At 38.2% G+C, this 47833-nt stretch carries 50 protein-coding genes and 2 pseudogenes (1 of these 52 only partly in view); 46 read left to right on the top strand and 6 right to left on the bottom strand.

Features of this window, described 5'->3' with window-relative positions; translation table 11 throughout:
• Positions 1-229: 229 nt before the first annotated feature.
• The 13 genes and pseudogenes from BT1A1_RS11235 (at position 230) to sigK (ending at position 12077) form a co-directional block, all read left to right on the top strand.
• Positions 230-874, top strand: a complete 645-nt coding sequence (locus BT1A1_RS11235; RefSeq protein WP_034771245.1) for an O-methyltransferase — start codon at positions 230-232, stop codon at positions 872-874.
• 62 nt (positions 875-936) lie between these two features.
• The gene (locus BT1A1_RS11230; RefSeq protein ID WP_034771244.1) at positions 937-1863 is read left to right on the top strand and encodes a peptidase U32 family protein; all 927 of its coding nucleotides are present in this window, start codon (positions 937-939) and stop codon (positions 1861-1863) included.
• A 12-nt stretch (positions 1864-1875) separates the two neighbouring features.
• Positions 1876-3156, top strand: coding sequence for a peptidase U32 family protein (locus BT1A1_RS11225; protein WP_034771243.1), 1281 nt, complete (start codon positions 1876-1878; stop codon positions 3154-3156).
• Positions 3146-3781 carry a uridine kinase gene (gene udk, locus BT1A1_RS11220; RefSeq protein ID WP_034771242.1) on the top strand — a complete coding sequence of 212 codons (636 nt, stop codon included), beginning with the start codon at positions 3146-3148 and terminating at the stop codon, positions 3779-3781. The genes BT1A1_RS11225 and udk overlap by 11 nt, the downstream gene beginning before the upstream one ends.
• A 100-nt stretch (positions 3782-3881) precedes the next feature.
• Positions 3882-4358: a transcription elongation factor GreA gene (gene greA, locus BT1A1_RS11215; RefSeq protein WP_034771240.1), complete on the top strand. Its 477-nt coding sequence runs from the start codon at positions 3882-3884 to the stop codon at positions 4356-4358.
• Positions 4359-4693: 335 nt separating this feature from the next.
• Complete coding sequence (locus BT1A1_RS11210) at positions 4694-6451, top strand: peptidoglycan D,D-transpeptidase FtsI family protein (protein ID WP_051989107.1); 1758 nt, start codon at positions 4694-4696, stop codon at positions 6449-6451.
• 313 nt (positions 6452-6764) lie between these two features.
• A complete protein-coding gene (locus BT1A1_RS11205) occupies positions 6765-7454 on the top strand; it encodes a YrrS family protein (protein ID WP_034771238.1) in 690 nt (229 codons plus the stop codon).
• Positions 7455-7468: 14 nt separating this feature from the next.
• Complete coding sequence (gene mtnN / locus BT1A1_RS11200) at positions 7469-8161, top strand: 5'-methylthioadenosine/S-adenosylhomocysteine nucleosidase (protein ID WP_034771237.1); 693 nt, start codon at positions 7469-7471, stop codon at positions 8159-8161.
• 157 nt (positions 8162-8318) lie between these two features.
• Positions 8319-9028, top strand: a pseudogene (locus BT1A1_RS11195) (response regulator transcription factor).
• On the top strand, positions 9025-10026 hold the full coding sequence (locus BT1A1_RS11190; protein WP_034771236.1) for a sensor histidine kinase: 1002 nt from the start codon (positions 9025-9027) through the stop codon (positions 10024-10026). Before BT1A1_RS11195 ends, BT1A1_RS11190 begins: the two are co-directional and overlap by 4 nt.
• A 178-nt stretch (positions 10027-10204) precedes the next feature.
• Positions 10205-10549: pseudogene (locus BT1A1_RS11185) on the top strand (ABC transporter permease); the annotation flags it as partial.
• Positions 10550-10868: 319 nt separating this feature from the next.
• Positions 10869-11105, top strand: coding sequence for a YrhC family protein (locus BT1A1_RS11180; protein WP_034771233.1), 237 nt, complete (start codon positions 10869-10871; stop codon positions 11103-11105).
• Positions 11106-11363: 258 nt separating this feature from the next.
• Positions 11364-12077, top strand: coding sequence for an RNA polymerase sporulation sigma factor SigK (gene sigK, locus BT1A1_RS11175; protein WP_034771231.1), 714 nt, complete (start codon positions 11364-11366; stop codon positions 12075-12077).
• Positions 12078-12342: 265 nt separating this feature from the next.
• Here the strand turns inward: sigK and pssA are convergent, their stop codons facing one another.
• Entirely contained in the window at positions 12343-12837 is a 495-nt protein-coding gene (gene pssA / locus BT1A1_RS11170; protein ID WP_051989110.1) for a CDP-diacylglycerol--serine O-phosphatidyltransferase, read from the bottom strand.
• A 166-nt stretch (positions 12838-13003) separates the two neighbouring features.
• On the opposite strand from pssA, the gene BT1A1_RS11165 reads away from it, so the two are divergent.
• Positions 13004-13789, top strand: a complete 786-nt coding sequence (locus BT1A1_RS11165) for a phosphatidylserine decarboxylase (protein WP_034771229.1) — start codon at positions 13004-13006, stop codon at positions 13787-13789.
• Between the two features lie 77 nt (positions 13790-13866).
• On the opposite strand, the gene BT1A1_RS11160 is transcribed toward BT1A1_RS11165, so the two are convergent.
• A complete protein-coding gene (locus BT1A1_RS11160) occupies positions 13867-14031 on the bottom strand; it encodes a sporulation histidine kinase inhibitor Sda (RefSeq protein ID WP_034771264.1) in 165 nt (54 codons plus the stop codon).
• Between the two features lie 444 nt (positions 14032-14475).
• Here BT1A1_RS11160 and BT1A1_RS11155 point away from each other — a divergent pair, with 444 nt between their 5' ends.
• Genes BT1A1_RS11155 through BT1A1_RS11125 form a run of 7 tightly spaced genes read left to right on the top strand, consistent with a single transcriptional unit; the run spans position 14476 to position 18673 of the window.
• Positions 14476-15006 carry a YqeG family HAD IIIA-type phosphatase gene (locus BT1A1_RS11155; protein WP_034771228.1) on the top strand — a complete coding sequence of 177 codons (531 nt, stop codon included), beginning with the start codon at positions 14476-14478 and terminating at the stop codon, positions 15004-15006.
• Positions 14996-16099 (top strand): ribosome biogenesis GTPase YqeH, encoded by a 1104-nt coding sequence (gene yqeH / locus BT1A1_RS11150; protein WP_034771225.1) that lies wholly within the window; start codon positions 14996-14998, stop codon positions 16097-16099. Before BT1A1_RS11155 ends, yqeH begins: the two co-directional genes overlap by 11 nt.
• Positions 16100-16131: 32 nt before the next feature.
• Positions 16132-16425, top strand: a complete 294-nt coding sequence (yhbY, locus tag BT1A1_RS11145) for a ribosome assembly RNA-binding protein YhbY (RefSeq protein WP_034771222.1) — start codon at positions 16132-16134, stop codon at positions 16423-16425.
• Between the two features lie 12 nt (positions 16426-16437).
• Positions 16438-17013: a nicotinate-nucleotide adenylyltransferase gene (locus tag BT1A1_RS11140; protein ID WP_034771209.1), complete on the top strand. Its 576-nt coding sequence runs from the start codon at positions 16438-16440 to the stop codon at positions 17011-17013.
• Complete coding sequence (gene yqeK, locus BT1A1_RS11135) at positions 17000-17587, top strand: bis(5'-nucleosyl)-tetraphosphatase (symmetrical) YqeK (RefSeq protein ID WP_034771207.1); 588 nt, start codon at positions 17000-17002, stop codon at positions 17585-17587. The genes BT1A1_RS11140 and yqeK overlap by 14 nt, the downstream gene beginning before the upstream one ends.
• Entirely contained in the window at positions 17574-17930 is a 357-nt protein-coding gene (gene rsfS, locus BT1A1_RS11130; protein WP_034771205.1) for a ribosome silencing factor, read from the top strand. Before yqeK ends, rsfS begins: the two co-directional genes overlap by 14 nt.
• The gene (locus tag BT1A1_RS11125; RefSeq protein WP_034771202.1) at positions 17927-18673 is read left to right on the top strand and encodes a class I SAM-dependent DNA methyltransferase; all 747 of its coding nucleotides are present in this window, start codon (positions 17927-17929) and stop codon (positions 18671-18673) included. The genes rsfS and BT1A1_RS11125 overlap by 4 nt, the downstream gene beginning before the upstream one ends.
• Positions 18674-18882: 209 nt before the next feature.
• Here the strand turns inward: BT1A1_RS11125 and comER are convergent, their stop codons facing one another.
• Positions 18883-19716, bottom strand: a complete 834-nt coding sequence (gene comER / locus BT1A1_RS11120) for a late competence protein ComER (protein WP_034771200.1) — start codon at positions 19714-19716, stop codon at positions 18883-18885.
• A 59-nt stretch (positions 19717-19775) separates the two neighbouring features.
• Here comER and BT1A1_RS11115 point away from each other — a divergent pair, with 59 nt between their 5' ends.
• From BT1A1_RS11115 to BT1A1_RS11105, 3 genes are all read left to right on the top strand, one after another.
• Positions 19776-20447 (top strand): helix-hairpin-helix domain-containing protein, encoded by a 672-nt coding sequence (locus BT1A1_RS11115; protein ID WP_051989106.1) that lies wholly within the window; start codon positions 19776-19778, stop codon positions 20445-20447.
• A gap of 202 nt (positions 20448-20649) precedes the next feature.
• On the top strand, positions 20650-21102 hold the full coding sequence (locus tag BT1A1_RS11110; RefSeq protein ID WP_034771187.1) for a ComE operon protein 2: 453 nt from the start codon (positions 20650-20652) through the stop codon (positions 21100-21102).
• A 160-nt stretch (positions 21103-21262) separates the two neighbouring features.
• A complete protein-coding gene (locus BT1A1_RS11105; RefSeq protein ID WP_072012692.1) occupies positions 21263-23581 on the top strand; it encodes a DNA internalization-related competence protein ComEC/Rec2 in 2319 nt (772 codons plus the stop codon).
• 162 nt (positions 23582-23743) lie between these two features.
• On the opposite strand, the gene BT1A1_RS17960 is transcribed toward BT1A1_RS11105, so the two are convergent.
• Positions 23744-23878, bottom strand: a complete 135-nt coding sequence (locus tag BT1A1_RS17960) for a YqzM family protein (protein WP_034771185.1) — start codon at positions 23876-23878, stop codon at positions 23744-23746.
• Positions 23879-24071: 193 nt separating this feature from the next.
• On the opposite strand from BT1A1_RS17960, the gene holA reads away from it, so the two are divergent.
• The gene (gene holA, locus BT1A1_RS11095; protein WP_034771183.1) at positions 24072-25085 is read left to right on the top strand and encodes a DNA polymerase III subunit delta; all 1014 of its coding nucleotides are present in this window, start codon (positions 24072-24074) and stop codon (positions 25083-25085) included.
• Between the two features lie 91 nt (positions 25086-25176).
• Here the strand turns inward: holA and rpsT are convergent, their stop codons facing one another.
• Complete coding sequence (gene rpsT, locus BT1A1_RS11090) at positions 25177-25443, bottom strand: 30S ribosomal protein S20 (RefSeq protein ID WP_034771180.1); 267 nt, start codon at positions 25441-25443, stop codon at positions 25177-25179.
• Between the two features lie 331 nt (positions 25444-25774).
• Here rpsT and gpr point away from each other — a divergent pair, with 331 nt between their 5' ends.
• From gpr to deoC, 12 genes are all read left to right on the top strand, one after another.
• Entirely contained in the window at positions 25775-26878 is a 1104-nt protein-coding gene (gpr, locus tag BT1A1_RS11080) for a GPR endopeptidase (protein WP_034771176.1), read from the top strand.
• A 157-nt stretch (positions 26879-27035) separates the two neighbouring features.
• Positions 27036-27356: a DUF3679 domain-containing protein gene (locus BT1A1_RS11075; RefSeq protein ID WP_034771174.1), complete on the top strand. Its 321-nt coding sequence runs from the start codon at positions 27036-27038 to the stop codon at positions 27354-27356.
• Positions 27357-27585: 229 nt separating this feature from the next.
• The gene (gene lepA / locus BT1A1_RS11070; RefSeq protein WP_034771171.1) at positions 27586-29409 is read left to right on the top strand and encodes a translation elongation factor 4; all 1824 of its coding nucleotides are present in this window, start codon (positions 27586-27588) and stop codon (positions 29407-29409) included.
• Between the two features lie 73 nt (positions 29410-29482).
• The gene (gene hemW, locus BT1A1_RS11065) at positions 29483-30619 is read left to right on the top strand and encodes a radical SAM family heme chaperone HemW (protein WP_034771258.1); all 1137 of its coding nucleotides are present in this window, start codon (positions 29483-29485) and stop codon (positions 30617-30619) included.
• Positions 30620-30745: 126 nt separating this feature from the next.
• Positions 30746-31771, top strand: a complete 1026-nt coding sequence (gene hrcA, locus BT1A1_RS11060) for a heat-inducible transcriptional repressor HrcA (RefSeq protein ID WP_034771169.1) — start codon at positions 30746-30748, stop codon at positions 31769-31771.
• A 149-nt stretch (positions 31772-31920) separates the two neighbouring features.
• A complete protein-coding gene (grpE, locus tag BT1A1_RS11055; RefSeq protein WP_034771256.1) occupies positions 31921-32559 on the top strand; it encodes a nucleotide exchange factor GrpE in 639 nt (212 codons plus the stop codon).
• A gap of 30 nt (positions 32560-32589) precedes the next feature.
• Positions 32590-34422 carry a molecular chaperone DnaK gene (gene dnaK, locus BT1A1_RS11050; RefSeq protein ID WP_034771167.1) on the top strand — a complete coding sequence of 611 codons (1833 nt, stop codon included), beginning with the start codon at positions 32590-32592 and terminating at the stop codon, positions 34420-34422.
• A gap of 228 nt (positions 34423-34650) precedes the next feature.
• The gene (gene dnaJ, locus BT1A1_RS11045; RefSeq protein ID WP_034771164.1) at positions 34651-35787 is read left to right on the top strand and encodes a molecular chaperone DnaJ; all 1137 of its coding nucleotides are present in this window, start codon (positions 34651-34653) and stop codon (positions 35785-35787) included.
• 114 nt (positions 35788-35901) lie between these two features.
• On the top strand, positions 35902-36837 hold the full coding sequence (gene prmA, locus BT1A1_RS11040; RefSeq protein ID WP_034771160.1) for a 50S ribosomal protein L11 methyltransferase: 936 nt from the start codon (positions 35902-35904) through the stop codon (positions 36835-36837).
• 26 nt (positions 36838-36863) lie between these two features.
• Positions 36864-37616: a 16S rRNA (uracil(1498)-N(3))-methyltransferase gene (locus BT1A1_RS11035; protein ID WP_034771158.1), complete on the top strand. Its 753-nt coding sequence runs from the start codon at positions 36864-36866 to the stop codon at positions 37614-37616.
• A gap of 5 nt (positions 37617-37621) precedes the next feature.
• Positions 37622-38980 (top strand): tRNA (N(6)-L-threonylcarbamoyladenosine(37)-C(2))-methylthiotransferase MtaB, encoded by a 1359-nt coding sequence (gene mtaB, locus BT1A1_RS11030; RefSeq protein ID WP_034771155.1) that lies wholly within the window; start codon positions 37622-37624, stop codon positions 38978-38980.
• Positions 38981-39016: 36 nt separating this feature from the next.
• Positions 39017-39667, top strand: a complete 651-nt coding sequence (deoC, locus tag BT1A1_RS11025) for a deoxyribose-phosphate aldolase (RefSeq protein ID WP_034771153.1) — start codon at positions 39017-39019, stop codon at positions 39665-39667.
• A 122-nt stretch (positions 39668-39789) separates the two neighbouring features.
• Here deoC and BT1A1_RS11020 read toward each other — a convergent pair whose 3' ends face one another.
• Positions 39790-40716 carry a Na/Pi symporter gene (locus tag BT1A1_RS11020; RefSeq protein WP_034771151.1) on the bottom strand — a complete coding sequence of 309 codons (927 nt, stop codon included), beginning with the start codon at positions 40714-40716 and terminating at the stop codon, positions 39790-39792.
• Between the two features lie 163 nt (positions 40717-40879).
• Between BT1A1_RS11020 and rpsU the strand changes: the two genes are divergently transcribed.
• From rpsU to BT1A1_RS10975, 9 genes are all read left to right on the top strand, one after another.
• A complete protein-coding gene (gene rpsU / locus BT1A1_RS11015) occupies positions 40880-41053 on the top strand; it encodes a 30S ribosomal protein S21 (protein ID WP_033828375.1) in 174 nt (57 codons plus the stop codon).
• Positions 41054-41065: 12 nt separating this feature from the next.
• Positions 41066-41512: a GatB/YqeY domain-containing protein gene (locus BT1A1_RS11010; protein WP_034771149.1), complete on the top strand. Its 447-nt coding sequence runs from the start codon at positions 41066-41068 to the stop codon at positions 41510-41512.
• Positions 41513-41671: 159 nt separating this feature from the next.
• On the top strand, positions 41672-42988 hold the full coding sequence (locus BT1A1_RS11005; protein ID WP_034771145.1) for an NfeD family protein: 1317 nt from the start codon (positions 41672-41674) through the stop codon (positions 42986-42988).
• 31 nt (positions 42989-43019) lie between these two features.
• Complete coding sequence (floA, locus tag BT1A1_RS11000; RefSeq protein ID WP_051989104.1) at positions 43020-44009, top strand: flotillin-like protein FloA; 990 nt, start codon at positions 43020-43022, stop codon at positions 44007-44009.
• A 23-nt stretch (positions 44010-44032) separates the two neighbouring features.
• On the top strand, positions 44033-44533 hold the full coding sequence (locus BT1A1_RS10995; protein ID WP_034771142.1) for a hypothetical protein: 501 nt from the start codon (positions 44033-44035) through the stop codon (positions 44531-44533).
• A gap of 93 nt (positions 44534-44626) precedes the next feature.
• Complete coding sequence (gene yqfC, locus BT1A1_RS10990; protein ID WP_034771140.1) at positions 44627-44911, top strand: sporulation protein YqfC; 285 nt, start codon at positions 44627-44629, stop codon at positions 44909-44911.
• Between the two features lie 223 nt (positions 44912-45134).
• A complete protein-coding gene (gene yqfD, locus BT1A1_RS10985; protein WP_034771137.1) occupies positions 45135-46340 on the top strand; it encodes a sporulation protein YqfD in 1206 nt (401 codons plus the stop codon).
• Between the two features lie 14 nt (positions 46341-46354).
• Positions 46355-47308, top strand: coding sequence for a PhoH family protein (locus BT1A1_RS10980; protein ID WP_081912346.1), 954 nt, complete (start codon positions 46355-46357; stop codon positions 47306-47308).
• Between the two features lie 375 nt (positions 47309-47683).
• On the top strand, positions 47684-47833 hold the start of the coding sequence (locus tag BT1A1_RS10975) for an HD family phosphohydrolase (RefSeq protein WP_034771253.1). The gene runs 1974 nt beyond the window's last position; only the first 150 of its 2124 coding nucleotides appear in the window; it begins with the start codon at positions 47684-47686; its stop codon lies off the right edge, out of view.

Raw genomic sequence — 47833 nt, 5'->3', positions numbered from 1 at the left:
AGTACATCGCAAAAAGCTCGTTTTAAGATTTTCTCGCTTTTTCTATATGTTTATGGTACAATGTAAGCCGTATATTTATAAAGTCTGTTTTTGTTTATCTTTGTTGCTAAAAAACTTTAATTAAGCCAAAGTGTCATTCATAAAGGGTCTATCCGGCAAGCGTTTTCCCTTTATAATGACTTTTTTTCATGTATGAATCGATAACGGCAATTCTTAAGGAGAAACATCGATGATTGATGGAAAACTGTTGAGTTATTTATATAAACAAATACCGGAACGAAAGCCTTTCTTTAAAGAGATGGAACAATACGCGCGGAGGCATGCGGTCCCAATCATGGATCTGTATAGTATGGAAACAGTTCTCGTACTTCTTAACATGTTTCGGCCGAAGAAAATTTTGGAGATTGGTACCGCAATCGGCTATTCTGCATTACGGATGGCTGATGCCACCGGAGCGAAAATCGTTACGATTGAACGCGACGATGACCGTTATGAAATGGCAAAAGCCAATATCGCTCTTGAAAATAAAGAGGAACAAATTACCCTTATCAAAGGAGACGCTTTTGAAGTTTTTCATAAGGTGAGTGCGGTTGCTCCTTTTGATTGCCTGTTTATCGACGCGGCAAAAGGCCAGTATCAAAAATTTTTTGAAACGTATACGCCGCTTTTAACTGATCGTTCTCTTGTCATCACTGATAACGTCCTGTTTAAAGGGTATGTTATTGGGAATGAAGGAGAAAATAAACGCTTACATAAACTGGGGGAAAAAATCGACCGTTACAATAATTGGCTCATCCATCACCCGGATTATCAGACGGTTATCTTACCTGTTGGCGATGGAATAGCCATTAGTGTTAAGAAAAGTGCATCATGAGCTAAATTTTTCAGTACATTTTTTGTTCTTCTAAAAATAACCTGACTACGGAGGTGGAAGAGTTGCCTGTACCCGAACTTTTAGTCACACCGACCAACATAAATGATATTCTTCCATTGATTGAAGCCGGTGCAGACGCTTTTGTCATTGGTGAAATGCGTTACGGTTTGCGACTGGCCGGTGAATTTAACAAGGCGGATATAAAAAATGCGGTTGAAATTGCTCATAATCATAAGCGAAAAGTATATGTCGCAATGAATGCGATTTTTCATAATGAAAAAGTGGAAGAGCTCGATTCCTATCTTCAATTTTTGCAAGAAATCGCTGTAGATGCGGTGATTTTCGGCGATCCGGCTGTACTGATGGCTGCGAAACAATCTGCACCAAATATAAGGCTTCATTGGAGTACTGAAACGTTAGGAACGAATTGGTATACATGTAATTATTGGGGACGAAAAGGCGCAAAACGTGCGGTTTTAGCCCGGGAATTGAGCATGGATGAAATTTTGGAAATAAAAGAAAATGCCGAAGTGGAAATAGAGATTCTCGTACATGGAATGAGTTGTATGTTCCAATCCAAACGTCCTTTAATCGACAATTATTTCCAATTTCAAGGGAAACAGATGGAAGTTCGACAATCTGGACAAGGTTATCTGTTTTTGTATGATCCGGAAAGAGACAATAAGTATCCGGTTTTTGAGGATGAAAACGGGACACATATAATGAGTGCCAACGATATTTGCATTATTGATGAATTGCAAGAGTTAGTCGATGCCGGCATTGATTCCTTTAAAATAGACGGTATCTTTCAATCACCGCAATATATCATTGAGGTAACGAAATTGTATCGGAAAGCGATTGATCTTTGTGTTCATGACTCCAATCAATATGAAGAAGAAAAAGATCAACTGTTGGAAAAAATTATTGCCATGCAGCCGCAAAATCGCGGTCTCGATACAGGCTTTTTCTTTAAAGAAACAGTTTATTAAAGGAGGGGAAATATGGTTCAACTCGTCGATAAAATTTCAGAAATACGTAATGGCAAAAGAGTTATCGTAAAGAAACCGGAACTACTTGCTCCGGCTGGTAATTTGGAGAAATTGAAGATCGCTGTTATGTACGGTGCGGATGCTGTATTTATTGGCGGTCAAGAATATAGTCTTCGCTCAAACGCAGATAATTTTACCTTAGAGGAAATAAAAGAAGGCGTATCATTTGCAAAAAAATATAATGCCAAAGTGTATGTTACAACGAATATTATTGCCCATAACGAAAATATCCCCGGCCTGGAAAATTACTTGCGCGGATTGGAAGACGCCGGAGTTAGCGGAATTATCGTTGCAGATCCTTTGATTATTGAAACAGCTAAAAAGGTCGCCCCCGGATTGGAACGTCATTTAAGCACGCAACAATCTTTATCCAATTGGAGAGCAGCCCAATATTGGAAAGAAGAAGGTTTAGAACGGGTTGTGCTGGCGCGGGAGACAACTGCTGCAGAAATTAAGGAAATTAAGGAAAAAGTGGATATTGAGGTTGAAATTTTTGTTCATGGTGCCCTTTGCATTGCTTACTCCGGACGCTGTGTATTAAGCAATCATATGACAGCCCGGGATTCCAATCGTGGCGGTTGTTGTCAAAGTTGCCGCTGGAATTACGAGTTATACCGGCAAGAAGCTGGACAAGAAATTCCGCTATTTTCCGATAATGATGTCCCATTCGCCATGAGTTCAAAGGATTTGAATTTACTGAAATATGTTCCGCAGTTAATTGAAATGGGCATAGACAGCTTTAAAATTGAGGGGCGGATGAAATCTATTCACTATGTGGCAACAGTCGTAAGTGTCTATCGAAAAGTAATTGATGCCTATTGTGCTGACTCGGATCACTTTGAATTTAAAGACGAATGGTTGCAAGAATTAGCGAAATGCGCAAATCGTGATACGGATTACGGGTTTTATAAAGGATTACCCGGTTATCAACAACAATTATTTAATGAATCAAGACAAAAACCGTCACATGATTTTGCCGGAATGGTGTTAGACTATGACGAAGAAACAAAAATGGTCACCGTACAGCAACGGAACTTTTTCAAGATTGGTGATCAAGTGGAATTTTTCGGACCAAATATTGATAACTTCACGATGACTGTGAAAAATTTATATGATGAAGAAGGAAATATGCTTGATGCGGCAAGGCATCCTCTACAAATCGTTCGTTTTCAAGTTGATCAGCCTGTACATCGTTACAACCTAATGCGGAAGGAGAACGTACATGCAGTCTAAACCTATCGTAATAGGAATCGCAGGTGGTTCTGGATCGGGAAAGACAAGTGTAACAAGGGCCATTGTCAAACGGTTTGGTGAAGATTCAATCGCATTAATTGAGCAAGATGCGTATTATAAAGATCAGAGCGATAAACCGTTTCAAGAACGTTTACACACGAATTATGACCATCCGCTTGCGTTTGATACGGATTATTTAATTGAACATATATCGCAATTATTACAATATAAATCAATTGAAAAACCGGTTTACGATTATACAATTCATACCCGTTCCCAAGAAACCATCCATGTTGAACCGAAAAGAGTCATTATTATTGAGGGAATTCTTGTTTTGGAAGATGAACGATTGCGGCAATTAATGGATATTAAATTATTTGTTGATACAGATCCGGATATCCGAATTATCCGGAGGCTGTTGCGTGATACAAAAGAACGAGGGCGAACGGTCGATTCAGTCATTAATCAATACTTGTCAATGGTCAGGCCCATGCATAACCAATTTGTTGAACCGACAAAAAGATATGCGGATATTATTATTCCGGAGGGCGGACAAAATAAAGTAGCGATCGATTTAATAGTGACTAAAATTCAAACAATTCTTGAACAAAAATCTTTTTTATGAAACAATAGGTGTTAAATTATTTTTATAAACGTTTTTCTCTCCAGTAATTGGAATATATATATTAGAAAATAGGTCGATAAAAAGATAAGGAGTGACACAAATGGCACAAGAAAAACAATACCCAATGACGAAAGAAGGAAAGGAGAAAATCGAGCAGGAACTTGAATATTTAAAAACAGTTAAGCGGAAAGAAGTGGTCGAAAGAATTAAAATTGCAAGAGATTTTGGAGATCTATCTGAAAACTCCGAATATGATTCTGCGAAAGATGAGCAAGCGTTTGTTGAAGGACGGATTGCCTTGCTTGAAACGATGATTCGTAATGCTGTCATTATCGAGGGTGATGAGGCTAACAGCGATACAGTGACACTTGGAAAATCAGTTACTTTTATTGAGTTGCCTGATGGAGAAGAAGAAACATATACGATTGTCGGTAGTGCGGAAGCCGATCCGTTTGAAGGGAGAATTTCCAATGACTCACCGATTGCAAAAAGCCTTCTCGGCAAAAAAATCGGTGATGAAGTAACCGTACAAACTCCCGGTGGAGAAATGTACGTCAAAATTGTTGCTGTGAAATAATTGTTGTCTAGACTTGCCAGAGCCGATCCCATCTTTAAAACTCTCCATGTTTCTCCGTGATACATTCGGATTTCATGGAGATAAACAGATGGTAACGGCTCTTTTTATACGTTTATGGATCAAATACCTGCGAACTGCTTTTTAATAAAATTATTGCCCGGTTTCGATGGAAACGGCTCTTTTTATACGTTAGACTCAAAATATCGGTGAACGGCTTTTCAACAAGTTTATTAGCTTTAAATCGGTAGCTACGAAAGCAGTCCCATCCTTTTCTTATGATGAAACCCCGGTTAAATTATGCCTCTTACGTCAACAATGGTAAGGGGTGATTTTCAGTGATTCACAAGCGGTTTATCATAATAGGAACGATTTTTCTCATTTGTTTATCGGTCCTTCTCGGCAGACTGTCACAAATTCAGTTGTTTGAAACAAAAAGTTTTACAGATCGTAATATAAATTTAATCGAGGAAAGTGTAAAACAACGTTCACAGGAAATGGTGATTGATAACGGACGCGGAAAATTTTACGATCGTAACATGGTCCCTTTAACTTATGAAGCTGTTCCATCATTAATTCTGTTTCCGTTTTTAAAAAAAATGGAGTGGGATGTAGAAAAAGTGGCAAGTATCATTGGTGTTCGGGAAAATGAGATTTTACAAGCCCTTGAAGCGGCAGAAGAACCAATCGTCTTTGGTAAACCTGAACCAATCGTTTTAACCGAAACCCAGATGAAGGCAATTAATCAGCTGAAAATTCCGGGCGTATTTGCAGTGAAAAAACAGTATGATCGAAAAATACCACCGGCTGCACAACTGATCGGCCTCGTAGGACAAAATGAAAAGCAAATCAGTCTACGTTATCCGGAGAAAAACATACCTAAAAATACAAATATCGGAATTTCCGGTCTGCAAAAAAGTTTTGATGAGTTTTTATTACAGGAGGAAAACACGAAACTGATTTATCATGTAGATGGTCACGGGGGGCCTCTCTTCGGTATTGATGTCAAATATACGGACCCTTCAAACCCGTTTTATCCGGTTAATGTTCAAACAACCATTGACGGCGAAATTCAAAAAAAGGCAGAAGAAATAGCCGAACGACATAAATTGAAAAAGGGTGGTTTGATCCTTGTTGATATCGATACGAATTCCATTATTGCTTCTGTATCTCGTCCGGAAATGAACGAATCAAATCCCTATGGTAATGATGGCGCGAAAAATTATATGCTGACAGCGCAAATCCCAGGTTCGGTATTTAAAACAGTTATTGCTGCAGCTGCCATTGACGCTCAATTAGTACCGCAAAACCGGACATTTGATTGCAGTCGAACAATTCATGGTGAGATCGATCAACAATTTCAGCACGGAATGATTGATTTTACAAAAAGTTTTGCTGTCAGTTGTAATAACACTTTTGCAACTTTAGCAAAGGAATTAAATGAGATTGACAAGAATATGATTGAAACATATGCAAAAAAACTCGGCCTGACTGAAGAAGTCGGCTGGCAAGGTGATGTTTATCATTTTGACGATTTTAAACAATTGGCAGATGAAGAAAAAGGACAAATATTTTTATCTGATGCGGAACGGAAAGACAGTAAACTGGTTGCTCAAACCGGGATTGGTCAACAAAATGTTCGAATTACTCCGTTGCAAGCTGCCAATATGATGGCTACGATTGCCAGGGGAGGAGAAAAGAAAATGGTACGCGCCGTTTCTTCAATCCGTTATAAAAACGGAACTACCCTGTATCAGTTTCCCGAAAAAAAATTGAAGGGTGATACCTTGGCGCCGTATACTATAAGTAAACTCCAGCAATTATTACGTGAAGTTGTTGTCGATGAAGAAGGAACCGGAAGATATTTAAAAAATTTGCCGTATGAAGTTGCCGGTAAGTCAGGGACAGCTCAAACATATCGGTATAATGAAAATGGTCAGGAATATGTAAACAAGTGGTTTGTCGGCTATTTTCCCTTTGATCAACCCAAATATGCTTTGGCGGTTGTTTATTTGGATGCTTTATCAACAGATGGTTCCGTAACACCGATCTTTCAAGATATGGTAACTTATTTGTCCCACCTTAACGGGCAGTAAGACCCTTTCCTCAATATTTTCGAGTACAAAGAAGATAGCTGGGGGATGAACTGCCCGCATAATTCAACTAAGGAACTGTCCAGATACTCAAAATAGGTTGATTGAAGTGAAGGTGCCCGTGGGAAGCGTCCGCCACCGAAACTATACTTTTAGGACAGCACCAAATTTCACTTTAAAAACGTACGATCATCGATAGTTTTCGATCAATAACTTTAACGTAATAGGAATGTTACAAAATTTTTACTGTACAATTATGTTAACATAGCTACATAATGGAATCGGATCTATTTTTCATCAGATTGGGGGAATATCGATGGCAAATAATAATCCACAATCAAGACAAGGCCGCAGAAAGAAAACGAAGCAACAGAAACAAAACCTGATTTTAAATATTTCTATTGCAATAGTTTTCATATTAATTATCAGTGTCGGTTGGTCGATTATCGCTTCACCTAATAATGCCAAAGAGACTGCAGGAGATACAAATCAATCGACCGAAACAACTATAAAATATAAGACAGCTAACAAACAGAAAGATAGTAAAGAAAAGAGTGAAGAAAAGAAAGCAAAAGAAAACAAAGAAAAAGAAAACAAAGAAGCAAAAGAATCCGAAGAAAAATCTTCAGAGGAGGAAAACGAAACTTCGCCGGATGAAGAAGATGTCATTAAGGTTAATAGCAATGATCCGAATGTTATCGAAGCAAAGATTAACCCAAATTGGAAGCCGGTCGGAACTAGTCAAACCGGAGAGCATATTACTCAATATAATCAAGGAGCAACAGATTGGCAAGAAATGTTAAAGGCAATTAGCTATGCAACGAATGTGGATGTTGGTAATATGACGGTATTGTGGATCGGAAATGGTGGCGAACCTAATAAAAATGCTGTCGGCACCATTTCCACGAAGGATACAGGGCTGATTTATCGAGTTTATCTCGACTGGGTTGATGGAGAAGGCTGGAAACCGACCAAGCTGGAACAACTAAAAGAATTTAAAAAGTAATAGGAGTGTCTTAGGTGAAAATAGCTGTCATCGGAGCAATGGAAGAAGAAGTTATCATATTAAGAAATCAACTGGAAAATAAAAAGACGGAAATAATTGCAAACAGTGAGTTTAGTTCCGGAACATACGGAGGCAAAGATGTTGTTTTGTTAAAATCAGGAATCGGTAAAGTGAACGCTGCTATGTCGACAACGATTTTAATTGAACGTTATCATCCTGATTTGATTATTAACACCGGGTCTGCTGGAGGATTAAATCCGGAATTAAATGTAGGGGATCTTGTTATTTCCGATGATGTTTGTCATCATGATGTTGATGCAACGGTTTTTGGCTATGCTTATGGCCAAGTTCCCCAAATGCCCGCCGCCTACCAAGCGGATGAACGACTAATTCAGGTCGCAGAAGAAGCGGCCAGAAGTCTTGAAGGAATTCAAGTAAAAAAAGGACGGATTGCTTCCGGGGATTCATTTATGAGCGATCCGGACCGTGTTCAAATGGTTGCTGAAAAATTTCCGGGACTGCAAGCGGTGGAAATGGAAGCGGCAGCGATTGCTCAAGTCGCATACCAGTACGGACTCCCGTTTGTCATCATTCGGGCATTATCTGATATTGCCGGGAAGGAATCGGATTTATCATTTGAACAATTTTTACAAACTGCCGCACTGAACTCTGCTAATCTTGTTATCGAGATCATTCGAAAATTGTAAACGATAAGGGGCTGACGTCATCAAATTTGTAGCGGTGATGTCAGCTTTTTTTTGAATATAGAAACCAACATAGCAGCCAAAATCATGCCGCCACCAACACGATGAAGGTGTATAGATAAAATATATGGGATCGTTCACAGCGAAAGGAGTGGGCTTCATGCAAAGGATTTTGATTATTGAGGATGACCCTAAAATTGCTGAGCATCTGCAAGCATACATACAAAAATACGGCTTTGCGTCATCTATCGTGGACGATTTTGATCATGTGATGGAGCATTTTCAAAAGTATAAACCGGATCTTTTTTTTTACTGGATATTAATTTACCCAGCTATGATGGCTATTACTGGTGTCGCCAAATACGCAAACAATCAATTTGTCCTGTTATTTTCATCTCGGCACGGGTTGGGGAAATGGATCAGGTAATGGCGTTAGAAAATGGAGGCGACGATTTTATTACAAAACCGTTTCACCCGGAAATTGTCATCGCAAAAATTCGCAGTCAGCTTCGTCGAGCATATGGAGAATACGCTGTTCAGGTTGAGGAACGTGTGTTGGAACTAGAAGGGTTACAGCTTTATCCGGAGAGGCTGAAATTAACGGTTAAAGATAAAGCAGTACCCCTTTCTAAAAGGGAAGCTGATCTTATTGAAAGTTTAATTGAGAGATATCCCCGTGTAGCCGGACGCGAAGATTTACTTGAAAAATTATGGGATGACCAAATGTATGTTGATGAAAATACTTTGAATGTGAACATTACCCGAGTCCGTAAAAAATTTGAAGCTGTCGGTATGAAAGGCGCCGTTGAAACAGTTAGAGGAGTAGGATATCGCTTAAATATTTCCCGAATCAAGGGTGAAGGGCAATGAAACTATTTTTAAAAGAACATGCTCTATTAATTTTCGTGCAAATCATTCAATTTTTTGTCATATTGGCGATTTATTTTTTAGATGGCTACCATCATTTGTTACCGGCACTGTATGCAGTGTTCCTCGGGCTTTTTTTTCTTGTAGGATATTTAATTTATCATTATTATAGCCGCCGACTCTTTTACAAACGCCTTACAAGCAGTTTGGAGTCCTTGGATCAATCTTTGCAAAAAACAGAACAAACTCCTATTTCTGAGGCACTTGATCAATTATTAAAGAATCAATACAAGCATTACCAGGAACAAATAAAAAAATTAACGTCGCGACAAGATGAGCATTTAAAGTTTATGAATCAGTGGGTCCATCAAATGAAAACGCCATTGTCCGTCATTGAACTAATTGCCCAAAACCTGGATGAGCCGGATTCCTCGAATATTCGTGAAGAAACCGACCGAATAAAGACCGGATTGAATACAATTCTTTATATGGCAAGACTTCGGACCATTGAACAAGATTTTCATATAAAACCTGTTGAATTAGGAAAGCTTATAAATGAAGTGAATCATGAAAATAAACGCTTTTATATTAGAAATCAGGTTTATCCTCATTTTACACAAGGGAAGAAAGGGATCACCGTTGAAACCGATGAAAAATGGTTATTCTTCATGGTTTCTCAGCTTATTCATAATGCAGTGAAATATTCGAAGGGAAAAAGCAAAACCATCATGATTTCTATTTATGAAAGAGCTGGAGAAGCAGTACTAGAGGTAAAAGATTATGGCGTAGGTATACCTGAGACGGACAAGCGTCGTGTGTTTGAACCGTTTTATACGGGAGAAAATGGTCGGAAATTTAGAGAATCAACAGGAATGGGACTATATTTAACGAAGGAGGCCGCCGAGTACCTTGGTCACCGTATCGAACTCGACTCAAAGGTTGGAGAAGGCTCGACATTTCGAATTATTTTTAGTGTGACCCAAAACCTTACAACCGTGTAAGGAAACTGAAAGAAAAATCGATTTTTTGAAAGATGAAAAGCAGGTATACTAATCACAAGTTAAGGGATTTAAATTGAAAGGAGAACTTGTGATGCTGGATGTCAAACAAGTAAGTAAAATTTATGAAGGGAATATTGCCTATCGTGCTTTAACAGATATCAATTTAAAAATAGATGAAGGGGAATTTGTTGGCATTATGGGTCCATCCGGAAGTTTCCTTTACTTCCGCTTGTATATGGATCTAGATGAAGATAAGCAAAAATTCTCATCGATTGCCAAAATGGGTCTAACAGTGAAGGAGCTAAAGAAGGTCTTAACCAGACAAACAGCTATTCTCTTTTTCGCTCCCATCATCGTTGCCCTTATTCATGGAGCGGTTGCGTTAACGGCATTATCCAATCTATTTGAGTTTAATATATTTAAGGAATCCGTAATGGTATTAGGTGTATTCTTGATTATTCAAATAATCTACTTTTTCATTGTCCGCTTTTTCTATACAAAGCAGATTCAGGCTGTTATTTAAATAATACTGGGCACATAGGATATTAAGGTTATCCTGTGTGCTTTTTTTTGCAAAGACATCAGAAAAGGCGGTGAGTAACATACTTGACTCAAAACATCCCTGCAACTATTCAATTAGAAAATCAACATTAAGTTAACGAAAGTTTATTAAATATAAAATTTACATAAACCTCTTTATTAATCAAAGTCTGTTCCTCTGATGTTTATATTTTGACGCAAAGTTCAATAGATTTTCCCCCAAGTTTTCCTATATTTTCAACAATACAATTTCTATTTTTCATGTTAATCTATTAACATAAAATAGATTAGTAGGTGAGAAAATGAACAAGGTGGAACAACTGACAAGTAAGTTGCAAGATTATAAAAATTATTCTGTTGTGTTGACGGCCATCAGTACATTTTTATATATCGGCTTATTTTTAAAAGGCGGACAACTGTCAAACACAAATCAATATATCGTCATTGCCGCAATGACAATAAGTCTTATTTCTGCATTACTCTTCTTCGGTATGGCGTTAGCATGTAAAAAGAAATTAAATGATACAGATGATGATTAACCTTTTCCTCCCCGCTTTTGCTTAACGTGGGGAATCCTTTCCTTTTATCCCACCTTAAGATTTTTGAGTTTACAAAAAAGATAGGTGGGGGATGAAGAAAACCCCACTGAAGGAAGTTTCATTGGGTGGTTTGGTTTTTGCAAAGACTGCAATTTAAAAAATCGGAATATCAAGTAATTTAGCGGGACATACACTTTTTTGGGATTTCCAACATAGGTATAACTTATAGGCATTGGAAATTTCATTGGAGGTGGATACATGTCAGGAATTTTTTCTGCACTGGCCGTCCTGTTTAAAGAACTGGTGTTTTTTGTCTCATATGTGAAAAATAATGCCTTTCCGCAACCTTTATCACCTGCCCAAGAACGGAAATATTTAAAATTGATGGCAGAGGGGGATATGGAAGCAAGAAATATTTTGATCGAACATAATTTAAGGCTTGTCGCTCATATAGTAAAAAAATTTGAGAATACCGGCGAGGATCAAGAGGATCTCATCTCGATCGGTACAATCGGTCTAATCAAAGCGATTGAAAGCTTCTCAGAAGGAAAAGGAACGAAATTAGCTACATATGCAGCCAGATGCATTGAAAACGAAATACTCATGCACTTAAGGGCGTTAAAAAAGACAAAAAAGGACGTCTCTTTACATGATCCAATCGGCCGGGATAAAGAAGGGAATGAAATTAGTTTAATTGATGTATTGAAATCCGATTCCGAAGATGTTATTGATACCATTCAGTTGAATATGGAATTAGAAAAGGTAAAGGAATATATCAGCATTCTTGATGAGCGCGAAAAAGAAGTGATTATCGGCCGATTTGGGCTTGGTATGGAAAAGGAAAAAACGCAAAGAGAGTTAGCAAAAGACTTGGGGATTTCGCGCAGTTATGTTTCCCGAATTGAAAAACGTGCTTTAATGAAAATGTTTCATGAGTTTTACCGGGCAGAAAAGGAAAAAAGGCAATCCTAAGCTGTTGCCGCCTGAAATTAAAACAGGAATGAAAAAATAAGGGCTGCCATCGATTGAATTTCTTCCGGAAAAAGGATGCGGAAGAAAACATTCGATGAACGGTCCTTTTTGTACGTTTTTATAAATTTCCAGCAAAGATGTAAATTCTATGTAGCGGGAAATTTTAAGTTTCAAATTTAAGTACTTAAGAAAAGCTACGAAGCGATACTCCGCAGCCAAAATTTTTTTGACGAACAACACATTGTGATTCGGTTAAACGATCAAATCAAAAAGTTTCGGAATCATATTTTTTTACCTTTAACGTACTTATCATTAAAAAAGAAAGAATGATCATTAAATATAAATAAATTATGGCCGGGATAAATTGGATGCCAAGATAGCTGAATGTCAGAATACATCCGGCAGCCGTAATTGGCAACCCACTAAAATAACAGTTATTTTCGGTAATATTAAATCTGGCAAGTCGAAATGCCCCGCAACCGATGAAAAAGACGGTGATAAAAATTCCCGCGCTGGAAAAATAATGAATAATTCCTTGATATAATAAAAGTGCGGGTGCAACGCCAAATGATATAATATCACTCATGGAGTCTAATTGTTTACCAAGCTCAGATTCTATTTTTAGCTTACGAGCAACCATTCCGTCAAATCGGTCCAGTAGGGCAGCCGAAAAAATCAAGAATAAACTATAATTAAGTTCACCTTGTATTGTAAAAATAATCGAGAAACCGCCTAAAAATAAATTACTTAGAGTCATCATATTGGCCAATTGTGATTTAATCTTCTTCAGAGTGACATCAATGATTTGAAATTTAAAAAACAAGTAAATCCATCCTCTCTAAAAATTATATTGGTAGAGATTCTTTTCTATATTATTATATTTTATGAAAGATGTTTAGGAAAGCGAATCGTTTGGGAGGTATTCCATGCGAAAAATTATTTATCAAAAATGTATTGAATTGACCAATCGGGCCTGGTTATCCAACTTGATCCGACAATTTACCAGGTCTAAAATTAGTAAAATCATCATCCCTTTCTTTGTCAAGATTTATAAAATTGATATGAGTGAGTTCGAATATCCTTACAATGAATATACGACATTACATGAGCTTTTTATTCGTAAATTAAAAAAAGGGACAAGATTGATTGATTCAAATATAAATACGGTCATAAGTCCGGTTGATGCTACTATTGAGTCGGCAGGTTCAATTGAGCCGTCAACGGATATTAAAGTTAAGGGGAAGATGTATTCCTTGAAGGAAATGCTCGGCAACGATGAAAAAGCAGTACAATACCGAGACGGATATTTTATTGTTTTATATTTAAGTCCAAAACATTACCATCGCATACATAGTCCGGTTAATGGAAAAGTAATCAGTCGCTGGGAGTTAGGGGATTGTTCGTATCCTGTTAACCGTTTGGGGCTTGAATATGGAAAAAACCCTTTGGCAAAAAATTACCGCTCCATTTCAGAGATTAATCACAAAACCGGAAAAATGGCCCTTGTGAAAGTCGGAGCGATGTTTGTAAATTCCATTGAATATACGAATGGCAGTATGAATCTAAAGAAAGGAGAAGAGATTGCATATTTTTCATTCGGCTCCACTGTCGTCCTTTTATTTGAAAAGGATACATTTCTAATTGATGAGAGGATATCGGTTCCACATCCGGTAAAAATGGGAGAGGTAATTGGACATTTAGTTAAAAAATAAGGTTCCTCACTATTATACACAAGCAGTGAGGAACAATATGATCAGGAAATTTACATAGGATGGATTTCACTTTGAATTTACGAGCTGCCTAAAGACTTGGACGTCTGAGTTTTCTTTATTTTATTCAAAAGTGATCGACGCTCCATTTCTTTCTCAATGAGGTGGATGAACTCGGGTGAAAGTTGAAGTTCCAGTGCTTTATAATATGATTCGATTAAAAGTTGATCAGATAAATTTTCCATTTTTTCGGTATTCACCGTTCACCTCCAAAATTCATATAATCGGGGAAATCATCATATACTAAAAGATTGGACTTTCATAAAAGTTAATACAACTTTATCAAAAATTTTATTAGAGAACAAGCGTTCCAGTTATCCACATTCAAAGTGGATAAGCTGTGATTAACTTGTTAATAAAACTTTAAAATATAAGAATTGACAAGCTGAAAAATGTGTATAAACTTATCCACAGCTGTTGACAAAAGTAGAAATATGTCGAAATATTTTTTTAAATTGTCAAATAATAATGAAACTTGTCGAATAGAGGGATAGCGGTTTTTCCAATAAAAAATATATCTTAACTTGCAAAAAAACCGTAAAGAAAATATGATTAGTAATATGTTTAATCCTTTTGTTGTAACTGTGGTAACTGGATAGAGATAAACGGAGTCATATGAGGTGTCGACAATGTTAAAACGGTTTTTACCAAATGAGTATGTTCAATCAATTTTTGAAATCACTCCCCAATTTTTAAAAGAAAGGAATATTCACGGGATTATTACCGACCTGGATAATACGTTAGTTGAGTGGGATCGTCCGTTGGCAACGCCGGAACTTACGGCTTGGTTCAAAGAAATGCGCGACAATGGGATACAAATTGTTATCCTTTCCAATAATAATGAAAAACGGGTACATAAATTTGCTACACCTTTAGGCATCCCTTATATATATAAGGCACAAAAACCACTGGGTAAAGCTTTCCGGAAGGCACTTGCAATCATGAAGTTGCCGAAAGAACAAACGGTCATGATTGGCGATCAATTATTGACAGATATTTTTGGCGGAAATTTGTCCGGTTTCTTTACAATCCTTGTTGTTCCTGTTACAGAAACAGATGGACTGGCAACAAGACTTAATCGAATGATTGAAAGAAGAATATTAAATTGGTTTAATAAAAAAGGCTTACTGCAATGGGAGGGCACAAAAGGTGGAGAATAGGCTGATTTGTATCGGATGCGGGGCGGCTATTCAATCAGAAGACCCGTCGCAACCCGGGTACGTACCTGCTTCATCCATGGAAAAGGAACAGGTCATATGCCGTCGCTGCTTCCGATTAAAGCACTATAATGAAGTACAAGATGTCGCATTGACCGATGATGATTTTTTGAAAATATTAAATGGTATCGGAAATACGACCGGACTAATTGTTATGATTGTCGATATTTTTGATTTTAACGGCAGCTGGCTCCCGGGGATTCACCGCTTTACAGGCGGAAATGATGTGCTTCTGGTCGGCAATAAAGTAGATTTGCTGCCAAAATCGGTCAATCATAACCGGCTGAAAAATTGGCTGCAACAACAAGCGAAAAGCTTAGGATTAAAACCAATTGACGTGGCCTTGGTCAGTGCGGAAAAAGGATTATATATAAAAGAAGTCATGGAATTAATCGAGCAATATCGGAACGGAAATGATGTGTATGTGATCGGTTGTACCAATGTCGGCAAATCGACCTTTATCAATCGAATCATCCGTGAAGGGACCGGAGAAGAAAACATAATTACAACATCTTATTTTCCCGGCACAACTTTGGATATGATTGAAATCCCACTTGATGACGGCAAATCGATTTTTGATACACCGGGAATCATTAATCATCATCAAATGGCACATTTTGTTCATAAGAAAGATTTAAAGCTGATTACCCCGAAAAAGGAAATTAAACCAAAAGTGTATCAATTAAATGAGAAACAAACACTATTTTTCGGCGGGCTGGCACGATTTGATTTTATAAAAGGCGAACGGTCTTCTTTTGTATGTTATTTATCGAATGAGTTACAAATTCATCGGACAAAATTAGAGAAAGCTGATGAGTTATATGAAAATCATAAAGGGGAATTATTAAGTCCGCCGCGAAAAGAAGATTTAACAAATTTTCCGGAATTCGTTCGTCGGGAGTTTTCCGTTAAAAAAGGAAAGACGGATATTGTGTTTTCCGGCCTCGGTTGGGTAATGGTTCCGGACGGTGGAGTTGTTGTCGCCGCCTATGTTCCAAAAGGTGCCGAAGTATATGTACGTGATTCGTTAATTTAATTTATATGACGTTCATAAGGAGTAGGATTTATATGTTAACTGGAAAGCAGAAACGATTTTTACGGTCAAAAGCTCATCATCTCGTACCGATTTTCCAAGTCGGTAAAGGTGGCGTGAATGACAATATGATTAGACAAATAGCAGATGCTCTGGAAGCACGGGAGTTACTCAAGATAAGCGTATTGCAAAATTGTGAGGAAGATAAAGAGACGGTGGCTGAAAAATTATCACGCGGGGCAGATGCAGAACTTGTACAAATAATCGGCAACACAATTGTTCTTTATAAAGAATCAAGGGAAAATAAACAGTTGATTTTACCGCAATAAGAGGATGATGGCATGAAGAAAAAGATAGGAATTCTTGGCGGAACCTTTGATCCTCCACATATCGGTCATTTGATTATTGCCGATCAAATCCTGAACTTATATAAACTGGATGAGATTCGATTTATGCCGAATTATCTTCCGCCCCATAAAGAAAAGCTTTCAAACACAACGATTCAAGACCGGTTACGAATGTTGGAACTTTCGATTAAGGAACATGACCGGTTTAAAATTGAAACAATTGAGTTAAAACGGAAAGAAAAATCATATACTTACAATACGATGGTTTTATTAAAACAATTAGAGCCGGATCATGAATTTTTTTTCATTATCGGCGGCGATATGATTGATTATTTACCGAAATGGTATAAAATAGAAGAATTGATGGAACTTGTTCAATTTATTGGCGTCGAGCGACCGATGTCCAAAGGAGAAACGACTTATCCGATTCAATTTATCGATATTCCGTCAATCTATATTTCTTCGTCAATGATTAGGGAAAAAATTGCCAATGGCCAATCGGTGAAATATTTATTACCGGAACATGTGATTTCCTATATTGAGGAGCATAAATTATATGGAACGAAATGAAGCAATAGCGATTATTAAAGAACATTTACCGGAAAAACGATTTATTCATACTTTAGGTGTTATGGAAACAGCAATTCAATTGGCAAAAACATATCATTGTGATGAGAAACAAGCCGAACTTGCCGCAATCTTCCATGATTATGCAAAATATCGACCGGCGGAAGAAATGAAACAAATTATCATTAAAGAAGGTATGCCCAAGGAGTTATTAGCATTTAACACGGAAATTTGGCACGGTCCAGTTGGCGCTGTTTTGATAAAAAATGAGATTGGAATTGATGACGAAGATATTTTGAATGCGATTCGTTATCATACGACCGGGAGACCGGGGATGACAACACTTGAGAAGGTCATTTTTTTGGCCGATTATATTGAGCCAGGCAGAAGTTTTCCCGGTGTAGAGGAAGTAAGGGAATTGGCCAAGACCGATTTGGATGGTGCCGTTTTTCGTTCTTTGCAAAATACCATTATTTTTTTAGCTAAGAAAGGTTTTGCTATTTATAAAGACACTTTAGATACGTATAACAGTTTTTTACTAAAAGGAGGCATTAATCCATCGTATGACAAATCGTGAGTTATTATTGACGGCAGTCAAAGCAGCTGATGATAAAAAAGCGGAAAATATTGTTGTATTGAATATGAAAGGAATTTCCTTGATTGCCGATTACTTTGTTATTTGTCACGCTAATTCTGACAAGCAAGTCCAAGCCATTGTTAAAGAAATTAAAGATCAAGTTGATGAAAAAGGCTTCCCTGTCAAACGTTTGGAAGGATTTGAACAAGCAAGATGGGTCTTGGTCGATCTAGGGGATGTGGTCGTTCATGTTTTTCATCGGGACGAAAGAAACTATTACAGCCTTGAACGTTTATGGGGAGATGCCCCGCAAGAAGATGTAATGAGTGAACTTTCACAATGAACTATAAACATTTTTCCCTGCTTTATGATCAACTGATGGATGAGGCACCGTATGATCAGTGGATGGAATTTCTCACAACACAAGTAAATAACCATTTTCCTGAGGCAAAAAAAGTATTAGATCTCGCCTGTGGAACGGGGGAAATGTCAATCCGGCTTTTTGAAAGAGGCTTTGACGTTGTCGGGGTTGATTTGTCCGAAGAAATGTTATCCATCGCATATCAGAAAGCAGTGGATAAAGGTTATCGTATTCCGTTTTTTCGCCAAAATATGACCGAGCTTACCGAGTTTTCCTATTTTGATATCGTTATTATTTTTTGTGACTCGTTGAACTATTTACAAACAGAACAGGATGTCGCAAATACATTTACATCTGTTTTCCAATGTTTGAATCACGGGGGATTGCTGTTATTTGATGTTCATTCTCCTTATAAAATGGAGAATGTCTATGCCGGGGCTACATTTGCGTATAACGGGGACGATATTTCTTATATTTGGAACAGCTATGCCGGTGAGTACCCGTTATCGGTTGAACATGAATTGACGTTTTTTGTTTTTGATGAACAGAGCGGAAAATATGATCGATATGATGAATTACATAAGCAACGCACGTATCCTAAAAGTCAGTATGAAAACTGGTTAAAAGCAGCCGGTTTTCAAATTTTGTCAATAACCGGAGATTTTACGAATGAACCTGTTTCCGAGACAACGGAAAGAATCTTTTTTACGGTAAAAAAACCGTAATCGTCAATCACAAGGTTATCAATGGACGAATCATAAGTCTGTTGATAACCTTGTTGTTTTATGACGGTATACGGATCGCTTTCGATCATAATAAAAGTTTGTCTTTCGATAACCTTGTTGTGTTATGACCCGCTAACCAGCGTCGCACAAGTTTTTTTAAAAATTTTTTTTGAGCAGAAGGATTTTTGGAGAATTTGTCGAATACGTAATTATACGTTATGAAATTCAAACTGATTTTTAATGATATTGATTTCCCTGTCAAATTTGTTATGCGTTGCCCTGAAAATTTTCCTGAAGATATCTTCCATTGCACTTTCTTCCAAGACATTGATTCCTTCTCCGGTGATACCACCCCTTACTGTAACTTTTTTCTGTAGTTCTGGAAAAGTGTAATATTTTTTTTCAATTAACATCCCCATTCCAATAAACATATCCGCGGCTAATTTTGTAGCGAGTTCCTTGTCAATATTTGTTTCACTTACTGCTGCATCGATAAATTTTTGCAATAAATAACTAAAAAAAGCCGGACCGCAACTGACGATATCGGAAGCAACCCTTGTTATTTGTTGATCAATGATAACCGGTTTTCCTATATGGGAGAGTAAACCGATCATCACATTCTTCCAAACATCGGTACATTTTTCACCAAAAGTCAATAAACAAACACCTGATAAGGCACGATTGGTAATACTCGGTATTGCCCGTACACAAGAGCAAGGGACAACTGTTTCCAATTGTTCAACCGATATCGGGCTGGTGATGGAAACAAGACATTGATCCCTTGTTAATCGATCTTTTATTTTTGTAAGAACCGGATGGATATCGAGTGGTTTGGTACAAAGAAAAATTAAATCACTTTTTTCAACCAATTGCTCTATATCTGTTTCGATTTGAAGGTTGGGATACATTTGTTTCAGCCGGTTAGCCTTCTCAATCGTACGGTTAGTAATTGATATATTTTTTTCACATACGGCTTTTCCGTTAATGAGGGCTTCGGTAAGAATCGTTCCCATATTTCCGGTTCCGATGATTCCAATATGCACATAATCCCTCCTTTTCGAAAAAATATCTCATCTAACTGTATGAAAGGAATTGATGTTTTATGACAAAAGGGCAAATGTTCATTCAATGGGTACAGGAAAAAAAGCAATGGTTGATCATTGGTCTTGTTTGTGTCGGGGCTGCGATCTTTTATTTGTATAATCAAAATGATGATGTGGATTTAATAAAACGGCAAGAAGTGATTAGTGAAGACATAGTTGCGGAAAATGATTCCCAAAAGGAGCAAGAACATCCAAATTCAAATGATAGTGCTGCATCGTCGAAATCGCAACCGATGAAAGTCGATATCAAAGGTGCTGTGATGAATCCCGGAGTATACACGGTTACCGGTAACGAAAGGGTTATTGATATTATCGAAAAGGCTGGCGGGTTATTGGATGATGCCGATATTGTAAAGGTGAATTTATCTCAAAAGGTGATGGATGAAATGGTTATTTATATTCCGAAAATTGGTGAAGAAGTCTTGGCAGCTGAAAATATCCCGGTGAATTCGGGTTCACAAAGCAGTGGAGGAGACGGGAAAGTGAATATTAATCAGGCAGACGCCAGTGCTCTTGATTCGCTGCCGGGAATTGGACCTAGTAAAGCAGAGGCAATTATTGAATATCGGGAAACAAACGGACCATTTCAAAAAGTGGAAGATTTAATGAATATTTCCGGCATTGGTGAAAAAACGTTTGAAAAATTGAAAGATCAAATTACTGTACAATGAACAAGTGAGGTATTTTTAATTATCCTACCAATCTTAAAGGATTCCAATGAATGGGGATCAAAATGCCCCGATTTGTGCAACAATCAATCAGTGGGATAAAGCCCCACTGATTGATATATCATTTATGATTGACTGGCACAAAATAATCAGTCTACACTATTGATAGCAAGAAACCAATTATGGACAGAAAGAAGGATGAACCGTGCAACGAATTGAATGGGATCAGTTTTTTATGGCACAGTGTTTTCTCATTTCCACCAGAAGTACATGTACAAGATTGGCTGTCGGCGCAACGATTGTTCGAGATAAACGGATCATTGCCGGCGGTTATAACGGATCGATTGCCGGCGGGGATCATTGTATTGATAAAGGTTGTTATGTGATTGATAATCATTGTGTTCGAACCATCCATGCCGAAATGAATGCGATTCTTCAATGTGCAAAATTTGGCGTTCCGACTGAAGGAGCGGAAATCTATGTGACTCATTTTCCATGCCTGCAGTGTACCAAAGCGATCATCCAAGCCGGAATTAAAGTAATCTATTATGCAGAAGATTATAAAAACCATCCATATGCATTGGAATTGTTGGAGCAGGCCGGCGTAAAAGTGGAAAAAGTGAATTTTGATAAAAGTGTTTTTGCTATGAAGATATAAGGAAAAAGAGGGAAGCAATTGGTTTGGCTGATTGCTTCACCGGCATTTTTCAGAAACCAGGAAAAGATGATGTTTGCTGTTGTGGCTTTTTTGTGCGTATACTTAATTCTCGAATTCGCATCTTTGCCGGAAATTTATACATGGTTAACGTATAAATAGAATGGGAGGGGTTGCCATAAGAAGCGGAACATTCATATATTTCGGTTTGATAATCGTTTTTGCATTTTTAAGTTACCATCACTTTTCCTTGGGGCTTACCGTAATGGTATCGTATCTTTATCTTCTGCAACATCGTCTTGAACAGCGATTTTTACTTATTTTATTAACAAGCTATGGAATTTGTCTTCTTTTTTTCTTTTTCCATTTCGAGTCACAAAATCAGGACCCGATAGAAAAGAAAATCGAGACGAACATATCGTTTACCGGATATCCGAAAGTTGATGGGGATAAATTAAGTGCTACGGTTAAGACGGTTACGGGAGAGAAATTGGCTCTCACCTACTATGTTCGGACTGAAGAAGAAAAGACAAAATGGTCCTCGATTCTTCAGCTGAATACCGTTTGTACCGTTAATGGAACACTGAAAACACCGCCGGAACCGACCAATCCAAATGCATTCAATTATCGTCAATACTTGCGAACGCAAAATATTAAATACTTGATATCCGTTGATACGATTCGAACTTGTCAAAAGGGTAAAGAGACATTTTATACAAATTTATTAAAATACCGAGAGCAAAGTATGGCTTTAATTAACCATTATTTTCCGGAGCGGATTGCCCCATTCATTAATGCATTGTTGTTTGGAAATGATGATCAAATGGAAGAAACGACAGCTGAAGCATATCGGCAACTCGGTTTATCCCATCTTTTAGCCATTTCCGGATTGCATGTAACAATTATTAGCGGTTGTGTTTATTTTATATTATTGCGGCTCGGAATCTCGAGAGAATCAGTAAGAACGGGAATGTTATGCTTTCTTCCAATCTATGCAGTTATTTCCGGTGCTGCACCATCTGTGATTCGTGCGGTGGTTATGGCATGGCTTGTCTTATTTCTTTCCAGGTGGAAAACTGTCATTCACCCGGTGGATGCTCTCTCTATATCTTTTATTATCTTTGTTTTCATAAATCCGTTTATTCTTTATCATGTAGGGTTTCAACTTTCCTATTTGGTCACCTTTGGTCTATTATTATCAAAATCTCTTTTTGAGAGAACGAAAAGCTCCTTGGAAAACGGTTTTTGGATTGCACTGCTTTCACAATTAGTCGCCTTACCTGTTTTACTGAATTATTTTTATGAATTTTCCTTTCTCAGTATTTTTCTAAATATTATCTACGTACCGTTATTTTCGGTCATCATTCTCCCTTTATGTCTATTGACTTATTTTCTGCTTTTCCTTTTCCCGGCAATAGGACAACTCGGTGTCAACTTGTTAACACTGATTTTTTCAAATGTGAACCGATTTGCAGAATGGGTTTACCAGTTTGATATATTTCATATTGTTTTAGGTAGACCGCCTCTTATCCTGTTTCTGGCTTTTTTCATTTTTTATTTTATTGGCTTTACCCTCTTGGAAAGGGATGGTTTGAAAAAGAAGAAGCTGCTGATTACCTTATTTGTTGTCCCTGTTTGTCTCCAAATTTTCATGGTGAAATTTTCACCGGTGGGCGAGGTGACATTTATTGATGTTGGGCAAGGAGACAGCATCCTTATCCGGTTACCTTTTAATCAAGGGAATTATTTAATTGATACCGGGGGAAAGGTAACATTTCCATTGGAGGATTGGCAAGAGCGAAGGACAAATTTTGATCCGGGGGAAGATATTGTCGCTCCGTTTTTAAAAAGCAGAGGTATTTCCAAAATCGATAAACTTATTTTGACCCACGGAGACAGTGATCATACCGGTTCGGCCTTAGCAATTCTTGAAAATTTTCGTATTGGTCAAGTTCTTGTAGGTGATACACTGGAAAAGAAGGAAATCGAACTGAACATTATCAATGAAGCAAAGAAAAGAGGAATTCCGATTACGAAAGTTTCCGCCGGCATGCAGTGGGAGGAAGCGGGTCATAAGTTTTTTATCATCGCTCCTGAAAAAGCAGCTGTTTCAAGCAATGATGCTTCGATTTGCATATACAGCAAGCTGGGAGGACAATCCTGGTTATTCACCGGAGACCTAGAAGAGATAGGGGAAAGGGAAGTAATTGAACAATTTCCTCAATTGGAAGTGGATGTTTTGAAGGTTGGACACCACGGGAGTAAAACATCGACAACAGAACTGTTTCTTTCAAAAATAAAGCCTGAATTTGGCGTTATTTCCGCCGGTAGAGATAACAGGTATGGACACCCTCATCAAGAAGTCCTTGAACGATTAAATGCGCATAAGGTAATGATTTACAGGACAGATATTCATGGGGCTGTTACTTACAAATATTTTTTAAACAGAGGGAATTTTTCAACTGTGTTACAAGATCCATAATTTTATTTAAGCTTTTTACGACAAGTCAAGGAGGGAAATAGCTGGAGAGAGACGCTTGCCGCATGCATCTGATTATGGAGGTGGCATAACAAATTCACTTTTCATCCAGATAAAAATTGTAAGGGGTATCAAAAGTTGTCACCTTTTTGATACCCCTGTTTTTTAAGAACCGATTGCTTTAATAACTCCGGCAAGGATGAAGATTGTTGCAAAAAATCCAAATGAAACAATGAACCCAACAGCAGAATCGATAAAATCATTTCTTTTTGATTGGACATCTTGTTCAAATTCGTTCACATACACCCCTCCTCAATCAATTCTAGTATACATGGAATTTTTCTAAAAATCTACATCTTTCATTAATTGTGAAGGAACCAAAACTCATTTCCATATTTTTTCGGTTTTGCCCTTAATAATCTTTACTTAACCCTTGTGAAAAGAAGGAATTTTATTTACGATAAAAGAAACATGTCAGAAGAACGGAGAGATTATGGTGTTTTTAAACATATGGAAAGATATCAAGAAAGGAAAATTTTCCCCGTTGTATTTATTATATGGGAGTGAGGATTTTTTAATAAATGAAACAAAGAAATATATGATTGATGCGGCATTGACGGAAGAGGAACGTGAATTTAATCTATCGATCTATGATTTAGAAGAAACGACCGTCGAATCGGCTGTAGAAGACTGTCAAACGATTCCTTTCCTTGGCGAACGGAAAGTTGTCATTATGCACAATCCTTATTTTTTAACGGCTGAAAAGGGAAAAGAAAAAGTCGACCACAATGTGAAGGTGTTTGAAGAATATATAATGAATCCGGTTCCGTCTACGATACTCATTTTAATTGCTCCTTATAAAAAACTGGATGAACGGAAGAAAATAACTAAATATTTGTTAAAAAATGCCGTTGTCCTTGAAGCCAAATTTTCGGAAAAAGATACAAAAGATTGGATTCGGCAGCGTATTACGGAAAATGGATTTGAAATAACCCCAAATGCCGTAGAATTACTCTATCAGTTTACCGGCCAAAATTTGACGATATTAAATCACGAATTGGAAAAAATCTTTTTATACAGTGACGGGAAAATAATCGATGAAGAGATGATTCAGTTACTCGTCCCAAAATCATTAGAAAATAATATTTTTGTTCTTGTTGATAAATTTGTTCATCAACAATTGGACCAAACATTAGAAATTTATCATGATTTGTTAAAGCAAAATGAGGAACCGATTAAAATACTGGCTGTCATTGCAAGCCAAATTCGTTTTATTGCTCAGGTGAAATCATTAATAAAACAAGGGTATGGAGAACAAAAGGTTGCACGGATTTTAAGATCGCATCCTTATCGGGTGAAATTGGCAATATCCCAAGCAAACAGATTTGATGAAGAAAAATTTTTAGCCATGATTGATGAGTTGGCAGACATCGACTACCAAATGAAAACAGGTTTTGGAAATAAAGAATCATTATTAGAAATCTTTTTCTTTAAATACTTGACGTAATAATAAGTGAGCCAGGCTGTTAAAATGCCTGGCTCAAAGCTTATATAGAAAAAGAAAATTTGGTGTGAGTTACCAAATTTTCAAAAATCCATTATGCGTTTAATGAGTTCACTTTTTTCGTTAAACGTGATTTATGACGATTTGCTGCGTTTTTATGAATTAAGCCTTTGGAAGCAGCTTTGTCAATTTTACGAATTGCACTAGTTAATGCTTCTTTGGCAGCTGCAGCATCATTGCTTGTTACAGCAACTTCAACTTTTTTAATTGCTGTACGCATGGCAGATTTTTGTGATGTATTAATCGCAGTACTTTTCTTATTCGTTTTAATTCGTTTAATAGCAGATTTAATGTTTGCCAATTTTTTCACCTCCCAATAAAGCTAGACGGTTAAATAACTTTTTAATAGAACATCATAAAGAACAACTGCTATTTTACCAAATGATGACTGTGAATGCAATACTGAAAAAAGGAAAGCTGATATCGAATGAAATCCAATTATTTGGAAATGATAGAAAGAAGAGTATTTATCTATAAATTTTTCCTATGCTTTTGTATTGCTTCATTGAGAAAAAAAGCTAACGATTGCCTTTTTACACAAATAATCTGTAAGGATAAAGAACCTACACAAATTGAACTTCCCCTTAATAATAGTGATCTGTTTTTGAAAGATATTGAAAGGAGATAAAGAAATGAAACAAGAAATAGAGAATTTTTCAGTGCGCACGGATTTGGCTATTGAAGCAAAGGAGATGGTTGTCGAGCAACAAGGGCAACAACTGGATTCAGATCTTAAGGGCGTGATTATTAAAGAAAGAACCGAACAAGATGTGAAAATTTCCGAAGTTACCATTACCGATGAAGGAAGTAAATCGATTGGAAAAAAAGCAGGGCATTATTTAACGATTGAAAGTCAGGCGATTAGACAAGCCAATAGTGAATATGAACAGATGACGAAAAATATTTTTGTCAAGGAGTTTAAAAACTTTTTAGCAAATCAACAGATTGGCAGTGATGCAACTTGTTTAATCGTCGGTCTCGGAAATTGGAATGTAACCCCTGATGCATTGGGCCCAATTGTATGTGAGAATATTGTCGTTACAAGACATTTGTTTGAATTTCAACCGGAAACCGTTCAAGAGGGATACCGGTCGGTAAGTGCCATTGCACCGGGTGTAATGGGAATTACGGGGATTGAAACAAGCGATATTATTTTTGGTGTTGTTCAAAAAATAAAGCCTGATTTTATCATTGTCATTGATGCGCTTGCTTCCCGCTCCATTGAAAGAGTGAATACGACGATACAAATTTCAGATACCGGTATTCATCCGGGGTCCGGCGTCGGTAACAAACGGAAAGAATTAAGTAAGGAAACATTCGGGATCCCGGTTATAGCCATCGGAATTCCAACTGTTGTCGATGCCGTTTCCATTACGAGCGACACGATTGATTTCCTGCTCAAACATTTTGGCCGGGAAATGAAAGAAGGTAACCGTCCATCCCGTTCTTTAGCGCCGGCGGGACTTACTTTTGGTGAGAGGAAAGTATATACGGATGAAGATTTACCCGGTGAAGAGGAACGGAAAACGTTTCTAGGGATCATCGGTACATTGGAAGAGGAAGAAAAACGGTCACTGATTCGTGAGGTTTTATCGCCGACAGGTCATAATTTGATGGTTACACCGAAAGAAGTTGATGTTTTCATAGAACGGATGGCAAACTTGATTGCCGGCGGACTCAATCAAGCATTACATCCAAGTTTGGATGAAACCAGAGCGAATTTTTCAACACATTAAAACTAGGTGGAATCTCGTAATGTTTTCTACTAACATCGCATATTTTATAGTAACAGTGTTTTTTGCAAGTACTATTTTCACAAGCTTTGTTACCGGACTTTGAATTATCGTCTAGTGGGAAGTTTCGGTTAAAACAGGATAAAACGAGGTGATGGATATGTTTCGTTTTCTTTTAAAAACAATGCTTCTCATAAGTATATTATTTATTGGAGTCATTATCGGCTTTCAAGAGGCAAATCACGGCCTAAAGGAGATGAAAGGCTTTGATGATGGCACATTTTCCTCCGTCATATCCGTTCAAGAGGCAGAAGATTATGGAGAGTACGAAGCAACCATCCTTGGTGAGAAAGTGACAAGTCATGACCTGGAAGAAAAGAAAAAGGCGTTGGAAGAGTTAAACACCTATAATCTATTTACAGACATGGCAAAAACATTTACCGATTTTCTGCAAAAAATGATATCTTCATTGTTTTCATAATAAAAACTGTTCAGAGAGGCAACCCGGCTCTTTGAACAGTTTTTTCTTATCCATGAACCGAAAAAAGGATAAAAAGGTAGTGAAAAACTATGGATTCGTTTTATTGTCTAGCTCCGGTTGATATTGGCACTTTTCTTTAAAATCATCAATTGGTTTCCATTGAATATGGAAAAATGTATTGATATAATCAAAGCTAGTGACTTTGTCCAGTTTACAGGAGTGAACGAAAATGAATCGAGAAGAAAAGTTAAAACGACAGGAACGCATCCGTAATTTTTCGATTATTGCCCATATTGATCACGGCAAATCGACATTAGCTGATCGAATTTTAGAAAAAACAAATACGGTTGCCGAGCGAGAAATGAAAGACCAGTTACTGGATTCAATGGATTTGGAACGGGAACGTGGGATTACAATTAAATTAAACGCTGTAGAACTCACTTATAAAGCGAAAGATGGGGAAGAATATATTTTTCACCTGATTGATACACCGGGACATGTTGATTTTACATATGAAGTATCGAGAAGTTTAGCCGCTTGTGAGGGAGCTGTCCTTGTTGTCGATGCGGCACAGGGAATCGAGGCTCAAACATTGGCGAATGTGTATTTAGCGATAGATAACGATCTGGAAATTCTTCCGGTCATTAATAAAATAGATTTGCCAAGTGCAGAACCGGAGCGAGTCCGTCAAGAAATAGAAAATGTTATCGGACTGGATGCCAGTGAAGCAGTGTTAGCTTCGGCTAAAGCAGGAATCGGGATTGAAGAAATACTAGAACAAGTTGTCGAAAAAATCCCTGCACCAATTGGCGATCCGGATGCCCCGCTGCAAGCACTGATTTTCGATTCCGTCTATGACCCGTACCGCGGTGTTATTGCCCTGATTCGAATTGTCGAAGGTTCGGTTAAGGTCGGCGATAAAATCAAAATGATGTCGACTGGAAAAGAATTTGAAGTGACTGAGCTTGGGGTCAACTCGCCGAAACCGGTCAAACGAGATGAATTAACTGTCGGCGATGTCGGTTATTTGACCGCCTCGATTAAACATGTTGGTGATACACGCGTCGGGGATACGATTACAAGTGCAGTAAATCCTGCCAAAGAACCGTTGCCGGGTTATCGAAAAATGAATCCGATGGTGTTCTGTGGTATGTATCCGATTGATACAGCAAAATATAATGATCTTCGTGATGCGTTGGAAAAATTACAATTGAATGATGCCGCCCTGCAATTTGAACCGGAAACGTCCCAAGCACTTGGATTCGGATTCCGTTGCGGTTTCCTCGGTCTTTTACATATGGAAATTATTCAAGAGCGAATTGAACGGGAATTCAAAATTGATCTGATTACGACAGCGCCAAGTGTTATCTATCATGTCCAGTTAACCGACGGGGCGTCCATTCAAGTAGATAATCCGTCCAATATGCCGGACCCGCAAAAAATTGAACGAATTGAAGAACCGTATGTAAAGGCATCAATTATGGCCCCAAATGATTATGTCGGTGCGATTATGGAACTGTGCCAAAATAAACGCGGAATATTCATTGATATGCAATATTTAGACGAAACACGTGTGACGATCACTTATGAAATTCCATTATCCGAAATTGTCTATGATTTCTTTGATCAATTAAAATCCAGCACAAAAGGTTATGCATCTTTTGATTATGAATTAATCGGATATAAACCTTCGAAATTAGTGAAAATGGATATTTTATTGAACGGCGAACGGGTTGATGCGCTTAGTTTCATCGTTCACCGGGATTCTGCATACGACCGGGGCAGAGTCATTGTTGAGAAATTAAAAGAATTAATCCCGCGTCAACAATTTGAAGTGCCGGTCCAGGCAGCAATCGGTACAAAAATTATTGCCCGCTCGACCATTAAAGCGATGAGAAAAAATGTTTTAGCCAAATGTTACGGTGGGGACATTTCCCGGAAAAGGAAACTCCTTGAGAAACAAAAAGAAGGAAAAAAACGAATGAAACAAGTCGGATCGGTAGAAATCCCGCAAGAAGCATTTATGGCTGTTTTGAAAATTGACGATAAGTAGTTTGACGGAACCGGAGAGGTTAGGTGGAACATCCATACTAACCTCTTTGTACTTAAGAAAGATGGTGATTTTTTTGCCGAAAGCAGTATATATACACATTCCGTTTTGTACGCAGATTTGCCATTACTGTGATTTTAATAAAGTTTTTTTAAAGGGCCAGCCGGTCGATGATTATTTAAAAGCACTAAAAACCGAAATGGAAAAAACATTTGCAAATTTGCCTCCGGAAAATGTGGAAACTGTGTTTATTGGTGGTGGGACACCGACAGCGCTAAATGAAAAACAATTGGAATATTTAATGCAAACTATCAATTGTTTCATTGATGTTGAAAAAGAGATTGAATTTACGATTGAGGCCAACCCAGGAGACTTGACCGTGGAAAAGCTGAAAATCTTAAAAAATTACGGGGTTAATCGTTTAAGTATAGGTGTTCAATCATTCAATAATAACTTGTTGAAGGCAATTGGCAGAAACCATAAAGTAGAAGATATCTACAAAACAATCGAATCAGCAAAACAACAGGGCTTTACCAATATTAGCATTGATTTAATGTATGCATTGCCAAATCAAACGATTCAAGACGTGGAATTTGCTCTCAATGAATTTTTTAAGCTTGATATTGAGCATTGCTCTGCCTATTCCCTGATTGTTGAACCGAAAACAATTTTTTATAATTTGATGAATAGGGGAAAATTGCCGCTTCCTTCCGAGGATGAGGAAGCAACGATGTATCAAATGATCATGGAACAGATGGAGAGCCATGGATACCATCAATACGAAATAAGCAATTACGCAAAAAAAGGCTTTAAAAGTAAACATAATCTTGTTTATTGGGACAATGATCATTATTACGGATTTGGAGCCGGTGCCCACAGTTATATCAATGGGAAAAGGCGATCGAATATAGGTCCTATTAATCACTACTTGAAAGCAATCGAAAAGGGACGGTTGCCAATCCGGGAAGAAATTTCATTGACAGTTAAAGAGCAAATGGAAGAAGAAATGTTTTTGGGGTTAAGAAAAACGGCCGGAGTTTCACAAAAAAAGTTTTATCAAAAGTTTAGTATCGATGTACTGGAATATTATCGAGAGGAAATTGAAAAATTAATCCAAGACGGGTTGCTTCAGATCAATGAGGATGAGATCCAATTAACAAATCGGGGAAGGATGTTGGGGAATATAGTCTTCCAACAATTTATTAAAGACTAATCCAAGTAAATAAAGTTTACCTAATCGGTCAATCTCTGCTCATGAATTGACATATTTACGATAATTTGTTAATTTATATATAGATTTAGCACTCCCATTAGATGAGTGCTAAAAGGAGTGATCGTAATGTTAACAGAGCGTCAATTGTTAATATTGCAAATCATAATTGATGACTTTATTCGTTCTGCACATCCGGTTGGGTCAAGGAGTTTAGCGAAAAAGAAAGGCATTTCTTTCAGTTCGGCAACCATTCGTAATGAAATGGCAGACTTGGAAGAATTAGGTTTTATTGAAAAAACCCATACATCTTCCGGGCGGGTCCCTTCCGAAAAAGGATATCGCTTTTATGTCGATCATTTGCTTTCCCCTGAAAAGGTAAGTCATAAAGAGATTAAAAGGATTAATGACCTTTTTACGGAAATTTATGAAATGGAAAAAGTTATCCAAAATGCCGCGAAAGTTTTATCGGAATTAACGGAGTATACAGCGATCGTCTTAGGTCCAACAGTAGAGGATAATAAATTAAACAGATTTCAAATTATCCCGCTTAACGCTGAGACTGCCATTGCCGTTATTGTTACAAATAAAGGGCATTTAGAACACAAACTGTTTTCTTTGCCCAAATCGGTTAATTCTTCTGACCTTGAAAAAACCGTAAATATATTGAATGAACGACTTGTAGGAATGCCAATTCTTGAATTGCAATCAAAGTTAATAAATGAAGTTGTCACTTTAATTAAAGAAAATGTCCATAATTATGAAGCAATGCTCAGATCTTTATTGGATGTATTATCCGTTCCATCGAATGAAAAACTGTACTACGGCGGTAAAACCAATATGTTGAAGCAGCCGGAGTTTCAAGACATCGAGAAAATCCAAGGAATTATGAGTTTAATGGAAGAGGAAAATGATTTTTATCAAATTTTAAAACAAACGCCTTTTGGTATCCATGTAAAAATTGGTTCGGAAAATAAAATTCCGGTGATGGATGATTGCAGTTTAATTACGGCCACATATAGTATTGGTGAAGAACAGGTTGGGACGATTGCCATATTAGGCCCTAAGCGGATGCACTATTCCAAAGTGATTAGTCTGTTAAATCTACTGAGCAAAAATATGACCGTTACACTAACAAAGCTATATGATCTCTGATGGTTCAAATTTTGGCTAAAAGAAAATGGAATCAATTCTTCTCCGCACGTTTCCATTTCCGGTACGTGCGGATATAATTGTTTGTATATTTTTAGAAGCAAGTTTACCAGGAGGTGGATGTAGTGGCGGAGGATAAAAAACAGGTTAAGATGGAGGAAAGAAGTGTGGATGAAGAAAAAGAAGTGAAAACAAATTCGAATGAACAGCAAGAAGAAAAAAAGTTTCAAAATGAACAAGTCGAACCAATCTTTGCTGAGGGAGATAAGACGGACACATCAGCTGAACAACAAACAGATGAAAACCACCAGGATGAAGTGACAGATGAAACCGCCGAATTGAAAGCAAAGATTGAACAGTTAGAGAAAGAATTGGATGAAAAAGATAATCGACTGATCCGTGTTCAAGCTGATTTTGATAATTATCGAAAGCGAACACGAAATGAAATCGAGGCCATCGAAAAATATCGTTCCCAGCCACTTGCAACGGAATTATTAACTGTTGTTGATAACTTTGAACGTGCCCTTCAAACAAATGTAACAAGTGAAGATGCAAAGGCACTGTTGCAAGGGATGGAAATGGTTTATAAAGGAATGCTTGAGGCATTTAAAAAAGAGGGAATCGAACCAATTGAATCCGTTGGGAAAGAATTTGATCCGCATGAACATCATGCCGTTATGCAAGGTTCAGATGAACAAGTCAAATCGAATATTGTTCTTGAAGAATTCCAAAAAGGATATCGATTGAAAGACCGGGTGATTCGTCCGGCGATGGTTAAAGTGAATCAGTAGTACATATTCAAGTGAATGGAGGATGAAACTATGAGTAAAATTATTGGTATAGACTTAGGTACAACAAACTCTTGTGTTGCTGTTTTGGAAGGCGGGGAACCTGTTGTTATTCCAAACCCTGAAGGTGGAAGAACAACTCCATCGGTCGTTGCTTTTAAAAATGGGGAACGGCAAGTGGGGGAAATTGCCAAACGTCAGGCAATTACGAACCCAAACACAGTCATTTCGATTAAACGGCATATGGGAACAAATCATAAAGTAAATATTGAAGGAAAAGATTATACACCTCAAGAGATTTCCGCCATCATTTTACAGCATTTAAAATCATATGCGGAAAGTTATTTGGGAGAACCGGTTACAAAAGCTGTCATTACAGTGCCTGCCTATTTTAATGATGCACAAAGACAGGCAACAAAAGACGCCGGTAAGATTGCTGGATTGGAAGTCGAACGGATTATCAACGAACCGACTGCGGCCGCACTTGCTTACGGTTTGGATAAAACTGATCATGAAGAAAAAATTCTTGTATTCGACTTAGGCGGCGGTACATTCGACGTGTCCATTCTTGAACTTGGTGACGGGGTATTTGAAGTTATTTCAACTGCCGGAGATAACCATCTTGGTGGAGATGACTTTGACCAAGCCATTATCGATTACCTAGTTGATGAATTTAAAAAAGAAAACGGAATTGATTTGTCTCAAGATAAAATGGCATTACAAAGATTAAAAGATGCCGCGGAAAAAGCGAAAAAGGATTTATCCGGTGTATCAAGTACACAAATTTCATTACCATTTATTACAGCCGGTCCAAGTGGTCCGCTCCATCTTGATGTAACTTTGACCCGGGCAAAATTTGATGAATTGACTGCGCATTTAGTTGAAAGAACAATGGGCCCGGTTCGCAGAGCTTTGGAAGATGCCGGCTTATCAGCAAACGATATTGATAAAGTTATTTTAGTCGGTGGATCGACAAGAATTCCTGCTGTACAAGAAGCAGTTCGGAAGGAAACAGGAAAAGAACCGCATAAAGGTGTCAACCCGGATGAAGTGGTTGCTATGGGAGCAGCTATCCAAGGCGGTGTTATTTCCGGTGACGTAAAAGATATCGTATTACTTGACGTTACACCACTTTCGCTAGGTATTGAAACGATGGGTGGCGTGTTTACAAAATTAATCGAACGGAATACGACGATTCCTACATCAAAATCGCAAATTTTCTCAACCGCTGCCGACAATCAAACGGCAGTAGATATTCATGTGTTGCAAGGTGAACGTCCAATGGCAGCCGATAACAAGACATTAGGTCGTTTCCAATTGACTGATATTCCACCTGCACCACGTGGCGTGCCACAAATTGAAGTTACATTCGATATCGATAAGAATGGAATCGTCAATGTCAGTGCAAAAGATTTAGGTACTGGAAAACAACAAAAGATTACCATTCAATCGAATTCAGGGCTTTCTGATGAAGAAATTGAACGGATGGTTAAAGAAGCGGAACGAAATGCGGAAGCAGACAAGAAACGGAAAGAAGAGGCAGAACTTCGCAATGAAGCTGATCAACTCGTCTTCACGACTGAAAAAACACTAAAAGAAGTAGAAGGAAAAGTGGATGCCGGTGATGTGAAAAAAGCACAAGAGGCAAAAGATGAATTGAAAAAAGCAATTGAAAGCAATAATTTAGATGACATTCGTGCGAAAAAAGATGCGTTACAACAAATTATCCAAGACATTTCAATGAAGTTATATCAACAAGCCGGAGCCGGTACACAAGGTGCCGAAACAAATAAAGAAAATCAATCATCGGGAAAAGATGATAATGTTGTCGATGCTGATTTTGAAGAAGTTAATGATGATAAATAATGTAGTATTCTAACAGGGTAGTGGTAAACTTCTAAAAAGTCAAAGTCAAGTTCACTTGGCTTTGACTTTTTGCAGTATTGCCCTTATTAGTGGGGATTTGATCCCCGGCAAGAACGGGCATGAAGGCACATCTGATGGAAGGTTCATTAAAATCTTTTATCAGTTGCTAATTATCTTCCAGCGGTGTTAGAATAATTTGTATGTGAAAATGTTCGGGGAGTGGAAAGAATGGCTAAACGGGATTATTATGAGATCCTCGGTGTAAGTAAAGATGCATCAAAAGATGAAATTAAACGTGCTTACCGGAAATTATCGAAGCAATACCATCCTGATATTAATAAAGAGCCCGGTGCAGATGAAAAATTCAAGGAGATTAGTGAAGCTTACGAGGTTTTAAGTGATGATACGAAAAGAGCCCAATATGACCAATTTGGACATGCCGGAGCTAATCAGGACTTTGACGGATTTGGTGGATTTGGCGGCTTCAGTGATGCCGGGTTCGGCGGTTTTGAAGATATTTTGAATACATTTTTCGGTGGAGGAAGTACGAGACGTCGTAATCCGAATGCACCAAGGCAAGGGGCCGATCTTCAATATACGATGACGCTTACATTTGAAGAAGCAGTTTTTGGTAAGGAAACAGATATTGAAATTCCAAGGGAAGAAGAATGTTCGACTTGTCACGGTTCCGGCGCAAAACCGGGTACTCATCCGGAAGAATGTCCGTACTGTCATGGCAGTGGGCAAATTAGTACAGAACAAAATACACCTTTTGGCCGTATCGTCAATCGAAGGGTATGTCATCACTGCGGAGGAACGGGTCAGGTAATCAAACATAAATGCCCGACATGTCACGGTACCGGGAAAGTGAAAAAGCGGAAAAAAATTCATATAAAAATTCCAGCCGGTATTGATAATGGTCAACAATTACGTGTTGCCGGTAAGGGTGAGCCCGGAATTAACGGGGGACCAAATGGTGATTTGTATATCATCTTTCAAGTAAAAGAACATGAGTTTTTTGAAAGGGACAGCGATGATATTTATTGTGAAATGCCAATTTCGTTTGTCCAAGCTGCTTTAGGGGATGAAATTGAGGTTCCAACACTTTATGGCAAGGTCAAATTAAAAATTCCTGCAGGTACACAAACAAATACAAAATTCCGTCTCCGTGGTAAAGGTGTGAAAAGTGTCCGCAGCACAACACCGGGTGACCAGCATGTAATTGTTCGAATTGTTACGCCCACAAAATTAACAGAGAAACAAAAACAACTCCTTCGTGAATTTGCTGAAATTAGCGGAAAGACTCCTGATGAACAAACAGATACTTTTTTTGAAAAAGTGAAGCGGGCATTTAAAGGCGAATAATTAGACTCTATTCAGATGAATGATTACTTTTAGCTGCAAATTGATAAAAATCGTGACTGGACTAAAACAACAATCGGACAGGAAAAGTCACATGATTAAGAGGGGTTGTTTCAAATGAAATGGTCTGAAATAAGCATCCATACGACAAATGAAGCGGTTGAGCCAATTTCGAATATTTTATATGAGGCTGGTGCGAGCGGAATCGTCATTGAGGATTCATTCGAACTGTATAAAGAGCGAAAAGATCAGTTTGGTGAAATTTACGAATTGGATCCTCATGATTACCCTGATGAAGGTGTTATTATGAAGGCATATTTACCGGTTAACAGCTTTCTTGGGGAAACGGTTGAAGAAATTAAACAGGCTATAAACAACTTGATTTTATTTAATATTGATATTGGAAAAAATAAAGTGACAATCAGTGAAGTCCATGAGGAAGAATGGGCCACAGCTTGGAAAAAATATTACCATCCGGTCAAAATTTCAAGTAAATTTACGATTGTTCCAACTTGGGAAGAATATGAGCCTGTTAAGACCGATGAACTCATTATTGAACTTGATCCGGGCATGGCCTTTGGAACCGGGACACATCCGACAACCGTCATGAGTATTCAGGCGCTGGAACGGACGGTAAAACCCGGTGATTTCGTCATTGATGTCGGCACAGGCTCCGGTGTTTTAAGTATTGCAGCAGCCCTTCTACAGGCGGATGAAGTATTGGCGCTTGATTTAGATGAAATCGCTGTTCAGAGCGCCAAATTGAATGTGAAATTGAATAAAGTTGACGCGAAAGTAACGGTTAAACAAAATAATTTATTGGACGGGATTAATCAAAAGGCCAATATTATTGTCGGAAATTTGTTAGCTGAAATTATTCTCCGGTTTACAAATGATGCACATGCTTTATTAAAGGATGGCGGCTATTTCATTACATCCGGCATTATCAACCAAAAACGGAAAGAAGTAGAAGACGCCCTTTTACAAGCCGGTTTTACAATTGAGGAAACGTTAGTTATGGAAGATTGGATCACTTTTATTGCCAAAAAATAATCTGCTTTAGAAAGTGTGAACAGACAGTGCAACGTTATTTTCTGGAAAACAATGAATATGAAAATGGAAAAATCGAGATTCGCGGGGATGATTTCCACCATATTGTTCGGGTTATGCGGATGACAGTTGGGAGTAAAATCGACGTTGTGTTCCCTAATGGGCAGACCGCCATATGTGAAATAGCCAACATTTTACCGGATGTTCTTGAAGCAAAAGTGGTTTCGGTTCGCGATGAAGTTCGTGAGCTGCCGATCAAGGTTACAGTTGCCGGCGGGTTGCTAAAAGGGGACAAATTCGATATAGTAGTTCAGAAGGGAACTGAATTGGGAGCCGCTGCGTTTCTTCCATTTACTTCCGAACGTTCCATTGTAAAATTGGAAGAAAAGAAAAGGAAGCGACGATTGGAACGTTGGCAAAAAATTGCCAAAGAAGCTGCTGAACAATCGGAACGAACCATGATTCCGAAATGTTTAGAACCTGTTTCCTTTCAAGAATTATTATTAATTAGTCAATCATATGAAAAAAAGATAGTCGCCTATGAGGAGGAGGGGCGAAATCATCACCGTGAACAACTCCCCCAAACATTAAAAGAGTTGCAAGCGGGTGAGGCTCTCCTTTTTGTTTCTGGTCCGGAGGGAGGATTCTCAAAAGCTGAGATCGATGCATTAAAGGCGAATGACTTTATCGTATGCGGCCTTGGTCCAAGGATTCTTAGGGCTGAAACTGCACCTTTGTATGCACTGGCTGCGATATCATTTTATTTTGAATTATTGAGGTGATCTGTTTGTCTACCGTCGCTTTTTATACACTTGGATGTAAAGTAAACCATTACGAAACAGAGGCGATTTGGCAGCTGTTTAAACAAAATGGGTATGAACGTGTGGAGTTTGAACAAAACTCGGATGTGTATGTCATTAATACTTGTACAGTTACCAATACCGGTGATAAGAAAAGCAGGCAGGTAATCCGTCGTGCAATTCGGCAAAATCCGGATGCCGTTATTTGTGTTACCGGTTGCTATGCACAGACCTCACCTGCAGAAATTATGGAAATTCCCGGTGTTGACATTGTCATCGGTACGCAAGACCGGTTAAAAATGCTGGATTACATTGAGCAATATCGTAAGGTGCGGAAACCGATCAATGCCGTTCGTAATATTATGAAAAACCGTGTCTATGAAGAAATGAGCGTTCCATATTTTACCGACCGTCATCGTGCTACCTTGAAGATTCAAGAAGGCTGCAATAACTTTTGTACGTTCTGCATCATTCCTTGGGCAAGAGGATTAATGCGTTCCCGCGATCCGAAAGAAGTCATCCGGCAGGCTCAAACTCTTGTTGATGCGGGATATAATGAAATCGTGTTAACCGGAATACATACTGGTGGTTACGGTCAAGACTTAAAGGATTATAATTTAGCGATGCTCTTAAAAGACTTAGAAGAGCAAGTGCCCCGTTTAAAACGATTGCGCATTTCTTCCATTGAAGCCAGCCAACTGACAGATGAAGTGATTGATGTGATTGAAAAGTCAAAAGTTATTGTGCGCCATATGCATATTCCGCTCCAATCCGGTTCTGACACCGTGTTGAAACGAATGAGAAGAAAATACACCATGGCCGAATACGAAGAAAGATTATTGAAATTGAAAAAGGCTGTACCGGATTTGGCGGTAACTTCCGATGTCATTGTCGGTTTTCCGGGTGAAACAGAAGAAGAGTTCATGGAAACGTATAATTTTATTAAAAAACATAAATATGCAGAACTCCATGTATTCCCGTACTCAAAACGGACCGGAACCCCTGCCGCCCGTATGGAAAACCAAATTGATGAAGCAGTGAAAGAAGAACGGGTCCATCGCTTGATTGCCTTATCGGATCAGTTAGCGAAAGAATATGCCTCTCGTTTTGAAGGGGAGGTATTGGATGTAATCCCGGAAGAACCTTACAAGGAAGACCCAAATAGCGGTTTATACGAAGGTCATTCTGATAACTATTTGAAAGTAGTTTTCCCTGCAACGGAAGATATGCTTGGGAAAATTGTCCGCGTGAAAATTACCAAAGCCGGTTATCCATACTGTGAAGGTCAATTTGCCCGGGTTATCGACAACGAAACATATGTTGCAAGTGAAAAACTAATTATTTAACCGGATAGCAAATTTTTCCTAAAGGAGCGAACAACCATGGAAATTGCAAAATATATTGATCACACTTTACTTAAAGCGGATGCGACCAAAAGTCAAATTGAAACATTATGTAATGAAGCGAAAGAATATGGCTTTTTCTCAGTATGTGTGAATCCAACTTGGGTTTCATTTGCCGCTAACATTTTGGAAGGCTCTGATGTGAAAGTTTGTACAGTAATTGGCTTCCCGTTAGGTGCGACAACATCAGAAACGAAGGCTTTTGAAACAGTCAATGCAATCCATAATGGTGCCAAAGAAGTCGATATGGTCATTAATATCGGTGCGTTAAAAAGCGGTGATCTTGCCGCCGTAAAAAACGATATTGAAGCGGTTGTCAATGCAGCAAAAGGTCAAGCGTTAGTAAAAGTCATTATTGAAACCAGTTTGTTAACCGATGATGAGAAAAAAACCGCTTGCCGATTAGCGGTCGAAGCGGGTGCTGATTATGTAAAAACATCAACCGGTTTTTCAACTGGCGGTGCGACTGCCGGTGATATTCAATTAATGCGTGAAACGGTTGGACCTGAGATTGGTGTGAAAGCTTCCGGCGGTGTCAGAACTGCCGCCGATGCCAAAGCGATGATTGAAGCCGGAGCCAGTCGGATTGGCGCAAGTTCCGGTGTTGCTATTGTAAAAGAATGGAAATAACCGTAAGCACCCAAATTACTCTTTCTTTGAGTAGTTTGGGTTCTTTTTTTAGATAGTACGTCTGTCTTTCGCTTATTTGCGCGAAACTGTCGACGAAACCGGAGCTATACCACTGAATTACATTATCTTTTATTACCGTGCAAATTTTCAATAAACGCAGCGAATGGTTTTGCAAACGGCAGGACAAGGAGTGAAACAACAATATTAAAAACAACACTGGCGTGGGCTAACTGTTTTTCCGGAATGAGGCTTAGATGCTCCATATACTTGGCAAACGTTTCCGTAAATGGAAGAAACAACAGAACACCGACCACGTTTAACCAAATATGGGCATAGACGGATAATTTCGCTTCCCGTCCTCCACCAATACTGGCGATATATGCATCAAGGCATGTTCCAATATTCGAACCGAGCATTAAGGCAATCGCAGCGGGCAGATTTACGATGTTTGCATTCATAAAACCCATGGCAATACCGGTCATCGCTGTACTCGATTGAATAATCGCTGTTAAAATACATCCGACAATTGCGGAAACGAGTACACTGTTGTTAACATTTGCGATCAAAGGCCGGATGGCGTCACTGTCTGCCAAAGGGGCTGCTAAATGTTCAAAACCGAACATGGCCAAAAAAATGGCGCCTAACCCATAAAAAAACAAACCGATATTCCGCGCTTTCGTCATCGGAATTAATATAAAAATACTGCCTAAGATTAACAAGGGGATAATCATTTCATCGGTCCCATAGGCTAAAAATTCAACCGTTGCAGTCGTCCCGATATTCGTCCCAAGAATAATACCGATTGACTGCGGAAATGATAACAGACCGGCGGAAATAAATCCAACAGTTAAGATCATAACGGCCGAACTGCTTTGTAACAGCACGGTAATTAATATTCCAAATAGCAAACCTTTAAAAGGAGTTGAAGTGAACCTCAGCAGCCACTCCTTCATTATTTTTCCGGAAATATTCATTAAACCGGTACGCATGACCGTCATACCGCCGATAAATAGCAATATATATAAAATAAACTGGAAAATTGATAGCATGTCCTCACCCCATTCCATTTTATTGTCAGGCGGGAGAAAACATGTCATCAAAATTTGACGTTGATTAGTTGACCAAACTTGATTTTTTTATTATAATTTTGTAGGTACATGGAATTTCCCATGTGTTTGATGTAAGGTGTTTTGTTCGGAGGGAGGGAAAGATATGTCAAAAACAGTCGTTCGTAAAAATGAATCCCTTGATGATGCATTGCGTCGTTTCAAACGTCAAGTATCAAAAACGGGTACGCTGCAAGAAGTTAGAAAACGCGAATTTTACGAGAAGCCAAGCGTAAGACGGAAGAAAAAGTCTGAAGCTGCTAGAAAACGGAAATGGTAAGAGGGTGTAAAAATGAGTCTTCTCGAACGTTTAAATGAAGATATGAAACACGCGATGAAGAACAAGGAAAAGGAAAAACTCTCAGTCATTCGGATGATTAAAGCGGCTTTGCAAAATGAAGCGATTAAGCTTGGCAAAGAATTATCCGAAGAGGAAGAGATTACCGTTCTTTCACGTGAAGTCAAACAACGAAAAGATTCCCTCCATGAATTTGAAAAAGCAGGTCGGACGGACTTAGCTGAAAAAATCAATACAGAACTTACTTATGTCAAAGAATATATGCCTGAACAATTAACTGAAGATGAAATAAAAGAAATCGTCAAAGAGGCTATCCGGGAAGTGGATGCTTCTTCTAAATCCGATATGGGGAAAGTCATGGCAGTTGTTATGCCGAAAGTAAAAGGAAAAGCTGATGGTTCGCTCGTGAACAAAATTGTTGTAAGCGAGTTATCAAAATAGATACAGCTTTCATAGATAAAAAAGGTTGTCCATTTTGTCTTATCCATGGACAGCCTTTTTCATTTAAAAACCGCTTCTATAATTATTTATAAAAAATGAAACCATTTTCGCTCCCATCCGTATTATAAGTTAACCTTTGAAAAGAAGGGAGGCATTGCTTTGCATAAGAAGATTTTACGGTTAAGTTTTCTTCTGATTTTACTCCCGTTTCTGTTAATGACCTTCCATGAAACAGATGCGAATAATGATCTTGTTTATTATGCTAAGATTGATAGTGAAGTAACGAAAGGTCTATCCGAGTTTATCGGGCGTGCCATTTCCACTGCCGAAGAAAATCAAGCTAATGCGATCATTTTTGAAATCCATACACCGGGTGGAGCGGTTGACGCAGCTTCAGATATTGCAAAAATTTTAGGCGATACGGATGTGAAAACAATCGCCTTTATCAACCATGATGCTTTATCGGCCGGTGCATATATTGCATTGAATATGGATGAAATTTATATGGTCCCCAATGCAACGATCGGTGCTGCTGCAGTCATCACACAAAACGGAAATGCCGCAGATCAAAAAGCACAAAGTTATTGGCTGGCGGCAATGAAATCGGCTGCCGAACAAAACGGTAGAGATCCCATTTATGCGATGGCGATGGCGGATGATTCCATTGATCTTCCGGAATACGGCGCTCCAAAAGGAAAATTATTGACTTTGACTGCCGCCCAAAGTGTTGAAGTCGGTTATGCAGAAGGAATTGTTGCAAATAAAAATGAGCTGTTGAATACATTAGGGTACGAAAATGCAGAAATCAAACAGGTAAATAAATCCTGGTCGGAGCGGATTGCTGAATTTGTAACAAATCCGTTTATAGTCCCGATTTTATTGACCATTGCCAGTCTCGGGTTAGTCATTGAACTTTATTCACCGGGTTTTGGTCTTCCGGGAATTGCCGGTCTGACTTCACTGCTCTTATTTTTCTACGGACATTATATTGCTGGACTCGCCGGATATGAATCGCTAATTTTATTTATTTTAGGTATAATATTAATTGTTGTTGAATTATTTGTTCCCGGGGGTATTGTCGGATTTCTCGGTCTGGGAAGTATTTTATTTTCCATCATTTTAGCCGGGAAAAGTATTGTTTTTATGAGCATAAGTTTATTCATTGCAATAGCAGTTGCAATAACGGCGATGGTGATTCTAATGAAGTTTTTTGGGAAAAAAATCAAAGTGTTCAATAAGATTGTGTTGAGTGATTCAACAAGTACAGAAAAAGGTTATGTCTCAAATGCGTCAAGAACAGATTTGTTAGGAAAAACAGGTATAGCCCTCACCCCGCTGCGCCCATCGGGGACCATCATTATTGATAATGAGCGCATTGATGCGGTGACAGAAGGCGGCTTTATCAATAGCGGTGCTCGTGTTGAGGTTGTGGAGGTAGAAGGCGTTCGTATCGTTGTTCGTGAACTGGTTGATTAAATTATTTAACATATAAAAAGGAGGATCATTCATGCCCTTTAATTTTGTTCCATTAATTTTTGCAGCGATAATTATTATTTTTCTCGTTTTATTATTATCCTTTATTCCGGTGGCACTCTGGATTTCCGCTTTAGCTGCAGGGGTAAGGGTAAGTATTTTTACATTAGTTGGGATGCGCCTGAGAAGAGTTATTCCGGGCCGAATCGTTAATCCGTTAATTAAAGCCCATAAAGCCGGTTTGCCTGTCGGGATTAACCAATTGGAAAGTCATTATTTGGCCGGAGGAAATGTCGACCGTGTTGTCAATGCACTGATTGCCGCCCAAAGAGCAAATATTGATTTGACCTTTGAACGTTGTGCAGCGATCGACTTGGCAGGACGGGATGTATTGGAAGCCGTACAAATGAGCGTTAACCCGAAAGTGATTGAAACACCGTTTATTTCCGGGGTTGCCTTGGATGGCATTGAAGTGAAAGCAAAGGCAAGAATTACCGTTCGGGCTAATATTGATCGTCTCGTCGGTGGTGCCGGTGAAGAAACGATTATTGCCCGTGTTGGTGAAGGGATCGTCAGTACAATTGGGGGATCAAGAGACCATAAAGCCGTACTTGAAAACCCTGATTTAATTTCACAAACTGTTTTGAAAAAAGGTTTAGATGCCGGAACTGCCTTTGAAATTCTATCGATTGATATTGCCGACGTTGATATCGGTAAAAATATCGGTGCGATGTTGCAAACGGACCAAGCTGAGGCCGATAAGAAAATTGCTCAGGCAAAAGCAGAAGAACGCAGGGCCATGGCTGTTGCTACTGAACAAGAAATGGTGGCTCGTGTTCAAGAAATGAGAGCAAAAGTGGTGGAAGCAGAATCCCAAGTTCCGCTTGCTTTGGCAGACGCACTAAAATCGGGAAATCTCGGTGTTATGGATTATATGAATTATAAAAATATCATGGCTGATACCGACATGAGACAATCAATTAGTAAAGCAACTGATGTGAATAATGATCAAGATAAAAAGTAGAAAGATGAAGGGGGAATTCCCTCATGATCGAATTTATATTGAATAATATACCTCTTGTAATCATAATTATAGGCGGGATTCTTTCTTTACTTGGAAGGAAAGAAAATAATAAAGATACATCAACTAAACCGATAAACCCCCTTCCGCCCGGGAAGAAAGATATACGGCAAGCTGAGAAAACGACAGAGAAAAAAGAAAAACCTTTTGACGTATTAAAACGGGAAATGGAAGAGAAATTAAGACAAGAAGTTCAAAAACATCTGCCGACCGTCACTCAGCAAGCGAAAAAAATAAGGCCGGTGATTGAGGAAAAGAAAACAGAGGTAGTCCAAACCGCTCAAACAACAAAGCAGCTCCAGCAGGAATATACAAACTTAAAAACAGAATTATCAAGGAAGCAAGCAATGGCTTCTCAACCATTGCCAAACCGATCTGCTCATAAAGTCGTTGAGGGTATTATATGGTCAGAAATATTAGGACCCCCTCGTGCCAAAAAGCCGTTTCGCCCAAATAATAAGATATAATGTGCTTCCTTACTTTGAAATAAAATGAAATAAGAAAAATAGTGCTAGAACCCTCTTTCCATTCATAATTATGAATGAAAGGGGGTTTCTTTTTTGGCGAAAAAATGGAGACAGAAAATGCGCAGATGGATTACAAATCAGCTGGATCTCCCGGAAGATGTTATGATGGATTTTCCCCGGATAACCATGGTGGGACAAATTCATATTTATATTGAAAATCATAAGGGACTACTCTCCTTTTCAGATAAAGAAATCCGTATTTTATTAAGTCAAGGGCAATTATTGATTAAAGGAAAAGCATTTGTCATTAAAACGATTTTACCTGAAGAAATATTGTTGGAAGGGAAAATTGAACAGGTGCTCTTTATACCAGAGTAAATACTATTCGGCAGAGTTTACTATTTGCCCGTTTTTTCAAGTCTAACTGGGGCTCTTTATATCAGAACAACAACCATTCGGCGGGGGCAAAACCGCTGGATGGCTTGAATACCACTTGCACGAATGGGATGTACATATAAGAACTCGGCGAAGAGAGCCGTTCAAGTGTAGATAGAATCTTCACTTGATCGGCAAAAAGAAGGTTGGCAGATGGGGTGAGGTTATGAAAAATTTATGGTTTCACAAATTATCGGGTCATTTAACCGTAAAAATTGAAGGGAAAGGAATGGAGCGTTTTATCAACCAACTAACCAGGGATAAGGTACAAATTTGGAATGTTAAACGTGTCGAGCCTAATGCAGTCACATTCCAAATGTTTATAAAAGACGTTCCCTTTCTTAGACAAGCCGTTCATTATCATCAAGTAAAAGTTAGATTTATTAAAAAAGCAGGGTTTCCTTTCTACTTGAAAAGATTAAAGAAAAATGCAGGTTTTTTGCTCGGTGCCGTCATTGCCCTCTTTATTGTGCTACTATTATCCAATATGATTTGGAAAATTGAAATAAAAGGTGCAAGTCCGGAAGTAGAGTATAAAATCACCAATCAATTGAAACAACTAGGAGTAAGAAAAGGTGGATTTCAATTTTTTATTGATGACCCGGAAACCATTCAGCGAAAGCTTTCCAATATGAATGAAGATATTACTTGGATTGGTGTGGAGTTAAAAGGGACAACCTATCATTTTCAAGTGGTTGAAAAAGAGCAGCCGGAACCACAGGAGAAAAAAGGTCCTCAGCATCTCGTTGCGAAAAAAGAGGCTGTCATTGTAGATTATTTCGTTGAAAAAGGACAGCCTGTCATTTCTGTTCATGATTTTGTCAAACCGGGTCAGCTTTTAGTCTCTGGGATTATCGGCAAAGAGGATGAACCTCAATATGTATCTGCTAAGGGAGAAATTTTCGGTAAAACATGGTATGATACCGAAGTGGAGGTTCAATTACACAATCAATTTGAATTAATGACTGGTAATGAAGTGAGACGGACGGCAATTAAAATCGGTCATTTATCGATACCGATTTGGGGATTTAAAAAAGTGCAATATCAAAATAAACAACAAGAGCAAGACGAGACGGCGATAAAGTTTTTAAAATGGACGTTGCCTATAGCTATTGAGAAAACTACCATTCGGGAAGTCGAAATTCATGAAAAAGCATATAATGAGGAAGAAGCAAAACAATTGGCTTTATCCATTGCAAAGAAGAATGTCATTGAATCGATCCCGAAAGATGCTAAAATTGTGGAAGAAAAAGTTTTGCATGAAAAGGTAGAGAATGGTAAATTAAAATTATTGGTAACTTACGATGTGATTGAAAATATTGCAAAAGAAGAACCGATTATTCCGCAAGAAGAGCCAATTATTCAAAATTAGGGGTGTTGTCATTTTTGAATACACTAGAATATCCTTTAGATGATTTAGAAAATCCGATTGTTTTATTCGGAACAGCAGACAGCCATTTGAAACTGATTGAAAATGAGTTGGGTGTTTCGATCACGACAAGAGGTGAAGTGATCCGGATTACAGGTGAAGAAGCGAATATCCAATCGGCGAAACATATTATAAACGCCCTTCACCAAAATGTTAAAAAAGGAATTACGATTAGCCCTCGTGATGTTTCATTAGCCTTACAAATGGAAAAACAGGGGACAATCGAATATTTTAATGAATTATATAAAGAAGAAATTACGAGGAATGCAAAAGGAAAACCGATTCGTGTAAAGACATTGGGTCAGCGTCAATATGTTCATTCAATAAAAAATCATGATCTTGTTTTCGGAATTGGCCCGGCCGGTACAGGAAAAACTTATTTGGCAGTTGTATTGGCCGTTCATGCGCTAAAAAATAATCTGGTGAAGCGAATCATTTTAACCCGTCCGGCTGTGGAAGCGGGAGAAAGTTTAGGGTTTTTGCCTGGGGACTTAAAAGAAAAAGTTGATCCTTATTTAAGACCATTATATGATGCACTTCATGATGTCCTTGGACAAGAACATACCCAAAGATTAATCGAACGCGGATCGATTGAAATTGCTCCGCTTGCTTATATGCGTGGCCGTACACTAGACGATGCTTTTGTTATTCTTGATGAAGCACAAAATACAACGCAGGCGCAAATGAAGATGTTTTTAACAAGACTCGGTTTTGGTTCAAAAATGGTCATTACCGGGGACTTAACACAAATTGACTTACCACGTGGGATACATTCTGGTCTTTCGTCGGTGGAAAAGATTTTAAAGAACATCCCGGATATTGCTTTCGTTTATTTGGAAGAAAGTGATGTTGTACGCCATCCATTAGTTGCGAAGATTATTCATGCGTACGAGCATTTTGATACAAATTAAGGCTGTACCAAAAAATACCCGGCAATCGTTGAAGGTTATGGGGTGGTTCGTTACGGTTGTCGGGTTAAGCGGACAGCCTCTTTTGCATTTTATTAATAATTAGATTTTCTCTTGGCTTGCGATAGGTTTCACAACCCATTGCTTTTTTGCTTTAATAGTTGATTAAAAATTGCTTTCATCGGGATTTAACCAAAATCGGCCACTTTATCTGTAACAAAAAAATTCCAACTGATCGTACGGGCAACCTTGCTGGAAATCTATATTTAACGTATAATCTATTATTACTACAATTTAGCAGAAAAATTCTGTACAATAATATACGAACGTACCTTTTTTGGGGGCCTGACGAGTGTGAAAACAAATAAAAAGTTTTTCATGAAAAGACTAGTCAAATTGAATAAAAAGCTGACCTACTGGATGGTCTTTCTTACTATCGGCTTGGTCATGTTTTTCTCCATGTACAGTAATGTCAAACCGGCTAAATTGGATGTGGAACAATTTTCGATTGCAAAGGAAACAATACGT

Origin of the sequence: Caldibacillus thermoamylovorans (genome assembly GCF_000751775.1) — a bacterium.
Taxonomy (GTDB): Bacteria; Bacillota; Bacilli; order Bacillales; family Caldibacillaceae; genus Caldifermentibacillus; species Caldifermentibacillus hisashii.
The sequence above is the reverse complement of the archived record's forward strand: the minus strand, read 5'-3'. Positions and strand labels throughout refer to the sequence as shown.

Bases quoted from the DNA above. Each gene is read 5' to 3' on its own strand.
- rsfS (WP_034771205.1), top strand. From the start codon at position 17,574: ATGACAAATCGTGAGTTATTATTGACGGCAGTCAAAGCAGCTGATGAT.
- BT1A1_RS11225 (WP_034771243.1), top strand. From the start codon at position 1,876: ATGGTTCAACTCGTCGATAAAATTTCAGAAATACGTAATGGCAAAAGA.
- greA (WP_034771240.1), top strand. From the start codon at position 3,882: ATGGCACAAGAAAAACAATACCCAATGACGAAAGAAGGAAAGGAGAAA.
- pssA (WP_051989110.1), bottom strand. From the start codon at position 12,837: ATGATGACTCTAAGTAATTTATTTTTAGGCGGTTTCTCGATTATTTTT.
- BT1A1_RS11235 (WP_034771245.1), top strand. From the start codon at position 230: ATGATTGATGGAAAACTGTTGAGTTATTTATATAAACAAATACCGGAA.
- udk (WP_034771242.1), top strand. From the start codon at position 3,146: ATGCAGTCTAAACCTATCGTAATAGGAATCGCAGGTGGTTCTGGATCG.
- yhbY (WP_034771222.1), top strand. From the start codon at position 16,132: ATGTTAACTGGAAAGCAGAAACGATTTTTACGGTCAAAAGCTCATCAT.
- BT1A1_RS11105 (WP_072012692.1), top strand. From the start codon at position 21,263: ATGGGAGGGGTTGCCATAAGAAGCGGAACATTCATATATTTCGGTTTG.
- BT1A1_RS11140 (WP_034771209.1), top strand. From the start codon at position 16,438: ATGAAGAAAAAGATAGGAATTCTTGGCGGAACCTTTGATCCTCCACAT.
- holA (WP_034771183.1), top strand. From the start codon at position 24,072: ATGGTGTTTTTAAACATATGGAAAGATATCAAGAAAGGAAAATTTTCC.
- lepA (WP_034771171.1), top strand. From the start codon at position 27,586: ATGAATCGAGAAGAAAAGTTAAAACGACAGGAACGCATCCGTAATTTT.
- yqeK (WP_034771207.1), top strand. From the start codon at position 17,000: ATGGAACGAAATGAAGCAATAGCGATTATTAAAGAACATTTACCGGAA.
- deoC (WP_034771153.1), top strand. From the start codon at position 39,017: ATGGAAATTGCAAAATATATTGATCACACTTTACTTAAAGCGGATGCG.
- prmA (WP_034771160.1), top strand. From the start codon at position 35,902: ATGAAATGGTCTGAAATAAGCATCCATACGACAAATGAAGCGGTTGAG.
- gpr (WP_034771176.1), top strand. From the start codon at position 25,775: ATGAAACAAGAAATAGAGAATTTTTCAGTGCGCACGGATTTGGCTATT.
- BT1A1_RS10995 (WP_034771142.1), top strand. From the start codon at position 44,033: ATGATCGAATTTATATTGAATAATATACCTCTTGTAATCATAATTATA.
- dnaJ (WP_034771164.1), top strand. From the start codon at position 34,651: ATGGCTAAACGGGATTATTATGAGATCCTCGGTGTAAGTAAAGATGCA.
- BT1A1_RS11160 (WP_034771264.1), bottom strand. From the start codon at position 14,031: ATGGAAAATTTATCTGATCAACTTTTAATCGAATCATATTATAAAGCA.
- yqfD (WP_034771137.1), top strand. From the start codon at position 45,135: ATGAAAAATTTATGGTTTCACAAATTATCGGGTCATTTAACCGTAAAA.
- BT1A1_RS11190 (WP_034771236.1), top strand. From the start codon at position 9,025: ATGAAACTATTTTTAAAAGAACATGCTCTATTAATTTTCGTGCAAATC.
- sigK (WP_034771231.1), top strand. From the start codon at position 11,364: ATGTCAGGAATTTTTTCTGCACTGGCCGTCCTGTTTAAAGAACTGGTG.
- BT1A1_RS11075 (WP_034771174.1), top strand. From the start codon at position 27,036: ATGTTTCGTTTTCTTTTAAAAACAATGCTTCTCATAAGTATATTATTT.
- BT1A1_RS11115 (WP_051989106.1), top strand. From the start codon at position 19,776: ATGACAAAAGGGCAAATGTTCATTCAATGGGTACAGGAAAAAAAGCAA.
- dnaK (WP_034771167.1), top strand. From the start codon at position 32,590: ATGAGTAAAATTATTGGTATAGACTTAGGTACAACAAACTCTTGTGTT.
- BT1A1_RS11020 (WP_034771151.1), bottom strand. From the start codon at position 40,716: ATGCTATCAATTTTCCAGTTTATTTTATATATATTGCTATTTATCGGC.
- BT1A1_RS11180 (WP_034771233.1), top strand. From the start codon at position 10,869: ATGAACAAGGTGGAACAACTGACAAGTAAGTTGCAAGATTATAAAAAT.
- BT1A1_RS11010 (WP_034771149.1), top strand. From the start codon at position 41,066: ATGAGTCTTCTCGAACGTTTAAATGAAGATATGAAACACGCGATGAAG.
- floA (WP_051989104.1), top strand. From the start codon at position 43,020: ATGCCCTTTAATTTTGTTCCATTAATTTTTGCAGCGATAATTATTATT.
- BT1A1_RS11165 (WP_034771229.1), top strand. From the start codon at position 13,004: ATGCGAAAAATTATTTATCAAAAATGTATTGAATTGACCAATCGGGCC.
- BT1A1_RS11205 (WP_034771238.1), top strand. From the start codon at position 6,765: ATGGCAAATAATAATCCACAATCAAGACAAGGCCGCAGAAAGAAAACG.
- BT1A1_RS11155 (WP_034771228.1), top strand. From the start codon at position 14,476: ATGTTAAAACGGTTTTTACCAAATGAGTATGTTCAATCAATTTTTGAA.
- rpsU (WP_033828375.1), top strand. From the start codon at position 40,880: ATGTCAAAAACAGTCGTTCGTAAAAATGAATCCCTTGATGATGCATTG.
- grpE (WP_034771256.1), top strand. From the start codon at position 31,921: ATGGAGGAAAGAAGTGTGGATGAAGAAAAAGAAGTGAAAACAAATTCG.
- BT1A1_RS11125 (WP_034771202.1), top strand. From the start codon at position 17,927: ATGAACTATAAACATTTTTCCCTGCTTTATGATCAACTGATGGATGAG.
- hrcA (WP_034771169.1), top strand. From the start codon at position 30,746: ATGTTAACAGAGCGTCAATTGTTAATATTGCAAATCATAATTGATGAC.